Genomic DNA, 57,671 nt, shown 5'->3' on the forward strand with positions numbered 1-57,671 from the left:
TCTTTGGGCGCTGCTTTGGGTTTGGCTGAAAGGTTGCGATCGGGGGTGGAGGGGTTGGCGCTTCCGCATCCTGACTCCGCTGTGTCGAAAGTGGTTACTGCGAGCTTTGGTGTTGCTGGTTGTGTTCCGCGGGTAGAGGATCGTCTAGAGTTGTTTGTTGATATGGCGGATAAGGCGCTTTATCGCGCTAAGGGGTTAGGGCGTAACGCAGTTGTTTCGGCTGGTTAGTCTGCTTATTTTTTGTTGCGTAGTAATGTTTTAATTTGGCTGAGTACGGTGTCTGGGGTGATTGTGCTCATGCACTCGTACTTTCCGTTGCAGGTCGGGTTGCCTAAGCAGGGGGAGCAGTTTAGGTCAAGGTGCAGTATTTTGCTTGTTTCTAGGCCTGTATGTGAGTATGGGTGGGTTGGTCCAAATAGTGCTAGTGTCGGGGTTTGGTAGGCGTGCCCTAGATGTGTCAGTCCTGTGTCTATTCCAATAATTAGTTTTGCGTGATCGATAATTATTGCTGCTTCAGCTGTTGAGCATTTCCCTGTTAGGTCAGCGGCCCCTCCGTGCCTCTCGAGATCTGCGGTAAGCTTGGTTTGTTGCCCTTCCCCCAGGATTACTGCTCGCAAGTGGTGTCTTCCTCGAATTCTAAGGCATATTTGTTGCCAGTAGCTTTTGGGCCAGCGATTTTCCCTCTCTGTTGTTTGTGGGCAAATAACTATGTATTTGTCGTTAAGGCTAAGGTTTTTGTTGTTCAGGGCTTTCTCTGCCGTATCTATGGCTTCTGCTGTTGTGTGGGGTTGCATTGGCCACGTGTTGTCTGAAAATCCAAGCTGGTTGGCAAGGTAGCGGTATTCCGAGCCGATCTGCGTAGTGTCTCCGAGATTTCTGGATATGGTCTTTGTCATGAGCCAGTTGCTTCCCTCTCTGGAGCCCAGCCCTATTTTGTGTTTCGCGTTGCTTAGGTTTGCTGCGAGGCCGCTTTTAAGAATCCCTTGCAGGTCTAGTGCGTATTCGTAAGGTTTGCAGCGTAGCTCGGCTTTGAATTGTGATAGCTCTTGAAGGAGGCGCCTTGGGTTCAGTTGTTTTAGTGATTCCTTCCATTTTGCGTAATTGGCGACAACCACCTTATCGATGCAGGGATTGTCATTAAGTAGTTCTTTGCAGGATTGTGTTGTGACCCAAGTGATCCATGCGTCGGGGTGCTGCTGCTTTATGGCGCTGGCAAGTGGTGATGCCATGATGGAGTCACCTATGGAGCCGAGATGAATGATGGCAAAGTTCTTTTTTGCGCTGGCTTGTTTCATGTGCAGGGGTCTGTTTGGTCGGTTCTCTAGTTTAGCATGCTGGGGCGAGTTGGGCGCTTGCTTGGCGGGGTAATAAAAAAAGACAAATTAAATGTTGACTCATTTTTTTTCGAGTGTATTATACGCCTCCTCGCTTAGGGACACCAAGCGAACTGTTCTTTAAAAAAGTGGAAAAGAAGTTGTAACAATTGCAACATTAAGTAATAAATTGAGAATACTCAAGTAATGCTTATCCGGTGCAATCGTTGCTAAATGCATTCAAATATAGATACAGCTAACACTGTTAGTTTGGCGCCTTTAGTGTGACTGTCGTTTACGACAATTGTGTTAAAGAGCTGAGTTGATGGTGAAGTTAAGTCGTAAAGTCTTAATCCTTGAGAGCTTTATGATACGGATCTGATTAATCAGTCATCTGTGTTATATGGTCAAGTGATTAAGCGCACATGGTGGATGCCTTGGCAGTTAGAGGCGATGAAAGACGTAGGAGCCTGCGATAAGGCTAGGGGAGCTGGCACACAAGCTTTGATCCTAGCATTTCTGAATGGGGAAACCCACTGAGCTTGCTCAGTATCGTGCACTGAATACATAGGTGTACGAGGCGAACCCGGGGAACTGAAACATCTAAGTACCCGGAGGAAAAGAAATCAACCGAGATTCCCTAAGTAGCGGCGAGCGAAAGGGGAGCAGCCGATGATTTAAGAGGTAGTGGAACAGTCTGGAAAGTCTGGCGATACAGGGTGATAGCCCCGTACACGAAATCTCTTAAGTCACATATTAAGTAGGACGGGACACGTGTTATCTTGTCTGAAGATGGGGGGACCATCCTCCAAGGCTAAATACTCCTAACTGACCGATAGTGAACCAGTACCGTGAGGGAAAGGCGAAAAGAACCCCGGAGAGGGGAGTGAAATAGATCCTGAAACCGTGTGCGTACAAGCAGTTGGAGCTCTTCGGAGTGACAGCGTACCTTTTGTATAATGGGTCAGCGACTTATTGTATGTGGCCAGGTTAACCGCTTAGGGGAGCCGTAGGGAAACCGAGTCTTAATAGGGCGTCCAGTCGCATGCAATAGACCCGAAACCCGGCGATCTATCCATGGGCAGGTTGAAGGTTAGGTAACACTGACTGGAGGACCGAACCCACTAACGTTGAAAAGTTAGGGGATGACCTGTGGATCGGAGTGAAAGGCTAATCAAGCCGGGAGATAGCTGGTTCTCCCCGAAAACTATTTAGGTAGTGCGTCATGTCTCACCCACGGGGGTAGAGCACTGTTTGGGCTAGGGGGTCATCCCGACTTACCAACCCCATGCAAACTCCGAATACCGTGGAGTGCAATCATGGCAGACAGACTGCGGGTGCTAACGTCCGTAGTCAAGAGGGCAACAACCCAGACCGCCAGCTAAGGTCCCAAATATCAGTTAAGTGGGAAACGATGTGGGAAGGCTTAGACAGCTAGGAGGTTGGCTTAGAAGCAGCCACCCTTTAAAGAAAGCGTAATAGCTCACTAGTCGAGTCGGCCTGCGCGGAAGATTTAACGGGGCTCAAACTGATAACCGAAGCTGCGGATACTTTCGAGTATGGTAGGGGAGCGTTCTGTAAGCCTGTGAAGGTGAACTGAGAAGTTTGCTGGAGGTATCAGAAGTGCGAATGCTGACATGAGTAACGATAAGGGGAGTGAAAAACTTCCCCGCCGGAAGATCAAGGTTTCCTGTCCAACGCTAATCGGGACAGGGTTAGTCGGCCCCTAAGGCGAGGCAGAAATGCGTAGTCGATGGGAAGCGCGTTAATATTCGTGCACCGACTGTTGCTGCGATGGAGGGACGGAGTAGGCTAGGCGAGCACGGCGTTGGTTGTCCGTGTTTAAGCTTGTAGGCTGGTGACTTAGGTAAATCCGGGTCGCTAAGGCTGAGAGGTGATGACGAGTCCTCTTTTGGACGAAGTCGTTGATGCCATGCTTCCAAGAAAATCTTCTAAGCTTCAGGTAACAGTTGACCGTACTGTAAACCGACACAGGTGATCAGGTAGAGAATACCAAGGCGCTTGAGAGAACTCGGGTGAAGGAACTAGGCAAAATAGTACCGTAACTTCGGGAGAAGGTACGCCGGTTTTGGTGATGGGACTTGCTCCCTAAGCTGAGACTGGTCGAAGTGACCAGGTGGCTGCGACTGTTTATTAAAAACATAGCACTCTGCAAACACGAAAGTGGACGTATAGGGTGTGACGCCTGCCCGGTGCCGGAAGGTTAATTGATGGGGTTAGCTTCGGCGAAGCTCTTGATCGAAGCCCCGGTAAACGGCGGCCGTAACTATAACGGTCCTAAGGTAGCGAAATTCCTTGTCGGGTAAGTTCCGACCTGCACGAATGGCGTAACGATGGCCACGCTGTCTCCACCCGAGACTCAGTGAAATTGAAATCGCAGTTAAGATGCTGTGTACCCGCGGCTAGACGGAAAGACCCCGTGAACCTTTACTACAGCTTTGCACTGAACTTTGAGCCTACTTGTGTAGGATAGCTGGGAGGCTTTGAAACTTAGACGCTAGTTTGAGTGGAGCCAATCTTGAAATACCAGCCTGGTATGTTTGAGGTTCTAACCTAGACCCCTTATCGGGGTTGGGGACAGTGTATGGTGGGTAGTTTGACTGGGGCGGTCTCCTCCCAAAGAGTAACGGAGGAGTACGAAGGTGCGCTCAGCATGGTCGGAAATCATGCATTGAGTATAATGGCAAAAGCGCGCTTGACTGCGAGACTGACACGTCGAGCAGGTACGAAAGTAGGTCATAGTGATCCGGTGGTTCTGTATGGAAGGGCCATCGCTCAACGGATAAAAGGTACTCCGGGGATAACAGGCTGATACCGCCCAAGAGTTCACATCGACGGCGGTGTTTGGCACCTCGATGTCGGCTCATCACATCCTGGGGCTGAAGCCGGTCCCAAGGGTATGGCTGTTCGCCATTTAAAGTGGTACGCGAGCTGGGTTTAGAACGTCGTGAGACAGTTCGGTCCCTATCTGCCGTGGGCGTTGGAAAGTTGAGAAGAGTTGCTCCTAGTACGAGAGGACCGGAGTGAACGAACCACTGGTGTTCGGGTTGTCATGCCAATGGCATTGCCCGGTAGCTATGTTCGGACGGGATAACCGCTGAAAGCATCTAAGCGGGAAGCCTCCTTCAAGATTAGCTTTCCCTGGGGCTTGACCCCCTAAAGGGCCGTTGAAGACTACGACGTTGATAGGTCGGGTGTGGAAGCGCTGTGAGGCGTTGAGCTAACCGATACTAATTGCCCGTGAGGCTTGACCATATAACAGAGATTGCTGGTTAATAATCAAGTAATCGTGTTGTACAAGCACAAGAAGTAAGACTGATGACGAAAGCTTACGAAAAGTAAGTGAAAGACAATTAACGTTTAGTGTATCTATATAGCACTAGCATGATTGCAAAAGGATAAGTACACCGACGCAAAGCGACGGGCGAGTACCTCAACCTTACTTAATGAATAACGCAAACAACTTCTGATCCACACCTTATTTGTACTGGGATTACTGTCAATAATCCCCAATTAGCAGCCTCAAAAGTTAAACAGCGTAAGCTGACTAACGAGCGCTACGGTAGAAGGTCGCCGAAAAAGACACAAAGTGCATACAGCTTTGCCTGACGACAATAGAGCATTGGAACCACCTGATCCCATCCCGAACTCAGCAGTGAAACGATGCATCGCCGATGGTAGTGTGGGGGTTCCCATGTGAGAGTAGGTCATCGTCAGGCTTCTAATATCAAAAGCCCGTTTAGGTTATCCTAAGCGGGCTTTTTTGTGATCGGTTATAAATATTGAAACTGTTGAGCCCTTCTTAAAATGCACTTTATTATTTATGTTTGCTCTCATTAATTATCTGTTTTTGTCTTAATGATGCTCTTGTATAAATAACTATATCGCCGGTATAAGTAGTGGTTTTAGAGTTGACTGTTTTGTGTTTGTTTAGCGTGAAGCTATAAAGCAAGCGGTAAAAGAGGCGTTAACTCTCAACTCGATACTTTTGTAATAAATCATTTATTTCAAGTTCTTATTAAGCGCAATTTAAAATACCCACACCTCTGAAGGGGCTTGATACAAGGTTCAAAGCGATATTCGTCTAGCTTTAGCATTCCTGTTTTTACTTGTAATACGTATTAAGGAATTCTTTTTTACTTGTCTTATATGGTTTAATTTTCAGCTTGTTCTATGGCCAATTTTATCATTGGAATAAATTTGAGCTTGTATTGGAGCTAAGAGGCGAGATATAGCTTTCATCTCATATTTCTAGGTTTCTAGCTTGAAAGTAAGTGATTTCATGTCTCGTATGCTTAATGTCTTTAGCGTAACCAGCAAAAGACATTAGTAGCGTAAGAATCTTCAATTTTGGCTCATGCTTCTCTCAAAGCTAAATATTAACGTGTTAATGCATATTGTTGAGTAGGTGGTTGCTTAATAAAACTTTTGCGCTGTCGTATGGAGCAGTGACTTCCTAGTAAATGGATGTATACGGTTACATTTAAGCTTTCCGCTTCGCTTATCTATTGTTCTTTACGGTTGAGCAGATAAGCCTAACACAGCCGTCCTTAAAGTGTAGATACTTATAAGGCTTTGGTAATGATAGCTTCTGATCATGCAGTTTAAACAACGTATCTTACTAATAAATAAGCATTAATTAAGCTATGTGGCGCACTGGATTTGGTAGCGTTAGCTTCATACCTGCTGAATAGGTGTGCTTGCTGGTAGCGCTAGCATTAGTGCGCCACAGATTGCCGTGCGAAAAGTGTTTTAATGTTGTAACCGTATACATTGGGTTTGGGGCTATTGTTTATCTATTAGCTCCTCGTATTAGGTGCCAGACTTTTCAAAAAAATTGTCAAAAATATTTTTTAGCGAAAGTCGTGATAATCATTTTTATTGTGGGTTACCAAATAATGTCGCTATTGTTTGTTATGTGCTGACTTGGTGTTGGGATAGGAGAAGGGTAATTGATCTTGGTGTCATTTTCTTTTCTCGCGGGTCCGCTTTGATTGTAATTAAAAAAATACTTATAAAACAAAGTGATAGCGTGGATTCGATGTCGCGCCTATTGCTGTAGCCTCAAAGAATGTTAGATTAAAGGCCATTTTGCTGGAGTTTAACTTGGTGATGGCAAGGTGAAATTGAAATAAAAAAGAGTTTAGAATCAGTCATCCTAAATAGTTATTAGAGCTATAAAAAGAAAATCAAGGTTCTTAATCTGTTAAGTTTTAATAAACAAGTTACGTTTTGTCTTTACAGGTTTTCAGCTTGAAGAGGCTTGAAATATCTAGCTAAATTAGTTTGCAGTTGGTTGCACTTTAAAAATTATTGTAATAGTGTATGCAGTCAGGAAGAATAATAAAGATAAATGGCAGCGCTAACAATGATGAGTTTGGCGTCAACCCCGAAATCGTACACACAGAACATTCTTTTGGTTGTATATAAAAATTCTCTAACACAGCGGTTTGATTGCAGCTTCGCCAATTGGTCGGGCGGCTGCTGTGTGGGGTTTAACTAAAATAAAAAGCCTAAGTGCTGAGGAGAAATACTATGGGAGCTAATTCCGGCTTGTTTAACAGAAAGACACTTGCAGCAGCGGTTTCGACTTGCTTGCTTGCTAGTGTAGGCGCAGAAGTTGTTGCGCAAGAGCAGCAGATGGAAGAGGTTGTAGTTACTGGTATTAGAGCTAGTTTACAACGTTCTATGGATGTTAAGCGTGATTCGTCTGGTGTTGTTGATGTGATCACGGCAGAAGATATTGGTAAGTTCCCTGATACGAACTTAGCTGAATCTATGCAGCGTATATCAGGTGTTTCTATTAGTCGAGAAGGCGGTGAAGGCTCTCGAGTTACCGTGCGTGGTTTAGGGGCAGAATATAACCTGGTAACGCATAACGGTCGAACAGTGGCGCGCACAACCGGTGATCGGAGTTTTAACTTCGCTGAAATCGCGGCTGAGTTAATCGCAGGTGTGGCTGTATCGAAAACAGCTAGTGCTGATACGGACAGTGGTGGTATGGGTGCTACGATAGATATGCGCAGCATTAGGCCGTTGGCTGTAGGCGAGCAAAAAGCCGTTGTTAGCGGAAAGTACATAACTGACAGTTCTTGGGCTGGTGGGAACACACCAGAAATATTCGCTTTATATTCAAATACATTTGCAGATGACACGATAGGTGTGTCTGTTGCGTTTGACTATCAGGAGCGTGAGAGTTCGCTGGCAAGAGCTATGCTAGATAATGGGTGGAAGACGTTTACTGAAAATAACGCTCAAAATGATACGCACCCTAATGTAGGTATATACAGCAAGCCACAAAGTGCTCGTTATAAATTTGAACAGGATAAGCGCGAAAGGTTTAATGGCCAATTAGTTGTGCAGTGGGCTCCAACAGATTCGATTGAGGCGACATTGGATTACGACACTTATGAGCGCTCAATTTATTCTGATCGCAATGAGGTTTCCGCTTGGTTTACATACCCAGAAAATTCAGATATTGCCACTCCTATTCAAGGGCTGTGGACAGCATCTAATGGTGTTGCTACTCCACTTCTATACTCTGAGACTTATTACTCTCCTAATATCGCTGACAATCTCAACGGTAATCCTAATGATCTTTCTATGGCCGGAGGTCACTACGCACATAAGTTCACAGGTGATACTTTAGGGGTAAATGTAAAGTGGGCGGTTAGCGACGCGTTGAATCTAGAGTTTGACTATGCGACTTCAGAAGCTAGTGATACTCCAGACCATGAGCTAGGCTCAGATGTGAATTTATCTACTGCAGCATTTACTCGCACGAGTACAACTATAGATACCACAGGGGAAATCTTCAGTGTAATTAACGGTGGTGGTGATGCTACTGCTAATCAAATGCGAGTGACTGGTTCAGTTTTCCAAAATAATGCAAATGACTCAAATGTTGATCAGTTTAAATTCAAAGGTAATTTTGAGTTAAACGAGGAAAGCACAATTGATTTTGGTGTGCGATCTACAGAGGTAACTAACCGGCGTCGAAGCGTAACCGTACAGCAAAACGGATGGGGTGGCCTTGGCGTAGCGGGTGAGATGACGGCTGCATTTGAAGGCACTGACGCTTACGTCCGCGATCGTTTTGATGGGGCGTTTTCTACGTTTGCTGACGCGTCATTCCTGCCGGCCAATGGAAGACTTAAGGACGGAACCGATTTAACATCCGCTACCCCAATGAATCACTTTTTCGATTGGGATTTGGAGACTGTTCAGCAGCTAGCAAGAGAAAACTATGACGTAAGTAACGAGACAGTGGGGGATTGTCCAGATGGTACATCTTCAGTATTCTGCTCCACAAAGGATTATAGTCTCGGTTCTGACAATCAAACAACGGAGACTACCAATGCTATATATGTTCAGTATACTTATCAGCTAGAAGACCTTGAGGCACGAGTTGGAGTTCGCCATGAGGCAACGGATGTTGAGTCAACTGGCTTAAATGTTCTTTACACCGGAGCAAACTGGGGGGCTGATACTGAAATTTCTTTTACTGGTCGCACTCAGAGTTACGTGACATATAAAGCCGATTATTCTAATACCTTACCTAATATAGATATTAGCTATAATGCAACAGAGGATCTGGTTTTACGGTCTTCATGGAGCAAATCGATAGCTCGTGCTGCGTATGACGAGATAGGCGCGGATGTCTCTGTAGGTGGAAACTTTGGACGTCAAGTTGGCTATGCAACTGGCAGTCAAGGTAACCCAAGTTTGGTGCCTTACGAATCCAACAATTTGGATGTGTCTATCGAGTGGTATTACAGTGATTCTAGTTACTTTGCAGCATCTGGTTTTAGTAAGAAAATAAGTAACTTTATAGCTGACGAAACTGTAATTTTGAATGGCCGCTACGCTGATGAGATGCCGGAAATTCATGATCCATTTGCCGGTACTTATACTCAAGCAGCAGTTGCAGCGCTTGGTAGTTCTGCTACGGGTCAAGAGCTTAGAACCTACATTTTTGACAATTTCGACGGTGAGCCTGGAGTAACTCGAGATACCTCTGCTGGGGCGTCAACTTTTGCGGGTGATATTATTGGTCAGCAAGCTGATCCATTGGTTGAGTTTAGAATGGATACACCATCGAACTCTGGTGATGATAGGGAGCTTCAGGGCTTAGAGCTTGCTTTACAGCATATGTTTGGTGAGACCGGCTTCGGTATGCAGGCTAACTATACGATGGTTAACTCTGACCTAGATTACGATACCTCTCGACCTAGTACTAATCAGCGTCCATTATTGGGTGTTAGTGATAGTGCTAACTTGGTTGGCTTTTACGACTTGAACGGCTGGAATGTTCGTATGTCTTATAACTGGAGAGATCAGTACTTATCAGCATATACCGATAGTGGTAATCAGAGTCCAATTTTTGTGGATGCGTATTTCCAGCTTGATTTAGGTATTAGCTACGAAGTGACTGATAACTTGAAGGTATCATTAGACGGCATTAATATTACTGAAAATGCAATTACTTATTCTGCTCGTAATAGTGATCAGAAATTCCAGCATGACGAGTACGGCGGTCGCTGGATGCTAGGTGCTAGCTACTCTTTCTAATTTGGTTTAGAGTAACTTTTAAGTCAAGGCCGCTGCTTGCAGTGGCCTTTTTTGTTTCTGGCATAGAAAAATAATAAGGTGGTGTAAGACGTGAGTCATGTATTAGTAAACCCTGCAGAGCATAAAAAACTTCGTGTTTCTACTAAATATTCGGCAGAAGGTGGGGATAATATTCATTTTGCTGTGACTTTCCCGCGTGAATTGGTAAGGGTAAGGAATATCTATCCTATCTTCGTACAAAAAGATGCCAATACAGGTAAGTTCTTTCTTTCTGCCCTGCTCGGTTTTCAAGAGGGGGAGAATTTATTTTTGTCGGACGATGGTTGGGATGCTGATTATGTGCCTATTAGCGTGCAGAGACAGCCGTTTCTTATAGGTAAAGGCGAAGTGCAGGGGGCAAAAGTAGTTGTAGCCGATTCCGCCAATGCTAAATTTGGCTCTGAGGAGGGGGAGCTTCTTTTTGATGATGACGGCGCTGCTACGCAATTTTTGAATGATATAGCAGCAATGCTTGAGGAAATGGATTTTGGTGTTCAAGAGACGGATCAGTTTATCCAGCTTTTGCTCTCGTTAGATTTGTTGGAAAATATGACCTTAAATATTACTTTTAACGAGCATAAAAAATACAGCTTACCTAATTTGTATACTGTTAGTGAAGATGCGTTACGAGCTTTGGAGGACGAAAAACTCATTAAGTTGTATAGATCCGGAGCGCTCGATTTTATTTATTCTATTTTGTTTTCTCAGCCGAATGTGAGTTCGTTAATAAAGTTAAAAAAATTACAAGATCAGCTTTAGAGTCACAGGGGTTTCGAGGTCGATATGGCAATTACGGGTAAACCTGTTAAGGAATTAGAAGGCATTACACCAGCTTCTATTAATGAAAATATTCTTAGCTCTCCAATTCCATTGGTGCTTCGCGGATATGCCGAAGACTGGCCTGCGGTTAAAGTTTCCGGCCAATCCTCGGCTGCTGCTTTATCCTATATTGAAGAGCGCTATGCACGGGTTCCTGTAACAACCTGTCTGCTGCCCGCAAAAGAAAGGGGGCGTATCTTCTACAATGAAGCGATGAATGGCTTCAATTTTTCTGCGAACTTAGAGTCGTTTCATACGTTTATCAAAATGTTGCTGAACGAAGTGGATAGCCCTAATCCTCGTGGGGTGTATATGCCCTCTACTGATGCTGATAAGTGGTTCCCTGGTGTAGTCGGTGAAAATAATGCAGGCTTAGATGGACTTGATCCGATAAAGCTTATTTGGATCGGCAATAAAACACAGGTTGCCGCGCACTACGACTTTACGAGTAATTTAGCTTGCTGCTTGTGCGGCCGTCGAAAATTCACATTATTTCCGCCTGAGCAAATTACTAATCTATACCCTGGCCCGCTAGAGTTTGCTCCTGGAGGGCAAGAAATTAGTCTTGTTGATTTTCAACAGCCAGATTTTCGTCGATTCCCTCGTTTTAAAAATGCAATGGAATTCGCGCAAACGGTTATTTTATCTCCCGGCGATGCACTTTTTTTACCCAGTATGTGGTGGCATCACGTCGAGGGACTTGATGCGGTGAATGTCTTGTACACTCACTGGTGGAGAGAGTCACCAGCGTACTACGGTAGACCCTCTAATGCTTTATTACATACTTTGTTAGGGCTGAGTGGTCTTTCAAGTAACCAGCGAAAAGCTTGGAGGTCTATCTTTGATTACTATGTTTTTAATGACGAAGAAAGCGAGTCTCCTGCAAGTGCTTTGGGCTTTTTTAAGGGCGCGATAAATGAAGAGCAGGCAAAACAATTGAAGCAGCTGTTAACAGATCGTTTGAAGAAGTAGGGGACGAAATTATGCATGGAGTAAAAAAAATAGTAATTGCAGGTGGCGGAACTGCGGGATGGATGTGCGCGGCTGCTCTTTCAAAGCTACTTGGTAAAAATCTAGATATTACCCTTGTTGAGTCTGACGAGATTGGTACGGTTGGCGTTGGTGAAGCGACTATTCCGACATTACATATATTTCATGAGCTGCTTGGTATTAATGAGCGCGAATTTATGAGCGCCACCAATGCAACGATAAAATTGGGTATATCCTTCGAAAATTGGAAAGACTTAAAAGAAGATTACCTGCATTCATTCGGCTTTTTAGGTACAGATTGTTGGGCAGCTCAGTTTCATCATTTTTGGCTCAAAGCGAATCAGCTTGGCATGGCACAACCTATAGGGGATTATTGTGTGGAACACCTCGCGACTCGTGTAGGTAGGTTTGGCGTACACCCTAATCAAGAGCGAAATCATGCGTATCATTTGGATGCTAGTTTATATGCTAAGTTTTTAAAAGGGATAGCAGATAAATTTGGGGTCAAGCGGAGAGAGGGGAAGATTGTTGATGTCAAAGTTGGAGCTAAAGATGGAAATATTCAATCCCTTAGCTTGGATTCTGGAGAAGTAATTGAAGGCGATTTATTTATAGATTGCACTGGCTTTCGAGGATTATTAATTGAGGATGCCTTACACACGGGCTACGACGATTGGTCTCATTGGTTGCCTTGTGATAGAGCGATAGCTGTTCAAACGACGGCAAAAAAAAGCCCAGCCTTGTATACGCGCTCGATAGCTCATGATGCTGGATGGCAGTGGCAAATTCCTTTGCAATCAAGGATGGGTAATGGAATGGTCTTCTGTAGTAAGTATTGGACAGATGAGCAAGCGTTAGCGGTTCTGAAAGAAAATTTAACCGGCGAGTGTTTAAATGAACCGAGGGTTATACCGTTCCGCACCGGAACGCGTAGGTTGCATTGGAATAAAAATTGTGTGGCGTTAGGATTGGCATCTGGATTTATAGAGCCATTGGAGTCGACAAGTATTCACTTGATCCAAAGGAGCATAGTTAAGCTTATGCTTTTGTTTCCTAAGGATGAGATTAAGCAAGCTGATAGGGATGAATTTAACCGACAAACGCGGGAAGAGCTGGAGCACATACGTGACTTTATAGTCTTGCACTATCGTGTTACAGACCGTACGGATACACCCTTTTGGCGCCATTGTAAGCAAATGGCAATACCTGATACCTTGCAACATCGGTTATCTTTGTTCGATGAAACTGGTCGGTTGTATAAGTACGATAAAGATTTATTTGGTGAGGCTTCGTGGGTGCAAGTAATGCTCGGCCAGGGGGTTTCCCCAAAATCCTATCACCCAATTGTTGATCTTATGGGAAGAGATGAGTTAAACCGATTTATGTCTTCTAACCTGACTAGTGTTCAACAAAGTGTTGACGCTTTTCCTCTGTACTCGGACTTCTTAAAAAAGTATTGCCCATACAAAGATGAAGGTTTAGATTTAAGAAAAAAAAACACTATAGAAAGTGTTAAGTTTTCATTTAATAAAGAAAGCTTGCCTGTAATAACTCCGATGGGCTTAAATTCTACACCTATTGTTTTATTAGATAGCGTGACTAATGACGGTGGTGCAGCATTAAGACAAATTGCTAAAACCTTAGATTTCGAGTTCGATACTAATACGATGTATCCTGGTGTGCGGGCGCAGTTGCCACGAGAATATGTATTAGGCGTTTTGGATAAAATGGATGGGGCTATAAGGCAAACTTATAAAATACCACCAACTCTAAAAACTAATGTAGTACAGGCTAGCTTCTCATTATTGACGCAAGAAGAAAAATCTCTCACGCCGTTTCAAAAAGTTCCTCATTTTGACAGCACTAACCCATATTTTTTCGCTATTTTACACTACCTTTCCACGGGTGATCATGGCGGTACTGGTTTTTTTCGGCATGAGCCCACAAACTTGGAAAGTATTGATGTCGAGACTAAAGCACTTTATATGAATGCCATAAATCAGTCTGCTAAATCTACTGGCTTTGGTTCGGAGGGGTATATAAAAGCTGCAAACGATGAGTTCGATTTATATCATCAGGTGGATTATCGCACAGATAGACTGGTTAGTTACCCAGGTAGTCTTCTACATTCAACAGTCGTTAAACCGGAATTGGATATTGGTTGGGATGTCGATACAGGAAGGTTAACGGCCAATATATTTATTGTGTATGAGTAGGTTTCTGCGCTTATTCTCGACCTAATAATTGTTGGTTCTTATTTGTGAGCACTAGGTGAAATGATGATCAAAAAAATAGTGGTGTTAGGTGGAGGCTCTGCTGGCTGGCTTACTGCCGCGATATTGGCCGCAGAATTTCAAGGGAATGAAGATTCAATGGTATCGATCTCTGTCATTGAGTCACCGGATGTGAAAACAATAGGAGTTGGTGAGGGTACTTGGCCCACAATGAAAGCCACTCTCCAAAGAATTGGTATATCTGAAACAGAGTTTATTAATAGCTGTAGCGCGTCTTTTAAGCAAGGTTCGAAGTTTGTTGGTTGGAAGACTGGTGTACCTGAAGACTCGTATCATCATCCTTTCACTTTGCCTGTAGGAATGGGGAAAGTGAATTTATATGCCGTTTGGCAAGACGAGACGGTTGCTCGACGGTCCTTTTCGTCAACTTTCTCTGCGCAACCCGTTGTAGCTGATCGTGGGCTAGGGCCAAAGCTTCACACTATGCCTGAATACGCTGGAGTATTTAATTACGGTTATCACTTGGATGCAGGAAAATTTTCCGAGCTACTTAAAAATCACTGCGTAAAAAAATTGAATGTTCGACATGTTTCTGATCATGTTGTTGAAGTGAATTGTGCTGAAGATGGATATATAGAATCGCTAGGTACTAGAGCATCAGGGGATGTTCAAGGTGATTTCTTTATTGATTGTAGTGGTACTTCAGGTTTACTTATTGGTAACTATTACGAAATAAAGTTAATCGATAAGAAAAAAAATTCGTTTAACGACTCGGCTATTACAGCTCATGTCCCATATTTTGATGAGTGTAATGATATTGGCTCGACGACAGTCGCTACGGCTCAATCTGCAGGGTGGGTCTGGGATATCGCACTATCTTCGAGGCGAGGGTGCGGATATGTTTATTCAAGTTCGCATATCACCGACGATGAAGCTGAGAACGAGTTTCGGGCTTATTTAGCAAGTTCCATTGGTGATAAAAATGCATCTCAGTTGGCTACAGGAAGAATTAATTTTTGTGCGGGATACAGAGAAAAGTTTTTTCATAAAAACTGTGTGGCAATAGGGATGTCAGCTGGGTTTATCGAACCATTAGAGGCATCGGCATTAGCGCTTGTCGAATTATCCGCAAATATGATCAGAGATGAGATGCCGTTCTGTAAAAAAAGCCTGCAAGAAGTAGAAAAGCGGTTTAACCGTGTGTTTGCTTACCGGTGGGAACGAATTATCGATTTTCTTAAATTGCACTATGTGTTTTCGGAGCGCAAAGGTTCTGACTATTGGGCAGATGCTGCAAGCGCAGATTCAATTCCTGATAGTTTAAAGTATCTGTTATCTGTTTGGCAGTTTCGTCCTCCTAACGTTTATGACTTTATGCAAGGAGAAGAGTTGTTTCCTGTGGCCAGTTATCAATATATTTTGTATGGGATGGGGTTTGAGATGGCCCCAAACGCCGTCGCTAGAGAGTCTGATAACGTCGCGTTAGGAAGACGGTTACTTAAAGAGCAGGAGGGGGCTTTAGATAAGTATTTAACCAATTTACCAACAAATCGCCAGCTGCTCGATAATATCTTAAAGTTCGGTATGCAAAAGCTTTGAAGTTAGTAAGGGATTGGCACGGAGAGCTGTTTAAGGCTGCTATCTCTAGAGCAAAGTTATGCGTTAGAATAGCCGCCGCACCTCAATTCTTTTAGTTACGCGCTTGGTTCTCTATGTCCTCTCAATTCGTCCACCTCCGTGTCCGCACAGAATTCTCCCTTGTCGATAGTATTATCCGGGTAAAGCCGCTTGTGGCGCGGGCTGCGCAGGCGCAGATGCCTGCAATTGCGGTGACGGATTTCCACAATTTCTTTGGCTTGGTTAAGTTCTACAAAGCGGCTCAAGGGGCGGGGGTTAAGCCTATTTGCGGTTGTGATTTTCGCATGGAGCCGTTGGACGAAGAGAGCAACCCAGCTATTTTTACGCTACTTGCGATGAACCCCGAGGGTTATCGCAATATTACCGAGCTTATTTCACTCAGTTACCAAAAGGGCCAGAAACACGGTGAGCCCTATATTAAGTTTGAGTGGTTGGAGAAGTTTTCGGCGGGTGTTATTGCGTTGTCTGGTGGGCGTGTTGGCGAGGTTGGTCAGGCGCTTGTGGGTAATCGGCAGGTGGATGCAGAGGCAGCGCTGCAGCGTTGGATAGATGTATACCCCAATCGCTTTTATATTGAATTACAGCGCACGGGGCGCGAAAACGAAGAGCGTTATTTGCACAAAGCTATGGCGTTGGCCGAAAAGTATCAATTGCCGGTAGTAGCAACTAACGATGTGCGATTTTTAGATCAAGATTTATTCGATGTGCACGAAGCGCGCGTATGTATTGGTGAAGGGCGCGCATTGGATGACCCTCGTCGAGAGCGCAAATACACTGATCAACAATACTTAAAAACTGCAGAAGAAATGCAGGAGTTGTTTAGTGATATTCCCGAAGCCATTGAAAACACCGTAGAAATTGCCAAGCGCTGCTCAATTGAAATTCAATTGGGCACGTACTTCCTGCCTGAATACCCCATTCCTGAAGGGATGACCGAGAACTCCTTTTTCGAAAAGATATCTTACGAAGGTTTGGAGCGGCGTTTAAAAACTATTCTAAAAGAAGACGATCCGGATTACGCGACGAAAAAACAGCCGTATTTAAACCGCTTGAAATTTGAGCTAGATATTATTATTCAGATGGGGTTCCCCGGGTACTTCCTCATCGTGATGGACTTTATCCAATGGGCCAAGGATCACAATATTCCTGTAGGGCCCGGTCGTGGTTCGGGTGCGGGTTCACTTGTGGCCTATGTGTTGGATATTACCGACTTAGACCCGCTGCAATATGATTTGCTATTCGAGCGATTCCTCAACCCAGAGCGGGTATCCATGCCGGATTTCGACGTGGATTTCTGTATGGAGAAACGCGACCAAGTAATCAGCTATGTGGCGGATAACTACGGGCGCGATGCGGTATCGCAAATTATTACCTTCGGTACCATGGCGGCGAAGGCTGTGGTGCGCGACGTTGCTCGTGTTCAAGGTAAATCCTACGGCTTGGCGGACAAGCTTTCTAAGATGATTCCGCCAGACCCAGGTATGACCCTTACCAAAGCCTTCGAGCAAGAGGAGCCGTTGCGAGAATTTTTGGCAATGGACGGTGATGGCCAAGAAATTTGGGATATGGCCCTTAAGCTAGAAGGTATAACCCGCAACGTAGGTAAGCACGCCGGTGGTGTTGTTATTGCGCCTACGCGTCTTGTGGATTTTGCGCCGCTGTATTGTGATGAGAGTGGATCGGGCCTTGTTACCCAGTTTGATAAAAACGACGTGGAGGAGGCGGGCCTCGTTAAGTTTGACTTTCTGGGTTTGCGTACACTTACTATCATCGATTGGGCAGTAAAAATGATCGATGCCCAGCGCACCAAGCTGGGTGACCCACCGTTAGATATTTCCGCAATTCCGCTGGATGACGCTAAAACATTTGCCCTGCTGAAGCGCGCAGAAACCACCGCGGTGTTCCAGCTGGAATCGCGCGGCATGAAAGACCTTATTACGCGTTTAAAACCCGATACACTCGAAGAAATGATCGCATTGGTTGCGCTTTTCCGGCCTGGGCCGCTGCAGTCGGGCATGGTTGATGACTTTATTAACCGTAAACATGGGCGGGCGCAGGTAGCCTACCCAGATGCGAAATATCAGCATGAATGCCTACAGCCTATTCTAGAGCCCACCTATGGGGTAATTGTTTACCAAGAACAGGTAATGCAAATTGCGCAGGAGCTGGCAGGTTATTCGCTCGGTGGCGCAGATTTGCTTCGCCGTGCAATGGGTAAGAAAAAACCCGAAGAAATGGCGAAGCAGCGCTCTACATTCCAAGACGGCGCAGCGTCTAAAGGTATCGACCCAGAACTTGCCATCAAAATTTTCGACTTGGTGGAAAAGTTCGCAGGTTACGGTTTTAACAAATCTCACTCCGCAGCTTATGCGTTAGTTTCTTACCAAACCGCTTGGTTGAAGGCGCATTTTCCTGCGCACTTTATGGCTGCCACCATGTCTTCGGATATGGATAAAACTGATAAGGTTGTAACCTTTATCGAAGAATGCCGCAATATGAAACTCAACCTATTGCCGCCGGATGTAAACCGCGGCGAGTTTCAATTTACGGTGGATGACGACAATAACGTCATATACGGTTTGGGTGCCATTAAAGGCTTAGGAGAAGGGCCCGTTGAGGCCATTATTGCGGCCCGTAAAGATGGTGGCGACTTTAAAGATTTGTTCGATTTTTGTGCGCGAGTGGATAGCAAGAAAATCAACAAACGCGCCCTAGAAGCGCTAGTGCGCAGTGGTGCGTTGGATAACCTCGGGCCTGGCATAGACGTTGATTACGACCGCGCCGTAATGGCGGCGGCAGTACCCGAAGCAGTGAAAGCCGCTGAGCAGAGTGCAGCCAATGCCAACGCGGGTATGAGCGACCTATTTGGTGAGGTTGTACCTGTAGCCAGTGAGCGTGGTGATGCTTATTCCGAGTTTACTCATGTGCGCCGCTGGAGTTTAAAAGAGCGTTTAAATGGTGAGCGCGATACCTTGGGCTTGTACCTCACGGGTCACCCCATTGATGAATACGACGAAGAGCTTAAGCACCTTGTTTCTAATCGCATAGTGAATTTAAAGCCAGATAGAGCCAAGCAAAAGGTTGCAGGTTTGGTAGTGGCGTTTCGGGTAATGAAAACCAAGCGCGGCGATAAAATGGCCTTTGTTACTTTGGATGATCGCACCGGACGCCTAGAAACAGCGGTATTTGCCGATACCTATAACGAATATAAAGACAAGTTAATTAAAGACGCGCTGCTAGTGATTGAGGGCCAAGTAAGTAACGATGATTACAGTGGCGGCCTTAAAATGCGCGCCGATTCCGTAATTGATATGAGCGAAGCGCGCGAGCAGAATGTAGCCGGTATTAAAGTGCATTGGCACATAGAAAAACTACCTAAAAATTACTCTAACCAGTTTAGAGATACGCTGCAACAATATAGCGATGGCGGTTGCCCTGTAACTATTATTTACCATAAGTCTGCAAGCTCGGTCGAGCTTAAGTTGGGGGACGATTGGCGGGTTCGCCCGAGCGAAGAACTATTAGTGAATCTGCGTGGTCAGTACGGTAACGATGCCGTGGAATTGCTGTATAAAACCAGTAGTCCTTCCTACTAAAACGGTGTTATTTAACATTAATTTAGCTGGGCAATAGGCGCAAAAAAACATACTTACCTTTTAGCCTTGGTGTGGTGGTGGTAAACTTGCGCACTATTTTTCGAAAGTTGGTCAAAATACACTCATTCTCCGCCTAATTACGGAGTGTGGAACAAGGTTTAAAAACATGAATCTTAATTATCTCGATTTCGAACAGCCTATTGCCGATCTAGAAGGCAAAATCGAAGAGCTACAGTTGGTCGGCTCGGGAAATGCGCTTAATCTTTCCGATGAGTTGGAGCGTTTACGCCAAAAAAGCGCTAAACAAACTGAGAGCATCTACTCTAATTTGACCCCGTGGCAAATTGTTCAGGTAGCACGTCACCCCCAGCGGCCGTACAGCTCCGATTACATATCCCGTATGTTTGAAGATTGGGATGAGCTGCACGGCGATCGCCACTTTGGTGACGACAAAGCCATTATTGGTGGCGTAGGCCGTATAGATGGTAAGCCAGTAATGGTTATTGGCGAAGAAAAGGGCCGCAGTGTTAAAGATAAGGTTTACCGTAACTTCGGTATGCCAAAACCTGAAGGTTACCGTAAAGCCTTGCGCTTAATGGAAATGGCCGAGCGCTTTAAAATGCCTGTGCTTACTCTTATAGACACCCCTGGGGCCTACCCTGGTATCGACTCAGAAGAGCGTGGCATTAGTGAGTCTATTGCACAAAACTTGGCGGTAATGTCTCGTTTGCGCACGCCAATTATTTGTACTGTAATTGGTGAAGGTTCTTCCGGTGGCGCCTTGGCTATTGGCGTTGGCGATCAGCTAAACATGCTACAATATTCCACCTACTTCGTTATCTCGCCAGAAGGTTGTGCCAATATTATTTGGAAAACCGTCGAAAAAGCGCCCTTGGCGGCAGAAGCTATGGGGGTAACCTCGAGTGTGCTGGCTGACTTAGGTATAGTAGACGAAACAATCCCTGAGCCTTTGGGCGGTGCGCACCGCGATATAGACGCCATGGCGCTTAAGCTTAAAGAGCGATTAGTTAGTCAGTTAGATCGCTTGCAAGCGGTGCCTATTGAAGAGCTACTTGATACTCGCTACCAGCGCTTAATGAGCTACGGTAACAGCGCAGTTTAATCCCCCCGTATTAGTAGGCACTGCCGCGTGGCAGTGCCGCTTTCCTTTTTTCTTATTAAATTCGCCTATCTTTGCTGGTCTGCCTGCTATCGTCTCAATTTTTACTATACTCGTTGATATTTGATTCAATATTAAGCGGTGTTCACAATGGGAAATATGAGTATACGGCGCCAAATTCTGGCGCTGGGTATAGGGAGCATGCTGGCCGTAGGCTTGGTGGCAATGGTTGCGTTTATTATGCTCAACCGCCAGGTCGAACACTACCAGCACCTTTTGGATGAGCAATACGCTGTAGCGCTGGAGGCTGATAAAACAGTCTTGGCGTTCAAGCGGCAGGTGCAAGAGTGGAAAAACGTGTTGTTACGTGGCCATGACGCATCCAATTTAAATAAATACTGGGGGCGCTTTGAGGAGCATCAGCGCGATATTCAATCATCTGCAATCGCTATAGCCAACAGTGATGTGCCGCCGCAAGCTAGAGCCAAAATACAAGCATTTCAGGCTGAGCACAAAGCTATTTTCTCCAAATACCAAGCGGGCAAGCAGGCATTTATCTCTTCTGGGTATGATCATAAGGCCGGTGACCGTGCAGTAAGTGGAATAGATCGGCAGCCGACGAAAGACCTCGAAGAAGCCTCAGAAATAATTACCGCTGCGGCAAACGATAAAGCCAAACAGCTAGCGGCAACCACCAAAAAAGTGTTTTTTACTGCTGGGGCAGCGTTAGTTTCAATGATGATCTTGGTTGCCTTGGCAGCAGCCTATATTGGCAGTAATAAAATAGCTAAGCCAATTTCCGAGATGGTCAGGCACTTAGATTTACTTGTGCGAGGCAATTTTTCTTCGCGGGTAGATTATTGGGGCCAAGATGAAATGGGCCGAATGGCAGATGGTATTCGCACTTTGCAAGCAAAGCTGCAAGGCTCTACGGATAAGCTAAGTGCGGTAACCAACTCATTACATGCAGCCAGTGAATCCATGGAGGGGGTGGCAAAAAGTATTCAAACGGGCACGACCAGCCAATACTCACGCACCGAGCATTCAGCCTCCGCAATGACTGAGCTTTCCTGCACTGCGAAGGAGGTAGCCAAACACGCTTCTGATGCGAAACGCCTCTCCGATCAAGCCGATGAGGCCGCGGTGGACGGTGAGAAAGTGATGAATGAAGCCATCTCCACTATGCACCAAATGAAAGACCAAATTGCTAATACTGCCGGCGTAATAATGAGCTTGGAAGAAGATACCAGCGAAGTAGGGAAAGTGCTGGATGTTATTCGCGGCATTGCAGAGCAAACTAACCTACTGGCTTTAAATGCGGCGATTGAAGCTGCACGCGCGGGCGAGCAGGGGCGCGGTTTTGCGGTGGTTGCTGATGAAGTGCGCACTCTCGCGCAGCGCACGCAAGAGTCCACAGCGGAAATTCATCAAATGATAGTAAACGTGCAGTCGGGTGCTCACGGTGCTGTATCGGCCATTGAGGCGGGTGGCGCACAATCGGAAGATACTATGGAAAAACTGACGAAAGCGGGCGCGAAATTACAAGACATTCGCCACTGTATCGATCAGATGACGGGGGTAAATCAGCTTATTGCTTCCGCTGCGCAGGAGCAAGCGCATGTGTCGGAGGATATTACGCAGGCGATCACAGACATTGCCAATATCGCCAATGATTCTGCCAAGCAAGCCGGCGAGGTTTCTGCTATGACTGCCACTATGCGCAAATCATGTGACGAGCTTCAGTTAGTCGTGGCAGAACTTAAATCTTAATTGTTAAAAAAGTGTGTGAATTTGCCTAGTTTACACGCTTAGATTGACGGTTTACCTAGTGCGTGCCGCATAAGCGCACTAGGCCCCTCTCACATCTCGGCTAACTCACGTATAATGCGCGGCTATTTCGCAACCTATGAACAGTCGCCGTGTCTCAGCAGCAAGTGCAAGATTTACCTACATTTAACGCCAATAACGTATGTGCTTGGCACGCTAAAAAGCTTACCTCTCTGCGTGAGAAAATCATCGCGCGTATTAAACGCGAGCAGCCAGTCGATAAGCTTGTTGAGCAATTAGCTAAAGACATCGAGCAAGCCCAAGCTGTTTTGGCTGCAAGAAAAGCAGCGGTTCCTGCTATTTCGTTTCCAGAGCAGCTACCTATTAGCGAAAAACGGGCTGATATTGCCGAGTTAATTGCCAACAATCAGGTTGTTATTCTTGCCGGTGAGACCGGCTCAGGTAAAACCACACAGCTGCCCAAAATATGTTTAGAGTTAGGGCGAGGTATTCGCGGTTTAATTGGACACACCCAGCCGCGTCGTATTGCTGCTCGTACTGTTGCCGATCGCATAGCGCAAGAACTACAGGTACCACTGGGTGATGCCGTTGGTTACCAAGTGCGTTTTACCGACCACGTTACCGACTCCACATTAATTAAATTAATGACAGACGGCATTTTGCTGGCCGAAATTCAGCAAGACCCGCTGCTGTTAAAATACGATACGTTAATCATCGATGAAGCTCACGAACGCAGCTTGAATATCGATTTCTTGTTGGGCTATTTAAAACAAATACTCGCAAAACGCCCCGATTTAAAATTAATTGTCACCTCCGCAACCATCGACCTTGATCGTTTTTCTAAGCACTTCAACAATGCGCCGGTTATCGAAGTATCGGGTCGTACATACCCGGTGGAGGTGTTGTATCGCCCATGGCATGACGAGTTCGAAGACCTTACGCAAGCCATCGTTAACGCTGTGGAAGAAATACAGTCTATATCTAAAGGTCGCGGCGGCGACGTGTTGGTATTTTTAAGTGGCGAGCGCGATATTCGCGAGGCATCTCATGCTCTTAAAAAAGCCAATTTGCCGCACTGGGAAATAGTGCCGCTTTACGCTCGGTTAAGTTTAGAAGAGCAAAACCGTGTTTTTAGTCCTCACAAAGGGCGACGAGTGGTGTTGGCAACTAACGTGGCAGAAACATCGCTTACTGTGCCGGGTATTCGCTACGTTATCGACCCAGGCACAGCAAGAATAAAGCGCTACAGTTTGCGAACAAAAGTAGAGCGCTTACCGGTAGAAAATATTTCTCAGGCAAGCGCCAATCAACGTAAAGGGCGATGCGGCCGTGTGAGTGACGGCGTGTGTATTCGCTTGTACGACCGCGAAGATTTTGAAAGCCGGTCGGAATTTACCGACCCAGAAATTTTACGCAGTAATTTGGCAGCAGTCATTTTGCAAATGCTGCAAATGCGTATTGGTGATGTACGTAAATTCCCCTTTGTAGATAAGCCCGATAATAGGCTTATTAACGATGGTTTTAAGCTGCTTGAAGAGCTAGGCGCGGTAGATAAAAGCAATCGCGTTACCAAGCTAGGACGCGATTTACAGCAGTTGCCGCTAGACCCGAAGTTTGGGCGCATGATTGTCGCTGCGGCCGAGCAAGGCTGCCTGCGTGAACTGCTTATTATTGTAAGCGGGCTAACCATTCAGGACCCGCGCGAACGCCCTGCAGATAAGCAGCAAGCCGCAGATGAAAAGCACCGACGCTTTTGGGATGAAAAATCCGATTTTCTTTCGCTGGTCAATTTGTGGCACTACGTAGAAGAACAGCGCCAAGAGTTATCGCAAAATCAATTGCGTAAACTTTGCCAAAAAGAATTTTTAAATTTTATGAGGCTGCGCGAGTGGCGCGAGCTGCACCACCAGCTGCGCGTAACCATAAAAAAAATGGGTTTCAAAGAAAACCAAGAGCCAGCGAGTTACGATGTGGTTCACGAGGCGTTACTCACGGGGTTGTTGTCTAATATGGGCAACAAAAACGAAGAACCGGACGCGCGTGATTACCGCGGTACACGCAACAGAAAGTTTATGATTTTTCCTGGCTCAGCACTGCGAAAAAAACGACCGAAATGGTTGTTTGCAGCGGAAATGATAGAAACCAGTCAGGTATATGCGCATTGCGTAGCGCAAATGGAGCCGGAGTGGGCATTAAAAAGTGGTGCGCATTTACTTAAATATAATTATTTCGAACCCCACTACGATAAGCGCGCAGGACAAGTAAAAGCGTTTGTGCGTATTAGCTTGTTTGGTTTAGTGCTCATTGAGAAAAAGCGCGTAGGCTACAGCAAAATAGACCCAGCCGAAGCGCGCGAAGTGTTTATTCGCGCAGCCCTTGTTGAGGGGCAGTACCGCGGTAAAGGCGCATTTTTTAACAAAAATAATGCACTTATTGCCGAGGTAGAAGATCTAGAAGCAAAATCCCGCCGTAAAGATATTATGGTGGATGATGAAGTGTTGTTTAACTTCTACAACGAGATTATTCCGCCAGATATATGTAACTTGGCTGGCTTTGAACACTGGCGCAAAAAATTAGAAGAAACCCAGCCAGATGCGTTACTGCTTTCGCGCGATTTACTTATGTTGCACGGGGCAGAAGGTGTTACCGAGGCGCAGTTCCCCGATCAGTTAGATTTCGACGGTGTTACCTTGCCGGTAAGCTATCATTTTGAGCCCGGCCACCCGCAAGATGGCGTGAGTGTAAAAGTGCCGGTTACTTTGTTGCATATGCTGTCGGACTTGTACTTACCGTGGCTGGTGCCAGGGTTGCTGCGCGATAAGTGTATTGCTTTGGTAAAAGCTCTGCCTAAGGCAAAGCGCAAAAAAGTTGTTCCCGTGCCCCAGTTCGTAGACCGCGCCATGGCACGTATGACACGTAGCAAAGCATCGCTTACCGAGGCGCTAACCCGCGAATTAAAGCGCTTGGCGGATATAGAGCTAACCGAAGACGACTGGGACGAAACTGCACTTGAACCGTTTTATCACATGAACGTAATTGTGGTGGATGCGGCGGGTAAGCCACTAGACCAAGGGCGCGATTTGAATGCGTTGCGCGAACGCTATCGCGGGCACGTGCAGGAATCGCTGCAGTCTGCCGGCTCGTCTTTTGAGCAGACCGAGCTTACCGGCTGGACGTTTGAGTCCTTGCCCGAAACCGTCGACTTGGATAAAGGCGGAGTAACAGTGCGAGGCTTTCCTGCATTGCAAGATGATACAAGCTCTGTTTCGCTGCGCGTATTAGATAACCCTGCAGAAGCCTATCAGGCGTCATTAGCTGGGTTGGCGCGACTGGCATGCTTGCAGCTTGGCCAAAGTGTTCGCTACCTGCAAAAGCAATTGCTTAAAGGGAAGGATATAGGGCTAACAATGGTCGACTTGGGTAAACGCGACCAAGTGGTGGACGATATTCTAATGGCGGCGGTTTACCGTGCATGCTTTTTAGATAAGCCTTTCCCTAGAACAGCAACCGAATTTAAACAATGTGTAGATGCTGGTGCGGGGGAGCTTGTATCCATAGCGCAGGAATATGAAACATTGTTGCTCGATATTCTTAAGTATGTGGTCGCAATTAAAAAGGCGATGAAGTCCAATAAATCGGCCTTCGCACTGGCTTTGGCTTTTGGTGATATTAACCAACAACTGGCACAACTAATTTATAAAGGGTTTATGTTTGCTACGCCTGTGCAATGGCTCAAGCAATATCCTAGGTATTTAAACGCCATTGAAGTACGCATTGAAAAAGCGGCGCAAAACCCGCAAAAAGATCGTGTCGCGATTGCAGAATTAATCGGCTTGTGGCAAAAGCACCAAGACAGATTACTCAAAGAGGGTAGTCACAGTTATATTCAAAATACAGCGTGGCAAGAGTACCGCTGGATGCTTGAGGAATTGCGCGTTTCTTTATTTGCGCAAACCTTAAAAACCTTAATGCCAGTTTCAGCAAAGCGGTTGAATAAGCAGTGGCAATTAAGCGAGCAATAACCTAATTACTTTGAACCATATTAGGGGCTTAGCGCTCCTATGCTGGGGATTCTAATTTTTACTCGATTTGTAAGGATAAGTTGTGAACATATTTTTTAAGGATAAATCTTTTACACGTAGTTTGCGTGCGGCATTCATCTTTTTTGCTGTTGGCCTTGTAGGGTGCGCATCTAACCCGCAGCAGCAAAAAGAGTTGACCGATACCACGGTTGAAAATATCGACCCCCTAGAAGGCTTTAACCGCAAAATGTTTGCGTTTAATGATACTGTCGATACATGGTTTTTGAAGCCCGTTGCAAAAGGGTACCGCTGGGTTGCTCCTGCACCAGTGGAGGTGGGGGTGTCTAACTTTTTTGATAACCTAGGTGAGGTGAGCAACATCGTAAACGATGCGCTGCAATGGAAATGGAAGCAAGCGAGTAACGATACTGGGCGGTTGCTATTAAACACGACGGTTGGGCTGCTGGGCACAATCGATGTGGCGCGGCACGTTGGTTTGGAAAAATCAGACGGTGAAGATTTTGGCCAAACACTTGGTGTGTGGGGCGTAGATGCTGGGCCGTACCTAGTGCTGCCGCTAATGGGGCCCGCAACATTGCGCGATGGATTGGCAAGACCTGTTGATTACTATACCGACCCCATTAATTACATTGACGACGATGCTCATCGCTATGGCTTAACGGCCCTTGAATTGGTTCAGTTGCGTGCAAAACTGTTGGACGTAGAAGAACTAGCCGGCGGCGGTGGTGACAAATACATTTTTATGAGGGATGCGTATCTGCAACGCCGTGAACACTTAGTGAACGATGGTGCTGTGGAAGATGACTTCGGCGGCGACTTTGGCGGAGATGGCTATTAGTTCGCTGTTGTCGGCGCGAAAGTCGTGCGAGCAAGGTTAATAGACTAAATAGTTAACCTTGTTCGCAGCGTAAGTGCTTCGGTTGGTCAGTTAATCTGTAATTACCTCTTCTATTTCTAAGCCTAGTTTGCAAGGCTGCTCTTCAGATTCGGGTTGAGAAACCACACGCGCTACTTTGGTTTTTGCTCGCAGCATTGGGCTGTGCCCGTGTTGCGAAGCAATATTTACTTCAAGTAGCGTGCCTACAGGTAGCAGTGTTTGCATCTCTACAAGTAAGCCGCCTCCGCTTAAATCTACACACGTGCCCGAGTAGCTTTCTTCGCCATCTAGCAGGGTAATTTGAACGGGGGTTTCAACGCGCATACGAATAAAATCACGTTTTTCTTGGTAATCACGACTGGCCATAACCATCTTGCTCTCCCTTCTGTACACATGTACTCGTTATTAAAAATAGTCTTATTTTGAAGGTGCTGCAGCTGTAATAAGCAAAAAAGCACATATGCTTAAACAGCTAGAGATATAGTGATCGGAGCGTATACAAATTGATTGCTCCTTGTACAAAGGTAACTCATATTTGTGTATTTGGGTAGCTTGCGTGCTCGAGAATATGGGAGTACTGTTATCGTCTTTTCTGGGCAGTCATTTATGCTGCCAGTTTCGGGGGTAATTTCGGCTTGGTTTTTCTAGTAAAGCTGGCATTCATTCTGAGTTCACTTCCCCTCAAGTACCGTTGTTACACAGAAGTGTTTACATAAATGACTATGTGCTCGCTATGTGATGAATTTATCAAATCTGGGTGTTAAATGAGCCAATCGGGTAGGCGATTACTCGTCATCGATGACGATACCATTGTGCGTCAGAGTATTGCAGCGTATTTAGAGGATAGCGGGTTTCTTGTGCATCAAGAAGCCGATGGTCACTCCGCGCTTACGTGGTTGATGGATAACCCTCCCTGCCTTGTTTTAACCGATTTACGCATGCCCGGCACCGATGGCTTAACCTTGCTTAAAGCTATTCGCGAGTGGGATGTAGAGCTGCCCGTTATAGTTATATCTGGCGCGGGGGCTGTGCACGATGTAGCTGAGGCGTTGCGCCACGGAGCATCTGACTACTTAGTAAAACCCATTGTGGATATGGAAGTACTGGTGCACTCAATTCGCAGGGCTCTAGAGCGTCACGAACTGATAATTGAAAATCGCCAGTACAGGTTGGAGCTAGAAAAAGCCAATAAAGAGCTGAAAGAATATATTCGTGTGCTTGAGCGCGATCAGCTGGCAGGGCGCCGCGTGCAAAGTAAACTACTCCCACCGCCGGCTGTTAGCTTTGGCGGAATCAATGTCGATTACAAAATCATCCCATCGTTGTATCTCAGCGGTGATTTTGTCGATTACGGCTTCCTTTCCAACCGTTATTTAGCCTTCTATCTTACTGATGTTTCCGGTCATGGTGCTGCCTCTGCGTTTGTCACCGTATGGCTTAAACAAATAGTGCGCCGCTTCTTTCGCGAGCAAGAAATCTTCAATACTAAGGACTCTTTCGAGCGAGATACCGCATCTCTTCTAAAATTAATAAATAAGGAAGTGATTCGCTCGAAAGTAGGGGCGCATATGACCTGTTTTGTGGGGGTGATAGATACCCATACCCACGAGATGCGCTATGTGGTGGCGGGGCATTTACCGCTGCCGCTGCTAATAGCCAACGGTCGTGCCGAATACTTAGAAGGTAAAGGCAAGCCACTGGGCATATTTGAAGATGCCGAGTGGGAAGTGCAGAGTATTCAGCTGCCGCTACAGCAGCAGTTTTCGTTGGTGGTGTTCTCCGATGGCGTGCTAGAAGTACTACCGCCAGATAACCTCATCGAAAAAGAAAATTATTTACGCAATATACTGTCAAAACAACAGGGTAGCATTGAAGATATATGTGCGGCGTTACAAATCAACAGCTTAGATGCTGCGCCGGATGATATTGCTGTTCTCAAAATAGATAATGAGATGTTGAAATGAAGCCAGGTTCCATAAAGGTTGCGCAACACGAAGGTGTCTTTGTTATAAAGATGGAGGGCGATGTACGCCTCACTTTGTGCCTTTCCTTTGATTCATTTATCGAAAGTATGTTTGGCCAAAGCGATTTCAAGTCGGTAGTGTTTGACCTGACCGACGCCGAAGCCATAGATAGCACAACACTGGGGCTAATGGCGAAAATATCTATTAACGGCAAAGCTAAGCAGTTTGAAGACCCGATTGTTATTTCGCGCAACCCGAGTATTACCCGTTTGCTGGTAACCATGGGGTTTGAAGATATTTTCCAAATAGTGCGCGATGCCGATATTGCTCTTGACGGCGAGCTGCCGCTTGAAATAGAGCAAGAGGATGCCGACGAGAACGCCGTACGCGACAAAGTGCTAGAAGCGCATCGCACCCTTATGAACCTTAATGAGAACAATAAAATCACCTTCAAAGAGCTTGTACAAAGCCTTGAAGAGCAACAGTAACCACCTAGGGGGTTGAATGACCATTTTAAGAGCCGGTTTTGCGGCTGTATTAATCGTATTGTTAGCAGGGTGCGCTTCTAGCGTGCGCACCAAAATTAGCACCTTTCACGACTCGAGTGTAGCGGTTGGGGCGGGCACTATTCGCGTAGAGCCTCTAAACGATAGCCTTAAAGGCTCACTAGAGTTTGGCTATTACAAAGAGCGCTTAGAGGAAAAGCTAAAGCAGGCTGGATACAGCGTACAAACAGGTAATACCCAATATGTAGCGCGCTTGGATTACAACGTATCGCGCAGAGAAGCCGAGCAATCACCTTCTAGTCAAATCGTGGTGGCAACGGGTGTGGGCTTTCATCGACGCTACTCCCGCACAGGCTTGTACTTCTCGGATAACTTCGAAAAACGTTTCGAGTTTGAGCGCCTACTGGTGTTAGTTATTGCCGATGCAGGCAAGCTGGCTGCGGCGAAAGCCAACCCAGACGCAGTGGATGAAACCATCAACGTGCTTGAGATTACCGCCCGCAGCGTGGGTAATTGCGAGAGCCTACCTATTGTTTACGAGGAAATGTTAGAAGCCATATTTAAGGACCTCAAGCGCCCCAACGGCTCTATGCAAACTGTCAAAGTTAAGGGCGATTCGCGCTGCTAACTTACCTCTCTCCTTTTGCACTGCGCTAAACCCAAGGTTTGGCGCAGCTTCCCTCCATCCTTTGACCTAGTTCGCATTTCTGTTAATACCAATAACCCCCTCTAGCTGTTACTCTCTTAGGTTAAAAATGTTCAGCAGGTGCCACTTAGGCACATTAGATTGATAAAAAAGGGGCGCAAATATGGCTTACTTACGCCATTTGTTTAATGGAGAAACGGTAACCCTGTATGAGTTGGGCGAGGCGATTAAAATAGGTCGCCATGCGGATTCGGATATTCGTATCGAAGACCTTACTGTAAGTGCTACGCATTGTCGTCTAGCTGCCCAAGCCGGTGGCTGGTGGCTTGAAGATATGCAAAGCACCAACGGCACGCTAATGAATGGCGAGCGAGTAACACGGGTGCAGTTAGCACCAAACGACGTGTTTAGTGTGGGGACCCATGCGTTTGAATTTTTACCGCAGCTACCAACTGAGTTTGATAAAACGCTTAAAATAAAAAAGAGCTGGATACCCGGTATTTACTACACCGAATAGTTTTTAGGCAGCCTGTAGGGCTAATGGGGTAAATAAAGCGAATGACCGCGCTAAAGCAACGTTGGGCCAAAGCCATATGGCGAGCAGTATTGGCGTTTAGCACCCGAGGCATGGTGGTGGTGCTGTTGCTTGGCTTTTGTTTGCTGCCCACATCTTTTACGCGTTTCGCCCCCTTAGATCTTGTAACCGCAAAGCTGGCTAGCTACTTAGTAGAAGCACCCCAAACCTTGCGCGGCGTCACCGTTATAGAGGTGCCCGAGCGATCCATGCAATTGTGGGCGTCAGATATTCATCGCGCTGGCCCGCTCAGCTCCTTGCTTAGCAATGTATTGCACGGGCAGGCGGGCTTTGTAACCTTGGTGTTACCTCAACCTATCGATTTTCCAACTGGCCCTGCGAGCGAGCTTTTACAAGAGTTGGCGTTAGATAACCCGCAGGCCCAAACACTGGTAGACCGGCAAGCTTATTTAGCCAGTTTGCTTGCCGACAAACGTCTTGTTATTGGTGTGTCATCATCGCGTCAACCGTGGTTACCTGCAGGCGCAAAACCCATCCCTATTGTTGCTAGTGATACGCCTATTTGGCAGCACGAAACATTACAGCGTTGGCTTTGGGGAAGCCCACAAAATTACGGTGCAGCGCTAGATAGCCGGCCGAGTGTCGAGCACTTCCCCGTATATGCCGCGTACAATGGCATATACAGGCTGGCTTACCAGCAAGACTCTGAGCAGGTGTACCCTCACTTACTGCTGCACCAATTAAAAGAAAAGCAGGCGCAAGTATGGAGTGATAGCAAAGGCTTTCCTTACCGCTGGCAGCCGGCTGATGGCTTTGTGGTGGGCAATCACACTATTCACGCATCGGCATCGGCGGGGATTGTGCCATTGTGGGGCCTAACTGAGCGTATGACCCCCTATATTGAACGGTTAAGCTTGGAAGAAGGGTTAGCGCGTGGGGCCTTTCCTGAGCAGGTTTATATTGTGTCCGACGCCGACAGCACGGCAATTCCACTTATATTGTCTGCTGCGAGCTTAAGTAAAGGTGATTACCTGTGGCAGCCGCTGTGGGTGGCGCCAAGCTTAAAATTATTTATGCTGCTGGCTTTGTGCTACTTAATTTTTATTATGCCGCGTTTGCGTGTTGCAACCGGTGTATGGATAACCTCGGCCCTAATAATTTTTGCTTTTGTTAGCGCAACGGTGTTGGGGGCGGTACGGCATATTTGGGTTCCCGCCACAACGGTATCGCTGCTACTCGCTTTTGGTCATTTAGGGGTATTAATTTGGCGGGATAAACGAACTAAGTGGCAAGCCCTTACCGAGCAGGCAGAAAAAGCATCGGTATTGCAGGCTAGCATTCATCTAGCGAATGGTGCTTTAGATGATGCCTACGATGTGCTGCAAGACTGCAAGGCGTCGGGTGAAGCGTTTAGTTACCTGTATGAGCTTAGTGGCCTATACGCGTCTAAACGCAATTACGAGCGCGCAATTGCCACTTTAGATTCACTCATTGAACGCGCGCCCAATTATAAAGATGCCAAGCAAAAACGCAGCGCCATTGCCAGCGTGCATCGCAGCCAGCAAAACCAATTAGAAAAAACCACATTGATGATAGACGCAACTGTGGCTATTGATGCGCATAAAGTGGATCGCCCAGTGCTTGGCCGTTACGAAATTCGCAGCGCCTTAGGTAAAGGGGCAATGGGGCAAGTGTACTTGGGGTTTGACCCGCGCATTGCACGTCAAGTGGCCATAAAAACATTAAATTATAATCAGTTTGATGCAGCAGCCCTGCCGGATATTAAGCAGCGTTTTTTTCGCGAAGCAGAGGCGGCAGGTAGGTTAAACCACCCCAATATAGTGGCAGTTTATGACCTAGGTGAAGAGCCAGACCTAGCCTTTATTGCAATGGATTATGTTGATGGCAGCCCGTTAAGCGCATTTGTGAATGCCGACAATCTATTACCTGTTTTTGAAGTGTATCGTGTTATACATGATGTGGCGGTCGCACTGGAATATGCCCATCAACATCAAATAGTGCACCGCGATATAAAGCCCGGCAATATTATGTACCGGCCTGTGCCTTATCACCTTAAGGTGGCCGATTTTGGTATAGCGCGCTTAACCGATAATTCGCAAACTACCACAGGCGAAATTCTTGGTAGCCCGCTGTATATGGCGCCGGAGCAGTTAAAAGGCAAAAAGGTAGATTACGCTGCAGACTTGTTTAGTTTAGGGGTTACCTTTTACCAGTTGTTAAGTGGCGAGTTACCGTTTAAAGGCGACAACCTTGCGAGCTTAACCTACGAAATTATTCACGGTAAGCATAAAAGCGTGCGCCAAGTGCGAAAAGATTTACCTACAAGTGCAGCGCGTATTACCAATCAGGCGCTGCAAAAAGATGCGAGTGATCGTTACTCGTCCGCCGCAGATATGGCCGCGGCGTTAAATAAAGCAATTAAACGAGATTTTAGTCAAGAAGCCAAAAAAGCCGGCTTTGTTTAATCTCAATATACCTAATAAGAAACGAAAGCAGAGGTAGCATCATGGCCCTAATAGCACAGTTAGTTGACGATGTAATGGTACATAAGTTTGAGCTCCGTAAAGAAGAAGTGCTGCTTGGGCGCCACCCAGAAAACGACATAGTGGTAGACGATAGCGCCGTAAGCAGTTACCACGCTGCCATTACGTTAGAGAAAAATAAAGATTTCCCTGAGTTCTTAGAGTTTTATGTAAAAGACTTGGGTAGTACTAACGGCACATTTATTAATGATACCCCTGTTGAAGGGCGGCAGCGTTTACACCACAACGATATTATTCGTATTGCGTGGAATAATTTTAAATTTGTAGACCCTAAAGAAGCCGATTTAGAAAAAACCGTACATATGCTGAAATAGTTTGCGTGTTAAGTACTTGCTCGCGCTTAGCCCAGCCTTAATAAGGAGTGGTAGGTAATAGCTAGATACTTGTAGGTGCTTCTATGTAGGTATTTTATGTGTCGGTACCTTTAAGTGTGGTAACGCATATTTTTATAAGCCCTAAACTAAAAAGCCTGCTACCTAATAAATAGGTGGCAGGCTTTTTTATTTGCATTAGTTTTAGCTTTTAGGTATTAGCCTAGTGAGGTATTAGGCAGTTGTTTTACTTTCCTCCTCTATTAACTCATCCTCCAGCTCAAACTCGGATACATGAAATTTTTCACCACGGTGGTCTTTCGCTATAAGCATATATATTGAAGGAATCACAAATAGTGTAAAGAAAGTACCAATTGCCATGCCACCTACTAGTATCAAGCCAATAGAGTTACGCGCTTCGGCGCCGGCGCCTGTTACCAATACCAACGGGAAGTGACCGGCAACAGTTGCAACGGTGGTCATAAGTACTGGGCGCAAGCGGGTGCCGGCAGACTCTTTAATAGCTGCTAGTTTTGTTAGGCCTTGCTCCTGCATTTTGTTGGCAAACTCCACCACCAAAATACCATTCTTAGCAACTAGCCCGATAAGGGTAACCAAGCCAATTTGCGAATAAATATTGAGTGTGGTGGTCCACCCGTCTGTCCAAAAGTGCATATTGGGGTTGGGCATTTTTAAGAAAGTAAATATTAGTGCGCCGAACCACGCCAATGGCACTGAGCCACCCAATACAATTAGCGGGTCGCGGAAGCTATTAAATTGCGCGGCAAGTACTAAGAAAATTAACAGGCTAGCCATCATCATTGCGGGCAAAAGTTTATTGCCTTCGCGTCGCAACTGGCGGGATTCGCCTGTGTAATCAATCATATAGCCTTGTGGCAATATTTTTGCAGCCTCTTCTTCCAATACTTTTAACGCGTTATCAAGCGGACCAATAGCTACACCGCTTAGTTTTACCGCATTTAATTGTTGGAAGCGATTGAGCGAACGGGCGACGGTTTTACGCTCTACGCGGGCGAGAGTGCTAAGTGGCACTAATTTGCCCTCAGGCCCGGTGACGTAAATGTTACCCAGTTGCTCTGGGTTGAGGCGCTCTATGCGTTCAACTTGAGGAATTACACGGTAGCTGCGACCGGCAATATTAAAGCGGTTAACATAGCCGCCGCCAAGCATAGTGCCTACATCGGCCCCTACTTGTTGCATGTTCAACCCCATATCAGCCACCTTGTCGCGGTCGATTATAAGCTCCGCTTTAGGTAAGTCGATTTGGGTATCTATCATCGGCGGGAATGCAAACTGGCCGCTCATTGTGGCTTTTTGTTGCAGTTCTTGGGCAAACTTTAATATTTGCTCTGGCTCTGCAGTAGAAGCAATTACAAATTCCACTGGCATATTACCGCCGCCAGGCAGTGCTGGAGGGGTAATCGGGAATAAATTGATACCAGGAATTTGCGAAAGCTTTCCACCGGCTTCTGGTAGCACGTCAAACACGGTGCGCTCGCGTTCGTCCCAAGGCTTAAGCACCATGCCTCCAAAACCTGAATTGGGGAATGTTAGCTGAAAGGTGAAGTCGGTTTCTTCAAAACTAGAGAACGCGTCGTTGGCGGCAGCAGCAAAAATGGATGCTTGATCCATTGTTGAGCTAGCAGAGCCTTCCACAATCCCAAAAATAACACCTTGGTCTTCTGTGGGTGCTAACTCTTTGGGAGACTGCATATAGAACACTACACCTAGTATCGCAGTGGCTACCCACACCATATACACGGGAAAGCGATGCTCCAAAGTGTGATCTAGCATGCGGGTGTAGCGATTCTTAACGCGATCAAAAATGCGCGCCACTGTGCTGGCAAAGCCTTCGTCTTCCATGCCTTCTTTCAGCATTTTAGAAGCCATCATGGGCGAGAGGGTAATAGCAACTATGCCCGAAATGGTAACTGCACCAGCAAGCGTAAAGGCAAACTCTTTAAACAAAGAGCCGGTTAAGCCGCCCTGTAGGCCGATTGGTAAGTAAACCGCAACCAAGGTTGTGGTCATGGCTATCACTGGGCCTACGAGTTCGCGTGCGCCTAATATGGCTGCTTTAAACGGTGTTTGGCCCTCAGATATATGCCTCTCAACGTTTTCCACCATTACGATGGCGTCATCCACTACGATACCTACAGACAATACAATAGCCAGTAGCGTAAGCAGGTTTAAGCTAAAGCCAAATATTTGCATCACAAACACGGCGCCAATCAGCGATAGCGGTATGGCCACCACGGGAATAATCACCGAGCGAATGGAGCCTAAAAACAAGAAGATAACCACTACAACAATAAGCAGAGTTTCTATTAATGTACTTATTACTTCGCTAATAGAGCTTTCGATATAAGCGGTGGCATCGTAGGCAATAACGGCGTCCAAACCTTTGGGTAGCGCCGCCTGCATGTTTTTCATTTCTTCACGCACTAGCGCCATTACATCTAAGGAGTTGGCGTTAGGTTGCGGGAAAATACCCATAAATGTAGCGGTTTTGCCCGAATAACGAACTTCCATATCGTAGGATTCGGAGCCAAGCACCACTTCGGCAACATCTTTTAAGCGAATGATGGCGCCGTTTTCTGAGCGCAGTACCAACTCTTTAAATTCATCGACAGAATTTAAATCGGTGTTGGCCGAAAGGTTTACTTGAATGTATTGACCCTTGGTGCTGCCCAGTGCCGCGAGGTAGTTGTTGGCTTGCAGTGCTTGTCTTACTTGCGTTGGGCTAATGTTGTGCGCGGCCATTCTGTCTGGCTGCAGCCAAATGCGCATGGCAAAGGTGCGAGCGCCCAGTACATCCGCGCGTTGAATACCTTCTAGGGCGGAAAGACGAGGTTGCACAACCCTTACTAAGTAATCGGTAATTTGGTTATCGGCCAATATGTCTGAGCTAAAGCTTAGGTAGGCCGCTGCAAACTGGCTGTCGGCAGACTCCACATTAATAACCGGTACTTCAGCCTCGGGGGGCAGGTCGCCGCGCACTTGGTTTACCTTAGAGGTAATTTCGGCAAGCGCTTTAATGGGGTCGTAGTTAAGCTCTAGGCGCACGCTAACGCTAGATACGCCTTGACTGCTTGAAGACGAGACGTAATCAATGCCGTCTGCGCCAGATACTGCGCGCTCAATGGGCGAGGTAATAAAACCGCGCACCAGCTCTGCATCTGCGCCTATGTAGGCGGTGTTAATAGTAATAACTGCGTTATCGTTGCGCGGGTATTGGCGAACGGTAAGCGAGCTTACGGCCTGCAACCCAGCGATAATAATGATGATGTTCACCACTATCGCGAGTACCGGCTTGCGTACAAAAATATCGGTAATAGATTTCATAATCTAGGGGGTGTCCCAATCAATCTAAACTTTAATGTGTATTGGTTTTACACAACGGGTTTCTAGCACCTTTAGGTTTTTACATTACGAGTTGTCAGGTGTTGGTGCTTGCTCGTATTTGGGCTGTACTTCGTTGTTAATCGAAATAGGTGCGCCATTTTGTAATTTGAAAACACCGGAACTAACCACTTCGTCTTCTGCTGTAACGCCTGCGGTAACTTCCACGTAGTCGCCCAGTGTGGTGCCTAAGCGCACAAACTGTTGCTTGGCCACTAGAGCGTCGTTCTCTTTAGTCACTACAAATACCGAGTCGCCGTAAGTGGCGTAAGCAATAGCCGTTTGGGGCACTGCTAGCACTTTTCTTTTCTCGGGCATGATGACTTTTACTTTGGTAAACATACCTGGCAACAGCTCATTGCTGTCATTTTTTAAAGTGGCTTGCACGCGCACCGAGCGAGTAGCTGGGTCAATTTCGGGGTTTATCGCGGTAATTGCACCGGTAAAGTTTTTACCTGGCACGGCATCTGTGGTTAAGCGAACTTCTGCACCCAGGGTGATTTTGGGTAATTCCTGTTGGGGTAGGTAGAAGTTTACAAATATTGGGTCCATGGTTTGCAGCGTAACAATTGGGGTGCCAGCTGCTAAATCTTGGCCCAAGTTAACCATGCGAATACCTAAACGCCCCGCAAACGGTGCGGTAATGGTTTTCTTTTGAATAGTGGTGCGAATGTTATCGGCTTGTGCCACTGCGGATTTGTAATTGGCATCGGCAGCGTCAAAATCGGATTTAGACACCACTTGTTTACGCAGCAATTCGCTAGAGCGATCTAAATTGCTTTTAGCTAAAGCAACAGCGGCTTCGGCCGCGCGCAGTTGCGCTTTTTCGGATGATATATCCTGCTGAATTAACGGTGCACCTTCTTCAACGTAAGCGCCTGGGGTGAACTCTAGCTTAACAACGCGACCGGGTAGGTCTGCACCTACCACCACACCTTGCACTGCTTCAAGGTCGCCAACCGACGATAGCGTTTGCTCCCACTCTTGCTGCTCTACTGGCGAAGAGGCAACCACAGAAGGGGGCATGGCCATGGTTTCCATTGCGCCTATCATTGCGAATATTTGCGATGCTTTTATGCCTGCAATTAGGCCAACAACAATTACTAGGCCCAGTAGTGTAAGTAAAAAGTTTTTCATGAGTGGTAGTGGTTCCCAATGAATATGTGTAAACAGTTTGCGGGGGAGGATAGTAAATATGGTGTTCGCTAGAGACTATCTTCCCTGAAAGGCTAAACGCTCCGAGAGTGCTATAGGACGTCAGCATGACCGATTGGGTTTACTTTACCCAAATTAAATTGCCTTTCGATGAATTGTATCGCTTTGCGAGCAGGTGCAGCAAAGTAGTTAAAGAGTATAGGGGATTGGGGAGTGAATCTAGGGAGAAAATTGAAAACAATGTGAACGCGCTGGCGATATTGCTATCGCCAGCGACAGCGCGGGGTTATTCCGCGTCAGGAGAGACTAACGCGTATGCGATACGGCGTTTTTCTTGGTCAACGCTTACAACTTTTACATCTACTTCACAGTCAGCGCGGTAGGTAACACCGTTAACTGTGAGTGTCATACGTTTAGCGTCAAATTGTTTCTCTTGCGATTTCGGAAAGGCGATAAAGCCATCTACGCCATTTTCTATCAGGCGAACACCGAAGCCCTGTTGAGTAACAATGCGCACCTTACCGCGGCCTTCAAAGCCAATTAGTGAGGCTTCTACATACTGGCACAACAACCATTGATAAATTTCGCGATCTGCTTGTCGGCCAGCCTGTAACGTTTCTTTTAAGCGCTCTAATTGATGCGGCTTAAAGGTGTACGGCTTACTGCCGGTTAATACGCTGTGTATTGCCCAGTGATTGTAGAGATCAGCATAGCGACGAATTGGTGAGGTTGAGGTGGCGTAGTGTTTAAAGCCCATGCCCATATGCGGGCCTGCTTCATCACTCAACTCTGCCGATTGCATCATTCTGCGCAAAGCAGGTATTAAGTTGCGTTGGCGTTCGTTGGCAGAAAGCGCCTTAATAAGCTGTAAATTACCTTCAAGTTCGGTGATATCGCCTTCTGGGGTAATTTGCTCCTCTTTAAGCAGCGCATTTACTTCGCCTATGCGGTCAAGCCTAAAGCCGCCGTGTACGGTGTGTAAGCCCAACTTGTTTTGCGCTAGAAACTCGCCTGCACACTGGTTGGTTAGAAGCATGGCTTCTTCTACTAATTTGTGAGCAACGGTGCGAGAGCGAGGGCGAATCTCGCTAATCTTGCCTTTGTCATCCAAGCGGATATCGTAGTCGAGTTGATCTTGGCCAATTAAGTTGTGCTCGGTGCGATACTGGTAACGCAAAGTAGCCAGTTCACTTAGTTTGGAAATGTTATCTGCAGCATCCGCAGGCAGGCCTTCTATATTGGTGCCCTCTAAAAACTCAGCTACTTGTTGGTAGTTGAGCTTGTATTTAGATTGGATAACCGCGCGTTCAAACTTGTAATCTTCTACCGCGCCATCATTCGCTAAGGTGATTGTGCACACCAACGCAGGGCGTTTTTTGCCTTCTACCAAAGAAAAGCAATCGTTAGCCAGCGATTCGGGCAACATGGGGATAATTCCGCCTAGCATATAAGTCGATTGCGCTTGGCGCTCGGCTAATTTTGCTAATGGGCTGCCAGGCGCAATAAAGCTTGCAGGGTCGGCAATGGCTACTGTGAGCACGGTTTTGCCGTCTTGCTCGGCAATATGCACAGCGTCGTCCATATCACGCGTGGTAGGGGAGTCGATAGTTACGAAGGGCAGTTGGGTGTAATCCTCGCGCTCGCCGAATTCTTCGGCCTCTATACTAGCGCGAATTTTCTTTAGCTGCTCGTCTTCGCCTTCTTTGTTCCACGGGCTGAGGTCGTACTTAGCAACCGTGTACTTGTACTCAATATGGTGATCGTCTGGCTGGCCAATACGTTCAATTACCTTCGCTTGGGCTTTGCCATCTTGCGCAGGGTGCTGAATTATCTTGGCCGCAATTTTTTCACCCTCTTTACAGCCTTTACGGCTTTTGGGGGGAATAAATATCCAGCGGTTCACCTTGGGGTCGTCTGGTACGGCGAAATGTGCGTTCCCTTTCACCCTGTAGGTGCCAACAAATCGCTTCAATGGCGAGTCGATAAGCTGCTCGATTGTAGCTTCTAGCTGCTTTTTGTCGTTAGTGGTCACTAAAATCTTAACTTCGTCGCCGGGGAGAACAAATTGCATTTTCTCTGGGTCGAGAAAAGCATCTCTGCCGTCGGTTAGCCTAACAAAGCCAAATCGACCGTTGGTACTGGCGACTGTCCCTGTGGCGTATTCTTTAGATTCGTGAATGGCTTGCTTTAGTTGTGAGAGCTGCGAGAGCGTCGTTTTATCGAGCATCGAAAGGCCTGTACCGAAAAGTCCTAAAAATAAAAGCCGCGATTCTAGCAGATAAGCACCTCTGTGGGGGTGAAATCCTTGAGTTAATGCTTACAAAGCGCGAATCGTGTGGGTTTCGTGATTGGCGTGCCTCCATTTGGCGTTGTAAACATCCAAATTAGCCCGATGCGTGATGCGGTAGTTTGCTATAACTTTTACCTTATCGTTGTTAGAATGAGTGTAACCGTTTACATTTGGCGTCTAATTCATAAAAAGGGGAATACTGTGATTCTAAAGTTTCTAGGTTTGGCCGTAACGTTCATGTGCGCAGGGTCGGCACTGGCATTGGAGAACTTTATTACTCGTGACGGCCATCGATTGCTGGATGGAGAGCAGGAGTTTCGCTTTGCAGGTATTCACTTCCCCGAAATGCACCGTATAGAAAATGACGCTGCTGGAGTGTGCAAATACGACCCCAGAGGCTGGGGGCAGCATTTTCAATGGCCCACCGAAGACGAGCAAGAAAACTGGGTGAAAGCCGCTGTGCGCACGGGCCATAAGGCCATGCGGGTATATGTGCTGTCGGTGCAGCAAGCCAGCGACCAAGCCTGCGACAGGCAAACCCATATTCTTGCACCCGCCGAGCCCGGTGGCATGCCCCGTTTAAGTGAGGCGGCCATGGTGCCTTACGACCGCATGATTGCGCTTTCTGATAAATACGGCCTGCGCTTAATTTTACCTTTTATAGATCAATGGCCATGGTGGGGCGGGCGTGAGCAATTAGCTGCGTTTTATAATGAGAAGCCAGAAGACTTCTACGACACCAGCAGTAAAACCTATGCCGCATACCAAAGTATTATCAAACAGGTGTTAACCCGCAAAAACACCTTTACTGGCCGCGAGTACCGCGACGAAAAAGCGATTATGGCGTGGGAGACCGGCAACGAATTAAAAGATACAACGGCGGATTTCTTAAGTAAAACAGCCGGTCTCATTAAATCGTTAGATAAAAATCATTTGGTGGTAGACGGCACCTATAAAGCGATTAACGATTTTGCCCTTGCCGACCCCAATGTAGATATTATTTCAAATCACTATTACGAAAATGCAGGCAACCTTTCGCCGCAAACCGTGCGCGCAGACCTAGAAGCTATAGGTGGTAAAAAAGCGTATTTAATAGGTGAGTTTGGTCTACTCGACATTGAGCGTTTGCAGCAAATAATGGATGCTGCAGTTAATGAAAATGTGAATGGTGCCAAAACCGTAGGCACCTTTATTTGGGGGGGGCGAGGTCATAGGCACAGCGGTGGCTTTTATTGGCATTTAGAGCCTGCCAACAATAAAACCTACAGTTACCATTTACCAGGTTTCAAGGAAGGGGCGCACAACCAAGAAATGCAAGTTGTGGATATGGTGCGGTTGGCAGCCGCGCAAATGAATGGCGAGAAAAAAATGGCACCCCTACCGGTACCAGAAGCGCCAATATTACGAGTGATATACCGCGCAGATAATGTTCGTTGGATGGGCGCGCCCACCGGCAGAAGTTATCGCGTTGAGCGCGCAGAAAAAATAGATGGTAAATGGAAAGTCATTGGTAAAAATATTTCCGATGGCAAAAATAAATTCGACCCCAACACCGATGCACTGTTTAGCGATACCGATAAACTACAAAAAGGCAAAACCTATTACTATCGCGTTATTGCCATAAATGAATCAGGCGAGTCGCCGCCTTCTAATATTCGCGCTTTAACTTATTAACCACTAAAAAACTGTTTATTTTCGTACCCCAATGTACGCAATTAATTGCGTGTGTTGGGGGGCATATTAATTATTAAACGCTAGGTCAAGGATTCGATATTGGACATCTTTATTAATGGGGTATGCGCAAATTTAATTTCAATCATGGTTGCGGTGTATTCGTATCTATACCTACGTAATATCACTAACCGGCCGTCAAGATATTTTAAGTTAGGGGTTATTATTGTTGTCCTATCAGGCATTGTTGGCGTGGTGTTAGCTCAGTTGTCTTGGGCGCTCAGCCCCGAACTTTTGAATACAGACCTGGGTAAATATGCTCTATCAAATTTGATTGGTATTTTTCATGCTGTTGGTATTGTTATTTGCGTTTACTCATTTAAATCAGCTTCACAGAATACTTAACAATTTTAGTAAACGTTGTTTAGTTGCACGTTAATAACAGCTAATTCAGCGTTGAATACGGCAGTAGGTTGTCGGTCGTATTTTCATCGCACTGTTGTAGTAGATCTTATAGTGCGGTTAACCGCTTAGTATCAACTTAAGTATTAAGTGTGCTAAGTGTATGTACGTAAAACTGCCCTTTAATTGCCACACTTGGGGTTCGGTGCATTGTTTTGGTGCGCTACTTCCCCCAAAAAAGACCTAAAATTGCGGGTTTACATCGCTTTAAACTTTGGCATAGAATCTGCGTTAGTTAATGAGCAGGGCATTCTAGGTGTAAGCCAAAAAGTGGGTAGTGCAACTACTCGGAGTACCTGAACAATGACGACCAATGGATGGCTAGGGTTCCGGCTGTAAATAAACAGTGACTGGTCCGAGAGCCATCGACCTTCTAAGTGGTAGCCAATTTGCATATTGGTAAGAGGGTTACACGGCGGGATAAAAGCCCGGGAGGATTAAACTGGTGAAATTGCCAGAATGCCTCGTGTGTAACTTTATAAAACCATTTAGGAGAGTACTCCATGAAACATCCATTCGTGCGACTTTTTTTCGCATCCTCAGTAATTGTAAGCCTTTTATTTTCTTCTCAAGCCGCGCTGGCAAAAGACAATTTTAAAATTTGTTGGTCTATTTACGTGGGATGGATGCCATGGGAATACGGTGATACTTCAGGTATTGTTGATAAGTGGGCCGATAAATACGGTATTGAAATCGATGTAGTTCAAATAAACGATTACATTGAATCAATTAACCAATATACCGCGGGATCATTCGATGCCTGCACCATGACCAACATGGATGCGCTAACCATTCCCGCTGCTGGCGGCGTAGACAGCACTGCGCTTATTGTGGGTGACTTCTCTAACGGTAACGATGCCGTAATTCTAAAAGACAAAAAATCACTAAAAGAAATTAAGGGCCAACAAGTTAATTTGGTTGAGCTTAGCGTTTCTCACTACCTTTTGGCCCGCGGTTTAGAGTCTGTAGGCTTGGCCGAGAAAGATGTAAAAGTGGTCAACACTTCCGATGCCGATATGGTTGCGGCTTACACCACCAAAGATGTGACTTCCGTTGTAACGTGGAACCCTCTCGTAAGCGAAATACTAACTACGCCAGGCGCAAATAAAGTTTACGATAGCTCTAATATTCCCGGCGAAATTATCGACACGCTTGTAGTTAATACCGAAACACTAAAAGCAAACCCTAAATTGGGCAAAGCGTTAGTGGGCGCGTGGTACGAAATAATGGCAAAAATGGAAGCCGACAAAGCCGTTCGCGAGCATATGGGTAAGGCTTCTGGTACCGATTTGGCGGGTTACGAAATGCAATTGGCATCCACCAAAATGTTTTATAGCGCGGCAGATGCGGTTGCGTTTGTAAAAAGCGAGCAGCTAGTTAAAACCATGCAATACGTTGCCGAGTTTTCTTTTGATCACGGTTTGTTAGGCGAAGGCGCGCCGGATGCTGGTTTTATAGGCATAGAAACTCCTGCCGGTGTGTTTGGCGATAAGGCAAATATCAAATTGCGCTTCGACGAAACTTATATGCTAATGGCTGCCGAAGGTAAGCTGTAATTCTATTTGCAGCTGCATCAAGAAAAGTAAATAGATTTAATAAAAAGATTTAATAAAAAGTTAAGCAAAAAAGATTAGACACCTAAAAATAGGTGCAAATTGGAGCCGGCCGCTCTACTAGAGCGGCCAACCTACCGGCTGAATACAGCCCACAAGTTGAATTATGAAAAGACTCATCAATAAACGCCCATCTAAACCCTTGGCTGTATTTTTAGGAATATTCCCATTCTTAATTTTGTTGTTTTTGTATCAGGTTGGGTCCGATGCGCGTAAAGCAGAAAATGAGCGCGATAAATTACTGCCCAGTTTTTCTGAAATACACCACGCGATAGATCGCCTAGCTTTCACACCGAGCAAACGCACCGGTGAGTATGTGTTCTGGCAAGATACAAAAAGTAGTTTAAAGCGAATGTTAATGGGGCTGGCCATAGCCGCTCTTATAGGGTTAACAATAGGCCTGTTAACCGGCGCAATTCCCATGCTGGGGGCAAACCTCACCCCTTTAGTTACCGCAATATCGTTAATACCGCCCATGGCCATACTGCCTATTTTATTTATTGTGTTTGGTTTGGGCGAGTTATCTAAGGTGGTATTAATTGTAATAGGCATTGCGCCATTTATGACGCGAGATATATACCAACGCACCAAAGAGCTGCCGCGCGAGCAATTAGTTAAAGCGCAAACATTGGGGGCGCATTCGGGCCAAATAATTGTGAGGGTATTGTTGCCCCAAATACTGCCCAGGTTAATCGATGCGGTGCGTTTAAGTTTAGGCTCGGCGTGGTTGTTTTTAATTGCCGCCGAGGCAATAGCATCTACCGATGGCTTAGGTTACCGAATTTTCTTGGTGCGGCGTTACATGTCTATGGATGTCATTCTGCCCTACGTTATTTGGATAACCTTCCTAGCCTTTTTATTGGATTGGATGTTGGTGCGCACCAGCAAAACATTTTTCCCTTGGTATCACGTACAAAAATAGGAGGCGTTATGAGTGAATCAACGGCAAAAAACAGCACCGAGCGCGCCCCGCTTATTCAAGCCAAGCGGTTGGGTAAATCCTATGGCGATCACATTGTGCTCGAGGGCATTAGCAAAGATGTGTACGAAGGTGAGTTTATTACCTTAGTCGGGGCATCTGGCTGCGGTAAAAGTACATTCTTAAATATGTTACTAGGTACCGAGGTCGTTACTGCTGGCAAGCTACTGCTAGATGGTAAGCCTATTGTTAGTGAGCCAGACCCTGCGCGCGGCATAGTGTTTCAAAAGTATTCTGTGTTCCCGCACTTAACTGTTCGTCAAAACGTTGCCTTGGGGCTGGAGTTTGATCAAAGCCCGTTAATAGGTCGTTTATTCGGTGCAAAACGCAAAGCCGCGTTGGCGCAAGCCGATGAATGGTTAGCCGCTGTTGGGTTGGCGCAAGCGGTAAATAAATACCCGCACGAACTTTCGGGCGGTATGCAGCAGCGTTTAGCCATTGCTCAGGCGTTAATAAAACGCCCACGCGTACTATTGCTGGATGAACCCTTTGGTGCACTAGACCCCGGCATACGTAAAGACATGCATAAGCTGTTGTTAGATTTGTGGCGCGAATACAAACTCACCGTATTTATGGTTACTCACGATATTCAAGAAGGTTTTTATTTGGGTACACGTCTGTGGGTGTTTGATAAAGATCGCCACGATGAGCACGCCCCCGAGCGCTACGGTGCCACTGTTACGTTCGATTTGCCAGTCGGCGATATGGACGAAGAAAGCTTAAACAAAATAGAAAAATCGCTAACTGCAGCGTAAAAACAATTAAGTAGAAGGGCAGCAATTATGCTGAATATTTTAAATCCAACAGATTCAACAAGCCGTTACACCACCAATATAGATGGCGGCAGTCATTGGAGTGTACTGGTAAGGCGCGGCGTGAACCTTCGTTTAACCGACCTAGAGGGTGGTGCAAACGTAGGGATGATGTTTTACAACCCCGTATGGTTAAGCGAGCGCTACAACGCACCGGATACACTCAAATGCCAGCACACTTTTAAGTTAACCCAAGGTAATTGTTTGTATTCAGATATGGGCAGAATATTTTGCTCAATTATCGAGGATAGTTTTGGCTGGCATGAAACCATGTGCGGCAATGCGCATGCGCAGCACGTAAGCAAAAAGTGGGGCGGGCGAGATTACCAATCAGATCGCAATGCTTGGCAGCAAAACGGCTACGATAGCTTTTTGGTCGAATTGGCCAAATACGGCCTAGACCGCACAGCAATGGTCGCCAATGTAAATTGGTTTAGCGAAGTGAGTGCCGATGATAACGGCAACCTTAAACTAACCCGTCAATCCAAAGCTGGTGATGCAGTTACATTGCGTTTCGAGATGGACACTCTTGTGGTACTTCACACTTGCCCGCACCCAATGAACAGCGAAGCAACCTATCCTAAAAAGCCTATTCGCTTGGAAATGTTTAAGGGGGAACCGGTAACAGAACAAGACGAATGCTTAAATCACTGCGCAGAAAATCGGCGTGGCTTCGAAAACAATGCATTGTATTTATTAGGCGCGTAGGGCTGGGCATACAAAATGATTAAACACAGTGATAAAAAAATAGAAAATGCCGCAGCGACCGCTACGGTGGCAGCAGGCGATTACTACCTAGCAGAAATTAAAGCAGGGCAAACGTTTAGAATTGTAGACCTTGAAGGTAACCAAGCTGCCGACACATTGTTCTACTGCGCAGATGATCCCACAGAGCGTTACAGCGCAATGGATACCATTCGAGAGCAGGGCAACTTGTATTTAACGGCGGGTACGGTTTTAAAAACCAATGCAAATAACAGCATGTTAGAAATTGTTGCCGACACCTGCGGCCGGCACGACACAGTCGGTGGCGCCTGCGCAACAGAATCAAATACTGTGCGGTACGATTTAGAAAAGCGCTGTATGCACGCGTGTCGCGATAGCTGGATGTTAGCTATCCAAGAAAACGAAGAGTACGGCTTAGATAAAAATGATATTGCACACAACATAAACTTTTTTATGAATGTGCCCGTTACCAAAGAAGGCGGCTTAACCTTCGAAGATGGCATTTCTGCACCGGGTAAATATGTGGAATTAAAAGCGTTGGTAGATGTAATTGTACTTATCTCCAATTGCCCGCAGCTAAATAACCCATGCAATGGCTACAACCCAACCCCAATTGAAGTGGTTGTGTGGGACTAATTGGCGCTAGCCTGTTGGCGTATGCGCGCTGCTGTTTAGGACGACCTAAGCAGGCTCTCAATGCGGGACGACCCGCCCCAGTTCGGTATTTAACTTATGTTCGATACGGTATTAATTGCCAACCGAGGAGCAATCGCCACTCGAATTATTCGCACCCTAAAAAAAATGGGTATTCGAAGCGTTGCCGTTTACAACGAAGCAGATTATCAATCTTTACACGTACAGCAAGCCGATACTGCCATTAGTTTAGGCGCCGGCAGTGCGGCGGACACTTACCTCAATATAGCCAAAATACTCGATGCTGCTAAGCAAACCGGTGCGCAGGCTGTGCACCCAGGCTACGGCTTTCTTAGTGAAAATACAGAATTTGTAGGCTTGTGCGAACAGGCAGGTTTAACCTTTATTGGCCCCACGACCGAGCAAATGCGTCTATTTGGTTTGAAGCATGTTGCCCGCGAAGCCGCAGAGCAAGCCGATGTGCCTTTGGTGCCCGGCTCGCCGCTGCTGAGTGAATTAGCCGAAGCATTGGTTTGGGCCAAGGAGGTGGGCTACCCCATAATGCTAAAAAGTACCGCCGGTGGTGGTGGCATTGGTATGCAGGTGTGCCACAGCGAATCGCAGTTGCAGCAAGCGTGGGATTCGGTTAAACGCTTAAGCGCGAATTACTTTTCGAACGACGGTGTTTTTTTAGAAAAATACATCGCCGATGCGCGCCATATAGAAGTACAAATTTTCGGTGATGGCGCCGGTACTGCCGTGGCGTTTGGCGAGCGCGATTGTTCTGCTCAACGTCGCAACCAAAAAGTTATCGAAGAAACCCCAGCCCCTAAGTTAAGCGAAGCCGTGCGCGCAGATTTATGTGCAACGGCACAGCGTTTAATGGCGTCGGTCAATTATCGCAATGCCGGTACTGTGGAATTTATTTTTGATGCCAAAGAAAATAAGTTTTACTTTTTAGAGGTGAATACACGCCTGCAAGTAGAGCACGGCGTTACCGAACAAGTGTGGGGTGTAGACCTTGTTGAGTGGATGATAAAACAAGCTGCAGGCGAGCTAGGTGATATTCAAGCTTTGCATAGGCAATGTAAACCTGCAGGTCACGCGATTCAAGTGCGCGTATACGCAGAAGATCCGCAACAAGATTTTAGACCCAGCGCAGGGTTGTTGTCTGCAGTGGCTTGGCCCACTGAAGCAATATTTGCTGCGCCTAGCAAAAGTAAATTGCGGATTGATCACTGGATAGAATCGGGCGTTGAAGTACCAGCTTTATTTGACCCTATGCTCGCTAAAGTTATCGTACACAGCGAAAATCGTGAACAGGCTCTAGCAGATTTAAACGCGAGCTTAGCGAACAGTGCAATTTATGGCATAGAAACCAATATCGATTATGTGCGGGAAATTCTCGCTACCAGCACATGTAAAAGCGGGCAGTTACTTACCCGCAGTTTGGCCGAATTTACATTTAACGCTCACACTTTTACCGTGCTAAATGGTGGCACGCAAACCACGGTACAGGATTACCCTGGCCGCACTGGCTTGTGGCACGTTGGGGTTCCGCCTTCTGGGCCAATGGATAACCTTAACTTTAGGTTAGCTAACCAACTTGTTGGCAACCAAGCCGAGGCTGCCGGTTTAGAAATTACCTTAAATGGCCCAAGCTTACATTTTAATACTGCTGCGCATATTGCCGTAACCGGCGCCGAAGTGCCTGTACTAGTAGATGGCGTTGCGGTTGATATGTACCGGTCTATCGCTGTTTCTGCTGGGCAAACATTGGAAATAGGCCAAGCCAAAGGCAACGGTGCGCGTGCGTATTTAGCTATTGCTGGCGGTATTCAATGCCCTGAATATTTAGGCTCTAAATCCACGTTTACGCTAGGCCAGTTTGGTGGTCATGTTGGCAGGGCGCTACGGCCCGGCGACGTGTTAAAATTATTGCCTTTAAATAGCGAACAAAAAATTACTGCGCGACAAATTGCACAAGCAGATCGCCCTGCAATTGGCGATACTTGGACAATACATGTTATATACGGCCCGCACGGCGCCCCCGACTTTTTTACCGACAAAGATATACAAGCGTTTTTCGATGCCGAGTGGGAAGTGCACTACAACTCTAGTCGCACCGGCGTGCGTTTAATTGGGCCCAAACCCGAATGGGCGAGAGAGACCGGCGGCGAAGCGGGTTTGCACCCATCCAATATTCACGATAACGCTTACGCCTTTGGCACAGTGGATTTTACTGGCGATATGCCGGTTATATTGGGGCCAGATGGTCCATCGTTAGGCGGTTTTGTTTGCCCAGCTACAATTATTCAAGCCGACTTATGGAAGCTGGGCCAACTAAAAGCAGGTGCAAAAATTAAATTTGTTGCGGTAACCCACGAGCAAGCCGTGCAGTTAGAAGCCGCACAACATTGGCAAGTTTCCCAATTGACCTTTCGTGAAAAGCCCATTACTTCTGCGGGTTTGCCTTCACCTATCTTAAAAAAATCGTCGTTGCTGGGCGAAGATGTTGTTTATCGTTTAGCTGGCGATCACTTTTTACTGGTAGAGCTTGGTCCTCTCGAATTAGATATTGCGCGTCGCTTTAAAGTGCATGCGCTTATGTTGTGGATGCAAGATAACCCGTTTACCGGCATGCGCGAACTTACGCCGGGTATTCGCTCGTTGCAGGTGCATTACGATTCACAGCAGCACGCCGTGGAATGCGTGATAGAACATATTGAGCGTGGTATACAAACACTGTTGCAAGCCGACGATTTAAAAGTGCCTGCACGCATAGTGCACCTACCGCTAAGCTGGGATGACGAAGCCTGCAAATTAGCAATAGAAAAATACACCCAATCAGTACGCCCTGGCGCCCCTTGGTGTCCCAGTAACTTAGAATTTATTCGCCGTATAAATGGTTTAGATTCAATCGAGCAGGTAAAAGAAATTGTTTTTAATGCTGCGTATTTAGTTATGGGCTTGGGGGATGTGTACCTAGGGGCGCCGGTAGCAACCCCGCTAGACCCGCGCCATAGATTAGTAACCACGAAATACAACCCCGCGCGCACTTGGACAGCAGAAAACTCGGTGGGCATTGGCGGCGCGTATATGTGTGTATACGGTATGGAAGGCCCTGGCGGCTACCAATTTGTAGGGCGTACTTTGCAAATGTGGAACCGCTACCGTCAAACCAATGTTTTCGAAAACCCTTGGTTACTGCAGTTTTTTGATCAAATTCGTTTCTATGAAGTAAGCAGCGAAGAGCTACACGTTATTCGGCGTGATTTCCCCTTGGGCAAATACCCAATAAAAATAGAAAACACCACATTTAGCTTGGCCGATTATCAGCAATACTTAAGCGATAACTCAGCCACTATTGAACGCTTTCAAGCTGCGCGCGAGCAAGCGTTTGAACAAGAGCTAAACCAGTGGCGAGCAGATGGACAACTTACCTTTGAACAAGCGGATGCTGGGCCAGAAGACAATGATGCTAGCACGCCACCCGAAGGTGCTGTGGGCGTTGATAGCCCCGTAAGCGGCAGTGTTTGGCAAGTACTTAAAAACGAAGGCGATTATGTAGAAAAAGGTGAGGTACTTATGGTGCTGGAATCCATGAAAATGGAAATAGATGTCCACGCAACGTGCGCTGGTAAAGTGATAAAAACTCACAAACTACAGGGCCATGCTGTCACGGCGGGGCAAACATTATTTTGGATTGCAAAGCAAAGTGAGGCCTAGCATGACCGATTTACCGTTAACTATTCAGGCAATAAAAAAGGCCTATGCAGCAAAAACAATATCGCCGCGAGAACTTATTTTACAACTGCGTAGCCAAGCATTAGCGCAAGCGGATTTTAACGCGTGGATAACCCTATTAGACGAAGCGCAACTAGAGCCCTATTTTGTCGCCTTGGCAAATAAAGAAATGGATGAGCTTGCGTTGTATGGCGTACCCTTTGCTATTAAAGACAATATTGATTTAGCTGGTGTGCCCACTACCGCAGCGTGCCCAGATTTTACATATGTGCCCGAATTGTCTGCCCCCGTGGTAGAGGCGTTAATTAGTGCTGGCGCTATTCCATTGGGCAAAACAAACTTAGATCAATTCGCAACTGGTTTGGTGGGCACGCGTTCACCCTATGGCGAAGGTAAAAATGTATTCAATCAAGAATACATATCGGGTGGCAGCAGTGCGGGTTCGGCCATTGCAACAGCTTTAGGGCAAGTAGCCTTTGCTTTAGGAACCGATACGGCTGGGTCTGGGCGAGTACCGGCGGTACTAAATAATTTGATTGGTCACAAACCCACTAAAGGTTTATTAAGTACTCGCGGTGTTGTACCCGCGTGTAGAACGTTAGATTGCGTAAGCATTTTTGCGCTGCACGCAGAAGATGCCGCACAGGTGCTGGAAGTGGCTGCACAATATGATGAGCAAGATGCCTATGCGCGCGTTAATACCTATGCAAATAAAAAGCGTTATTTTGGCGCGGTGCCTAGCAGCTTTAAATTTGGCGTGCCAGACGAACTCGATTTTTTTGGTAACAGCGAAACCCAAGCGCTCTTTCAAAAAAGCGTAGAGCAATTGCAGCAATCGGGCGGTACGCCAGTATCCATTTCTTTTGCGCCGTTTATAGAAGCGGCAAAACTTTTGTACGAAGGGCCGTGGGTGGCGGAGCGCTGGTTAGCTACGCAGAATGTAAAGCTAGAGTCTATGCTGCCGGTTATTCAAACCATTATTGGCAATGGCAATAATGGCAAAGCAAGCGATGCCTTTGCGGCGCAATATAGGTTGGCAGAATTAAAGCGCACCTGCGACGGCATAATGCAAGGGCTGGATTGCGTAATAGCACCCACAATGCCCACCGTTTTTACGCGCGCACAAATTGGTGAGCAGCCGGTAAAAAATAATTCTATTTTGGGCACCTATACCAATTTTATGAACCTGCTCGATTACAGCGCGACTGCCGTGCCTGTGGGCTTTTTATCTAGCGGTGTGGGCTGGGGGGTTACACTTTTTGGCAACGCCTTTACCGATGTTACCTTGTTGAGCTTCGCCAATATTCTACAGCGCGCGAATGCTACCAATATGGGGGCTACAGCTTACCCGTTGGAGCAAGTTTCGAGCAGCGCTACGCCATGCCCGCCTACCGAGATAGATGTAGTGGTGTGTGGTGCACATCTGGCTGGCCAGCCGCTTAACTGGCAACTTACCGAGCGGGACGGATCGCTAGTCGCATGCACTCGCACATCCCCCAATTATGCATTGTATGCACTGCCAGATGGCAAGCGACCGGCGCTCGTTAAATTAAATGCACCCGGTAGCGCTATCGAAGTGGAAGTATGGCGCATGCCTGCTGCCGCCTTTGGCTCTTTCGTGTGTGGCATTCCTGCGCCTTTGGGTATTGGCAAGGTAGAGCTAGAAGATGGCACTGAACTGCCGGGGTTTATTTGCGACGGTTACGGCTTGGAAGACGCCAAAGATGTATCCAATTTTGGCGGCTGGCGTAATTGGTTAAGCGAGAAAGCGGCGAGTTGATTTTCAGCTTGATTGGCATAGTTCGAATTTTTTTTCAGCCTGCGACAGCCCAAAAAAGCCCGCGTTTTAGCGGGCTTTTATATGTATACACGGTTGTGGCGTTTGTTTATTAGCTGCGGGCTAGACGTCTGCGGGTGGCTATCAAACAAGCTACACCTATGATTACAAGGCCTAGTGTGCCTGGCTCTGAAACCGCCGCTACCCGAATACCAATAATATGGTCATCGTGATTATCGTCTGGGCCTGCACCGGAATCGTCAAACAAAATGATGGCGTCGTAAAAGATACCGTTATAGGTGTAATCTAAAATCGTGGCAAACGATTGAAAGGAGGCAAAATCCTGATTATTGCCATTGGCAATGCCCTGACTAATTGTGTTTGAGTAAAAGTTAAAATCTAACAGGCCTGCAGCTACGCTGTTAACGGTAAAACTCGCGCCTTCGCTGTGGGTTTTATTGTTTAAATTACCGCCGTAAGCATTGAAGTCGTTGTTGTAGCCAGCTTCGTGGCCTAAATAAGTGAACGTAATATCAATTAGTGCGGTGGCGTAAAGGTTGCCGCCAATGTCGTAACCCGCTGCAGCACCATAGAAAAAATCGTTGGTGCTAGCCATGGGCTCAAATGTGCCGGCAGAATCTAGCTCTAGCAATTTGGCGCTAGCGTGTGTTGATACCGCGGCGATTACAAACGCTGCGAAAAGGTTAATTATTTTCATGTACATCCCTTACTTTTCGTTAGGTTTAACAGATTGGACTATTAATACTGTAACAGCACTATTTGTGCCACATGGCCTAAGTGATTGAATTTATTAGGAATTACCTGTTTGTTGCGAGGCGCTAATCGAAATGTTGTAAATTGTGCCGACAAGGGAGATTTTATTGAAGTTTGAATTCGTGGCGGGGTAGTGGGTTTTAGTAGCCGTGGGGTTGTGTGTTGCTAGTGACGTTGGTTAGCGGGTGTGTTGAATGGCTCCGCCTGTATTTCACTTAGCCTTCACAGCAGGCTTGGTATTTTGTACCCACTGATCCGGAAGTGGTTTATCTGCTTGTTCAGTCTGTATGTAGGTTCCTAGCATGGATTGCTTAGAATTTAGGTGCAGTGCTAGTGAGTTGTTTAACTTGCTACTCTCATTATTTTTTATGATAGAGTTCCGCAAATAGCGACGGGAAAGTGAATTAGTTCACTTTCCCTTTTTTTTGCCTGAAAATATTGCGGTTTAGGCTTCTATTTACTACCTGCAAATCCCAATTGCCGCCACGCCTCATAAACCATAACCGATGCGGCATTAGAAAGGTTCATACTGCGACTATTAGGTAGCATGGGTATGCGTAATACGTTATCGAAAGTGATGTATTCGAGAATCTCCATGGGTAGCCCACGGGTTTCTGGCCCAAATACAAGGTAATCTCCCTCGCCAATACTTACCTCATGGTGAAATTTAGTGCCCTTAGTAGATAGCGCCCACAAGCGCTCTGGGGCCTGCTGCTTGATAAAGGCATCCCAATTAGCATGCGTTACCACACTCTGCCATTCGCCATAATCTAGCCCCGCCCTGCGTAAACGCTTGTCATCCAATTCAAAACCTAAAGGTTCTATCAGGTGCAGCCGACAACCTGTGTTAGCGCACACGCGGATGATATTGCCGGTATTTGGCGGTATTTCTGGTTCAAAAAGCACAATATTAAACATGTTAAGCCTGTTTTGTTGCGGTTTAGCCGCCTGTAAAGCACTTCGATAAAAGCGACAAATAACAGTCATAATACCGATTTGTACGTTTTATGAGCGCTAAGTGTATCTACACGGTGAATTTGTGAGGAGTGTCTATACTAGTAGTTATTAAAGCTGCGCGAATTATAAACCTTCGCACTAGCAGGGCGATAGCCACACTAATAAATACATTCTTCCGTATAGAGGGTAACTAGGTGCAATTTTTTAAGTCTCGCTTAGCTGGTAAGGCCGTTGTGGGTATAGAGCTTTCTCGTGCGGGTATTGCGGTGGTTGTGCTGGGGCGAGAGGCGGGTGGCAAGGTTATTCAGGCGAGTACGTTAATAGCTGCTCAGGGGCAAAACAGCAGTATTGCTAGTTTTCAATCCGACCTTAGTGAGCTGGTAGAAAAGCACCAACTAAAAGCGGCCAAGTGCAATTTGGTATTGGCCAAAGAGGATTACCAGCTATTACTTGTAGAAGCGCCAGATGTACCCGATGCAGAAATTAAAGAAGCAATTCGCTGGCGTGTGAAAGATTTAATTAGTACGCCGGTAGAGCAAGCCGCGCTCGATGTTTTTTTACTGCCCGACGACGGCGCGCGCGGGGGTAAGAAAATGGTTTATGTGGTGGTGGCAGATAAAGCGCGAATTAAAGAAATTGTCGATTTTGTTGCACATAGCCAGCTGAGCCTCAACTCAATTGATATTGTCGAATTGGCCATGCGTAACATCACACTAGCCCTGCCCGATGAGGCTGCTCAAGTAAGGGGAATCGCCCTTGTGCGTATCGGTGAGGGGGTTGGCTCCGTATCTGTATATCGGCAGGGCAATTTGTACCTTTCCCGTCAGTTTCAAATTCAATATAGCGGCGGGTTGCTAGACGACCTGCCGGTAGATAGTTTGGCCCTAGAAGTGCAGCGCTCGCTGGATTATTACGAGCGACAAATGGGGCAGGCACAACCCGCAGCCCTGTATGTATGTGGCGAAAACATTAGCGAAGATAAGGTGAACGAAGAGCTAAAACGAGCGTTGCCCCTAACGGTTAACTGGCTGGATGTGAGCGCCTTGGTGCCCAGTGCCGAAGAAGAGCCCGATGAAGGCATAGCGCAATTGTGCGTGGGAGCACTAGGTGCGTGTATGCGGGAGGCCAGTGCTTAATGCAACAGGTAAACCTCTATCTAGAAGAATTTAGGCCCCAGAAAAACTATTTTTCTGCAGAGTTTACAGCAGCTTCTGTTGCGTTATTGCTTGTGTTTTTAATCGGTATTCAATGGTTAGTCTCCCATTCAATTAAAAAAGTAGAAAGCAGTGTTATCGCATTAGAAAACCAAAAGGTTGCTACAGAGCTGCAAGTAGAAAAACTAAAATCTACGCCCATTGGCGGTAGTGCCTCTCAATTGGATGAAGAAATAGCAATTCTAAAAGAAGAAAAAAGCTCGCGCGAAAAGTTGCGAGAAATAATTGAGTATCAAAATTTAGGCAACGCAGAAGGTTTTACTGCCATTATGGCGGCGTTAGCGCGTCAATCGATTGATGTAATCGCGTTAGAGCGTATTCGCGTTACCGGTGCCGGTAATATGGTAGAGCTGGCTGGTAAAACGCGCACGCCCAAAGCGGTACCTGTCTATTTACAGGCGCTGCAATCAGAGCAGGTGCTGGCGAATGCACAGTTTGGTTTGCTGCGTATTGAGCAGCCCGAGTCTCAGTCGCAAAACATAATGGCTTTTGCCTTTGGGTTTTCGCAAGTGGAGGGGGCAAAGAAGTGAAGGCGCTATTACAACAAAAGTGGGCCTTATTAGCCGTTAAAATCAATGCTCGCAACACAAGGGAGCGCGCATTAATTGCCGTTTCTTGCTGGGCAATGATTTATTTGGTGTGGGATTTCGCGTTTTTTCAGCCTCTGAACAAACAAAAAGAGGCATTGCAGCAGCGATTTGATGCGACCAATCAAACACTGGTACAGCTGGATGCTCAGCAGCAAGTATTTGTACGCGCGCTAAGTTCAGACCCCAATGCTGGGCGCCGCAGAGAAATTGTTGCATTAAAAGAAAGTATTACCGTGTTGGATAACGAGATTAATCGCCTATCCGATGGGCTTATTCCCGCGCCTAAACTCCCTCAATTATTACACGATGTACTACGTGCAAATAACAACTTAAAACTAGTAAGTATGCGCACACAACCGGCCGAACTATTGCGGCTGCCTTATCATAAACAACACGCAGAAACGCTACCTGAAGAAGATAGCGAAGAGTTTCTTGCAGCGCTTGCGAGAACAGAGCCAAAAATATTTAAGCACGCAGTAAAACTTGCATTAGAAGGCAGTTATTTCGATGTAATGCAATATTTAGATGCGGTAGAAAAGCTCGAATGGAAAGTGTACTGGGATGTGCTGAATTACAAAGTAGAGAACTACCCCGCAGCTAGGGTTGAATTGAATGTGTATACCCTATCGACAGAGAAGGGGGTGTTTGGTGCGTAGAAAGATTTTGCACGTTTTGGTCATCTTCGCATTAGTAGTAGCACTACCTGCAATTGCTGCTAAGCAGAATGTGAACGGTGAATACCTGCGCGACCCAACGCAGCCCTTGTTTTTTAGCGCGCCTAGCAGCCAGAAGCAAACGCTAAAGCTGCAGGGCATTGTAAAGCGCGACAGCGGTAAAGAAGCCATAGTAAATGGCAAGCGGGTACAGGTGGGTAGCGCGGTTGCTGGGGCACGTATTGTGGCAATTGAGGAAAAGTACATTCTAGTTTTACAAAATGGCAGCGAAACCAAAATTTGGTTGCGCCCATCGGTACGAGATTAATGTTTATGCGTGTTTTGAATTTATATGTTTATCAACCAAAAGCGAACTATTGCGTTTTTCAGCTTGAGGCGATGTCTTAATGAGCAACAAGTGGATTCTACTAAAAGGCTGCGTGTTAATTGCGACAGCACTATTAATTAGCTGTTCGTCGGTGCCGCAAACAGAAACCCCTGCAGAGCAAGCGCTGGAAACCGCAAGTGCAACTGGTACAGAGCCCGCCAGCGCCATGCCCGATTCAGTTACTGCCGCCTTATTTAAAGGAGCAAATAGTCGGCCTCAAATAGAAGAGGAA

Annotated in this window: 37 protein-coding genes, 2 rRNA genes and 1 riboswitch (2 of these 40 running past the window's edge); of the genes, 32 read left to right on the forward strand and 7 right to left on the reverse strand. The window is 46.5% G+C overall.

What is annotated here, in order from left to right; translation table 11 throughout:
* Nucleotides 1–228, forward strand: partial view of a GGDEF domain-containing protein gene (locus SDE_RS21185; protein ID WP_143710852.1) — the final stretch only. The gene continues 933 nt to the left of window position 1, outside the view; the window shows 228 of its 1,161 coding nt (coding positions 934–1,161); its start codon lies beyond the left edge, outside the window; its stop codon occupies nucleotides 226–228.
* 5 nt (nucleotides 229–233) lie between these two features.
* Here the strand turns inward: SDE_RS21185 and SDE_RS05775 are convergent, their stop codons facing one another.
* On the reverse strand, nucleotides 234–1,295 hold the full coding sequence (locus SDE_RS05775) for a glycosyltransferase family 9 protein (RefSeq protein WP_011467582.1): 1,062 nt from the start codon (nucleotides 1,293–1,295) through the stop codon (nucleotides 234–236).
* A gap of 423 nt (nucleotides 1,296–1,718) precedes the next feature.
* On the opposite strand from SDE_RS05775, the gene SDE_RS05780 reads away from it, so the two are divergent.
* From SDE_RS05780 to SDE_RS05835, 12 genes are all read left to right on the forward strand, one after another.
* Nucleotides 1,719–4,589: ribosomal RNA gene (locus SDE_RS05780) — 23S ribosomal RNA — on the forward strand.
* Between the two features lie 349 nt (nucleotides 4,590–4,938).
* A 5S ribosomal RNA gene (gene rrf / locus SDE_RS05785) occupies nucleotides 4,939–5,053 on the forward strand.
* A 1,816-nt stretch (nucleotides 5,054–6,869) separates the two neighbouring features.
* A complete protein-coding gene (locus SDE_RS05790; RefSeq protein WP_011467583.1) occupies nucleotides 6,870–9,905 on the forward strand; it encodes a TonB-dependent receptor in 3,036 nt (1,011 codons plus the stop codon).
* 90 nt (nucleotides 9,906–9,995) lie between these two features.
* On the forward strand, nucleotides 9,996–10,703 hold the full coding sequence (locus SDE_RS05795) for a SapC family protein (RefSeq protein ID WP_011467584.1): 708 nt from the start codon (nucleotides 9,996–9,998) through the stop codon (nucleotides 10,701–10,703).
* Nucleotides 10,704–10,727: 24 nt separating this feature from the next.
* Nucleotides 10,728–11,735 (forward strand): cupin-like domain-containing protein, encoded by a 1,008-nt coding sequence (locus SDE_RS05800; RefSeq protein ID WP_011467585.1) that lies wholly within the window; start codon nucleotides 10,728–10,730, stop codon nucleotides 11,733–11,735.
* A gap of 11 nt (nucleotides 11,736–11,746) precedes the next feature.
* On the forward strand, nucleotides 11,747–13,969 hold the full coding sequence (locus tag SDE_RS05805; protein WP_011467586.1) for a DUF6445 family protein: 2,223 nt from the start codon (nucleotides 11,747–11,749) through the stop codon (nucleotides 13,967–13,969).
* 63 nt (nucleotides 13,970–14,032) lie between these two features.
* Entirely contained in the window at nucleotides 14,033–15,586 is a 1,554-nt protein-coding gene (locus SDE_RS05810; protein ID WP_011467587.1) for a tryptophan halogenase family protein, read from the forward strand.
* A gap of 113 nt (nucleotides 15,587–15,699) precedes the next feature.
* The gene (gene dnaE / locus SDE_RS05815; protein ID WP_011467588.1) at nucleotides 15,700–19,221 is read left to right on the forward strand and encodes a DNA polymerase III subunit alpha; all 3,522 of its coding nucleotides are present in this window, start codon (nucleotides 15,700–15,702) and stop codon (nucleotides 19,219–19,221) included.
* Between the two features lie 166 nt (nucleotides 19,222–19,387).
* The gene (locus SDE_RS05820) at nucleotides 19,388–20,344 is read left to right on the forward strand and encodes an acetyl-CoA carboxylase carboxyltransferase subunit alpha (protein ID WP_011467589.1); all 957 of its coding nucleotides are present in this window, start codon (nucleotides 19,388–19,390) and stop codon (nucleotides 20,342–20,344) included.
* Nucleotides 20,345–20,500: 156 nt separating this feature from the next.
* Entirely contained in the window at nucleotides 20,501–22,111 is a 1,611-nt protein-coding gene (locus SDE_RS05825) for a methyl-accepting chemotaxis protein (RefSeq protein WP_158303858.1), read from the forward strand.
* A 149-nt stretch (nucleotides 22,112–22,260) separates the two neighbouring features.
* The gene (gene hrpA, locus SDE_RS05830; protein ID WP_011467591.1) at nucleotides 22,261–26,151 is read left to right on the forward strand and encodes an ATP-dependent RNA helicase HrpA; all 3,891 of its coding nucleotides are present in this window, start codon (nucleotides 22,261–22,263) and stop codon (nucleotides 26,149–26,151) included.
* Between the two features lie 82 nt (nucleotides 26,152–26,233).
* Nucleotides 26,234–27,010, forward strand: a complete 777-nt coding sequence (locus tag SDE_RS05835; RefSeq protein ID WP_011467592.1) for an MlaA family lipoprotein — start codon at nucleotides 26,234–26,236, stop codon at nucleotides 27,008–27,010.
* Nucleotides 27,011–27,100: 90 nt separating this feature from the next.
* Here the strand turns inward: SDE_RS05835 and SDE_RS05840 are convergent, their stop codons facing one another.
* Complete coding sequence (locus SDE_RS05840) at nucleotides 27,101–27,415, reverse strand: PilZ domain-containing protein (protein WP_226986471.1); 315 nt, start codon at nucleotides 27,413–27,415, stop codon at nucleotides 27,101–27,103.
* 398 nt (nucleotides 27,416–27,813) lie between these two features.
* Here SDE_RS05840 and SDE_RS05845 point away from each other — a divergent pair, with 398 nt between their 5' ends.
* The 6 genes from SDE_RS05845 (at nucleotide 27,814) to SDE_RS05870 (ending at nucleotide 33,578) form a co-directional block, all read left to right on the forward strand.
* A complete protein-coding gene (locus tag SDE_RS05845) occupies nucleotides 27,814–29,013 on the forward strand; it encodes a PP2C family protein-serine/threonine phosphatase (protein ID WP_011467594.1) in 1,200 nt (399 codons plus the stop codon).
* Nucleotides 29,010–29,501 carry an STAS domain-containing protein gene (locus tag SDE_RS05850; protein ID WP_011467595.1) on the forward strand — a complete coding sequence of 164 codons (492 nt, stop codon included), beginning with the start codon at nucleotides 29,010–29,012 and terminating at the stop codon, nucleotides 29,499–29,501. Before SDE_RS05845 ends, SDE_RS05850 begins: the two co-directional genes overlap by 4 nt.
* Before the next feature lie 16 nt (nucleotides 29,502–29,517).
* Entirely contained in the window at nucleotides 29,518–30,147 is a 630-nt protein-coding gene (locus tag SDE_RS05855; protein WP_011467596.1) for a hypothetical protein, read from the forward strand.
* 181 nt (nucleotides 30,148–30,328) lie between these two features.
* On the forward strand, nucleotides 30,329–30,682 hold the full coding sequence (locus tag SDE_RS05860) for an FHA domain-containing protein (protein ID WP_011467597.1): 354 nt from the start codon (nucleotides 30,329–30,331) through the stop codon (nucleotides 30,680–30,682).
* A gap of 41 nt (nucleotides 30,683–30,723) precedes the next feature.
* A complete protein-coding gene (locus SDE_RS23035) occupies nucleotides 30,724–33,186 on the forward strand; it encodes a serine/threonine-protein kinase (protein WP_011467598.1) in 2,463 nt (820 codons plus the stop codon).
* Nucleotides 33,187–33,227: 41 nt separating this feature from the next.
* Nucleotides 33,228–33,578: an FHA domain-containing protein gene (locus tag SDE_RS05870; protein WP_011467599.1), complete on the forward strand. Its 351-nt coding sequence runs from the start codon at nucleotides 33,228–33,230 to the stop codon at nucleotides 33,576–33,578.
* A 231-nt stretch (nucleotides 33,579–33,809) separates the two neighbouring features.
* On the opposite strand, the gene SDE_RS05875 is transcribed toward SDE_RS05870, so the two are convergent.
* The 3 genes from SDE_RS05875 to SDE_RS05885 form a co-directional block, all read right to left on the reverse strand.
* Complete coding sequence (locus SDE_RS05875; RefSeq protein ID WP_011467600.1) at nucleotides 33,810–36,941, reverse strand: efflux RND transporter permease subunit; 3,132 nt, start codon at nucleotides 36,939–36,941, stop codon at nucleotides 33,810–33,812.
* An 84-nt stretch (nucleotides 36,942–37,025) separates the two neighbouring features.
* Nucleotides 37,026–38,135: an efflux RND transporter periplasmic adaptor subunit gene (locus SDE_RS05880; RefSeq protein WP_011467601.1), complete on the reverse strand. Its 1,110-nt coding sequence runs from the start codon at nucleotides 38,133–38,135 to the stop codon at nucleotides 37,026–37,028.
* Nucleotides 38,136–38,439: 304 nt separating this feature from the next.
* Complete coding sequence (locus SDE_RS05885; RefSeq protein WP_011467602.1) at nucleotides 38,440–40,380, reverse strand: VacB/RNase II family 3'-5' exoribonuclease; 1,941 nt, start codon at nucleotides 40,378–40,380, stop codon at nucleotides 38,440–38,442.
* A 300-nt stretch (nucleotides 40,381–40,680) separates the two neighbouring features.
* Here SDE_RS05885 and SDE_RS05890 point away from each other — a divergent pair, with 300 nt between their 5' ends.
* The 8 genes from SDE_RS05890 to atzF all read left to right on the forward strand — a co-directional run bounded on the left by SDE_RS05890 (nucleotide 40,681) and on the right by atzF (nucleotide 52,866).
* The gene (locus SDE_RS05890) at nucleotides 40,681–42,117 is read left to right on the forward strand and encodes a beta-mannanase man5E (protein WP_143710964.1); all 1,437 of its coding nucleotides are present in this window, start codon (nucleotides 40,681–40,683) and stop codon (nucleotides 42,115–42,117) included.
* 769 nt (nucleotides 42,118–42,886) lie between these two features.
* Nucleotides 42,887–43,013: riboswitch (guanidine-I (ykkC/yxkD leader) on the forward strand.
* A 66-nt stretch (nucleotides 43,014–43,079) separates the two neighbouring features.
* The gene (locus SDE_RS05895) at nucleotides 43,080–44,132 is read left to right on the forward strand and encodes a putative urea ABC transporter substrate-binding protein (protein WP_011467604.1); all 1,053 of its coding nucleotides are present in this window, start codon (nucleotides 43,080–43,082) and stop codon (nucleotides 44,130–44,132) included.
* 163 nt (nucleotides 44,133–44,295) lie between these two features.
* On the forward strand, nucleotides 44,296–45,111 hold the full coding sequence (locus SDE_RS05900; RefSeq protein ID WP_011467605.1) for an ABC transporter permease: 816 nt from the start codon (nucleotides 44,296–44,298) through the stop codon (nucleotides 45,109–45,111).
* Between the two features lie 8 nt (nucleotides 45,112–45,119).
* Nucleotides 45,120–45,923 (forward strand): ABC transporter ATP-binding protein, encoded by an 804-nt coding sequence (locus SDE_RS05905; protein WP_011467606.1) that lies wholly within the window; start codon nucleotides 45,120–45,122, stop codon nucleotides 45,921–45,923.
* A 27-nt stretch (nucleotides 45,924–45,950) separates the two neighbouring features.
* A complete protein-coding gene (locus tag SDE_RS05910) occupies nucleotides 45,951–46,688 on the forward strand; it encodes an urea amidolyase associated protein UAAP1 (protein ID WP_011467607.1) in 738 nt (245 codons plus the stop codon).
* A gap of 15 nt (nucleotides 46,689–46,703) precedes the next feature.
* Complete coding sequence (locus SDE_RS05915; protein WP_011467608.1) at nucleotides 46,704–47,342, forward strand: urea amidolyase associated protein UAAP2; 639 nt, start codon at nucleotides 46,704–46,706, stop codon at nucleotides 47,340–47,342.
* A 96-nt stretch (nucleotides 47,343–47,438) separates the two neighbouring features.
* Nucleotides 47,439–51,068: an urea carboxylase gene (gene uca / locus SDE_RS05920; RefSeq protein ID WP_011467609.1), complete on the forward strand. Its 3,630-nt coding sequence runs from the start codon at nucleotides 47,439–47,441 to the stop codon at nucleotides 51,066–51,068.
* A 1-nt stretch (nucleotide 51,069) separates the two neighbouring features.
* On the forward strand, nucleotides 51,070–52,866 hold the full coding sequence (gene atzF, locus SDE_RS05925; RefSeq protein ID WP_011467610.1) for an allophanate hydrolase: 1,797 nt from the start codon (nucleotides 51,070–51,072) through the stop codon (nucleotides 52,864–52,866).
* 109 nt (nucleotides 52,867–52,975) lie between these two features.
* Here the strand turns inward: atzF and SDE_RS05930 are convergent, their stop codons facing one another.
* The gene (locus SDE_RS05930; protein WP_011467611.1) at nucleotides 52,976–53,581 is read right to left on the reverse strand and encodes a PEP-CTERM domain protein; all 606 of its coding nucleotides are present in this window, start codon (nucleotides 53,579–53,581) and stop codon (nucleotides 52,976–52,978) included.
* 509 nt (nucleotides 53,582–54,090) lie between these two features.
* Nucleotides 54,091–54,555, reverse strand: coding sequence for a tRNA (uridine(34)/cytosine(34)/5-carboxymethylaminomethyluridine(34)-2'-O)-methyltransferase TrmL (gene trmL / locus SDE_RS05935; protein ID WP_041325345.1), 465 nt, complete (start codon nucleotides 54,553–54,555; stop codon nucleotides 54,091–54,093).
* A 233-nt stretch (nucleotides 54,556–54,788) separates the two neighbouring features.
* On the opposite strand from trmL, the gene pilM reads away from it, so the two are divergent.
* The 5 genes from pilM to mshL form a co-directional block, all read left to right on the forward strand.
* On the forward strand, nucleotides 54,789–55,730 hold the full coding sequence (gene pilM / locus SDE_RS05940) for a type IV pilus biogenesis protein PilM (RefSeq protein ID WP_011467613.1): 942 nt from the start codon (nucleotides 54,789–54,791) through the stop codon (nucleotides 55,728–55,730).
* A complete protein-coding gene (locus SDE_RS05945) occupies nucleotides 55,730–56,338 on the forward strand; it encodes a hypothetical protein (RefSeq protein WP_011467614.1) in 609 nt (202 codons plus the stop codon). The genes pilM and SDE_RS05945 overlap by 1 nt, the downstream gene beginning before the upstream one ends.
* The gene (locus SDE_RS05950; RefSeq protein WP_011467615.1) at nucleotides 56,335–57,054 is read left to right on the forward strand and encodes a hypothetical protein; all 720 of its coding nucleotides are present in this window, start codon (nucleotides 56,335–56,337) and stop codon (nucleotides 57,052–57,054) included. Before SDE_RS05945 ends, SDE_RS05950 begins: the two co-directional genes overlap by 4 nt.
* Nucleotides 57,047–57,379: a hypothetical protein gene (locus tag SDE_RS05955; RefSeq protein ID WP_049762588.1), complete on the forward strand. Its 333-nt coding sequence runs from the start codon at nucleotides 57,047–57,049 to the stop codon at nucleotides 57,377–57,379. The genes SDE_RS05950 and SDE_RS05955 overlap by 8 nt, the downstream gene beginning before the upstream one ends.
* 79 nt (nucleotides 57,380–57,458) lie before the next feature.
* Nucleotides 57,459–57,671, forward strand: the start of a protein-coding gene (gene mshL / locus SDE_RS05960; RefSeq protein WP_011467617.1) for a pilus (MSHA type) biogenesis protein MshL. 1,419 nt of this gene lie beyond the right edge of the window; 213 of the gene's 1,632 nt are visible here — the first part of the coding sequence; the start codon lies at nucleotides 57,459–57,461; the stop codon falls past the right edge of the window.

Source organism: Saccharophagus degradans 2-40 (assembly GCF_000013665.1).
In the GTDB taxonomy this organism is placed as follows: domain Bacteria; phylum Pseudomonadota; class Gammaproteobacteria; order Pseudomonadales; family Cellvibrionaceae; genus Saccharophagus; species Saccharophagus degradans.

Bases quoted from the DNA above. Each gene is read 5' to 3' on its own strand.
- SDE_RS05775 (WP_011467582.1), bottom strand. From the start codon at position 1,295: ATGAAACAAGCCAGCGCAAAAAAGAACTTTGCCATCATTCATCTCGGC.
- SDE_RS05790 (WP_011467583.1), top strand. From the start codon at position 6,870: ATGGGAGCTAATTCCGGCTTGTTTAACAGAAAGACACTTGCAGCAGCG.
- SDE_RS05800 (WP_011467585.1), top strand. From the start codon at position 10,728: ATGGCAATTACGGGTAAACCTGTTAAGGAATTAGAAGGCATTACACCA.
- SDE_RS05805 (WP_011467586.1), top strand. From the start codon at position 11,747: ATGCATGGAGTAAAAAAAATAGTAATTGCAGGTGGCGGAACTGCGGGA.
- SDE_RS05810 (WP_011467587.1), top strand. From the start codon at position 14,033: ATGATCAAAAAAATAGTGGTGTTAGGTGGAGGCTCTGCTGGCTGGCTT.
- dnaE (WP_011467588.1), top strand. From the start codon at position 15,700: ATGTCCTCTCAATTCGTCCACCTCCGTGTCCGCACAGAATTCTCCCTT.
- SDE_RS05820 (WP_011467589.1), top strand. From the start codon at position 19,388: ATGAATCTTAATTATCTCGATTTCGAACAGCCTATTGCCGATCTAGAA.
- SDE_RS05825 (WP_158303858.1), top strand. From the start codon at position 20,501: ATGAGTATACGGCGCCAAATTCTGGCGCTGGGTATAGGGAGCATGCTG.
- SDE_RS05840 (WP_226986471.1), bottom strand. From the start codon at position 27,415: ATGGCCAGTCGTGATTACCAAGAAAAACGTGATTTTATTCGTATGCGC.
- SDE_RS05845 (WP_011467594.1), top strand. From the start codon at position 27,814: ATGAGCCAATCGGGTAGGCGATTACTCGTCATCGATGACGATACCATT.
- SDE_RS05850 (WP_011467595.1), top strand. From the start codon at position 29,010: ATGAAGCCAGGTTCCATAAAGGTTGCGCAACACGAAGGTGTCTTTGTT.
- SDE_RS05855 (WP_011467596.1), top strand. From the start codon at position 29,518: ATGACCATTTTAAGAGCCGGTTTTGCGGCTGTATTAATCGTATTGTTA.
- SDE_RS05860 (WP_011467597.1), top strand. From the start codon at position 30,329: ATGGCTTACTTACGCCATTTGTTTAATGGAGAAACGGTAACCCTGTAT.
- SDE_RS23035 (WP_011467598.1), top strand. From the start codon at position 30,724: ATGACCGCGCTAAAGCAACGTTGGGCCAAAGCCATATGGCGAGCAGTA.
- SDE_RS05870 (WP_011467599.1), top strand. From the start codon at position 33,228: ATGGCCCTAATAGCACAGTTAGTTGACGATGTAATGGTACATAAGTTT.
- SDE_RS05875 (WP_011467600.1), bottom strand. From the start codon at position 36,941: ATGAAATCTATTACCGATATTTTTGTACGCAAGCCGGTACTCGCGATA.
- SDE_RS05880 (WP_011467601.1), bottom strand. From the start codon at position 38,135: ATGAAAAACTTTTTACTTACACTACTGGGCCTAGTAATTGTTGTTGGC.
- SDE_RS05885 (WP_011467602.1), bottom strand. From the start codon at position 40,380: ATGCTCGATAAAACGACGCTCTCGCAGCTCTCACAACTAAAGCAAGCC.
- SDE_RS05890 (WP_143710964.1), top strand. From the start codon at position 40,681: ATGTGCGCAGGGTCGGCACTGGCATTGGAGAACTTTATTACTCGTGAC.
- SDE_RS05895 (WP_011467604.1), top strand. From the start codon at position 43,080: ATGAAACATCCATTCGTGCGACTTTTTTTCGCATCCTCAGTAATTGTA.
- SDE_RS05900 (WP_011467605.1), top strand. From the start codon at position 44,296: ATGAAAAGACTCATCAATAAACGCCCATCTAAACCCTTGGCTGTATTT.
- SDE_RS05905 (WP_011467606.1), top strand. From the start codon at position 45,120: ATGAGTGAATCAACGGCAAAAAACAGCACCGAGCGCGCCCCGCTTATT.
- SDE_RS05910 (WP_011467607.1), top strand. From the start codon at position 45,951: ATGCTGAATATTTTAAATCCAACAGATTCAACAAGCCGTTACACCACC.
- SDE_RS05915 (WP_011467608.1), top strand. From the start codon at position 46,704: ATGATTAAACACAGTGATAAAAAAATAGAAAATGCCGCAGCGACCGCT.
- uca (WP_011467609.1), top strand. From the start codon at position 47,439: ATGTTCGATACGGTATTAATTGCCAACCGAGGAGCAATCGCCACTCGA.
- atzF (WP_011467610.1), top strand. From the start codon at position 51,070: ATGACCGATTTACCGTTAACTATTCAGGCAATAAAAAAGGCCTATGCA.
- SDE_RS05930 (WP_011467611.1), bottom strand. From the start codon at position 53,581: ATGAAAATAATTAACCTTTTCGCAGCGTTTGTAATCGCCGCGGTATCA.
- trmL (WP_041325345.1), bottom strand. From the start codon at position 54,555: ATGTTTAATATTGTGCTTTTTGAACCAGAAATACCGCCAAATACCGGC.
- SDE_RS05945 (WP_011467614.1), top strand. From the start codon at position 55,730: ATGCAACAGGTAAACCTCTATCTAGAAGAATTTAGGCCCCAGAAAAAC.